The organism is Amycolatopsis sp. NPDC051128, assembly GCF_040682715.1.
Classification (GTDB): domain Bacteria; phylum Actinomycetota; class Actinomycetes; order Mycobacteriales; family Pseudonocardiaceae; genus Amycolatopsis.
The window spans coordinates 54,977-110,484 of the sequence record NZ_JBFBBN010000002.1 but is presented as its reverse complement, the minus strand read 5'-3'; the positions used below and the strand labels follow the sequence as shown (position 1 = coordinate 110,484).

Here is a 55,508-nt window from a genome sequence, read left to right as displayed (position 1 = left end):
GGGTACGTGGCAGCGGGCAAGACGATCCAGCGAGTGAAGATCGTTCGCCGACCCTTGACCGACTACACGCGATATCTCCTGGCCGGGTGTATCCCGGGCAATGTCGAGGCGGGCGAGGACTACCGGATCATCGAAGCCGGAGAGCGGGACATCGGATTGCCCGAGCAGGATTTCTGGATGTTCGACGAACGTGTGGTGGTCCATCTCGACTACGAGCCCGACGGGACTCAGCACAGCCGTGAACTGATGGAAGATCCGGACCTGCCTCGGTATCTGCACTGGCGCGAGCTGGCACTGGAGCAAGGAGTTCGGTTCGACGAGTGGCATGCTGGATCCTGAGCAGGAGCATGAGAAGCGCAAGTCTCTCGCGGAAGCACTTCGTGAGTTGCGCAAAGCTGCCGGTCTCTCGGGAGAGAGGCTGGCAGTGCGTTGTGCCATGAGCCAGGCCAAGATCAGCAGGATCGAAACGGGGAAGATCCTGCCGTCGGTGGTCGATGTCGAGCGCATTCTCCGGGCCCTCGGGATCGGCCGGGCGGAGGCCGAGCCGGTGCTCGCGCTGGCTCGGCTGGCCGCGGTCGGTTACGTGTCGCGCCGAACTTCCGCCAGGCTCGGCTTCTGGCAGCGGCAGAATGATCTGAAAGCTCTGGAACGTGATTCGCGCGTGGTGCGCCACTTCTGCCCGCGATCCCGACCGGGCTTCTCCAGGCTTCCGGTTACGCCGAAGTCGCACTCGGCCCGACGGTCGCCTCGGAGCCGGTCGGCGACATCGCCAAGATCGTCGAGGGGCGAATCGCTCGCCAACGGGCGATGGTCACGTCGCCACAGCGATTCCAGTTCCTGATGACCGAACAAGCCGTGCGGTGGCGGATGGCCGGTGCGGGCGTGATGGCGGCCCAGATCGAACGGATGGTCGAACTGTCCCGGTACGAGAACCTGGACATCGCCGTTCTGCCGAATGCGGCGACCGTGCCCGAGGCTCCGCTCAACGTCTTCGTCGTCTATGACGAACGGCTCGTTACCGCGGAACTGTTCTCGGGTTCGGTGGCACTGCGCGATCCTCGGGATATCGCCTACCACTTGGAACTGTTCGAGTTCTTCTGGTCGTACGCACTGAAAGATGAAGAGGCGACGGGCTTTCTTCGGTCGGTTGCGGCCGAGTTCTTGCGAGAAAGCGAGTAGTGCTGGCGGGTTTCCGGTTTCGATTCTACATTTTCCGGTATGGAAAACATCACTCGCACCTGCGGTGACTGCAAAGGGAAGGGCTGCGGGAGTTGCGATGGCACCGGCACGATCACCATTGTCGAAGACTGATCCCCTGCTGCGACCGGGCTTCGTTGCGGATGAGGTTCGCAGTGGAAGCCGGACTCAAGTCTTCTACCGGGCTCCGTACCCCACCGAAGGGCCTGTTCGGGCGACCGATTCCTCGGGGCTGGAGGTGTGGATGTACATGTACGCGCACTTCGTGTTCTGCTGGGCCGAAGGTGCGTCCTGCGTGCACGTCAGCCACGGAACGCTGGCCGGTCCGAGGATGACCTTGTGGACCGATGTGAAGATCGCGGGACGCTGGTCGGGAGTGGTGCTGGCAGAGTTCGGGCGGTCGTGGGCGCTCGCGCATCTCGCGCGGTTCGCCCGCTGACGCGGGGACGCCGCCTGTGAAGGACGGCTTCCCACAGCCACTGCTCGGACGAGTACGCGGCAGCCGACGCCGTCAGCCACTGTCTCGCCGGAAACTGTCGGACCCCTCTGGCAGAGTTCCACGCATGACCGAAAAACCCCAGCGCCCGGAGGTCCCGCTCACCGGCGGCGAGCGCGAGATCCTCACCAGCCTGCTCGACTACCACCGCGCGACCGTCGCGTGGAAGTGCGGCGGGCTGACCGGCGAGCAGGCCCGGCGCGTCCACCTGCCCAGCGAGCTGACCACGATCGCCGGGCTGGTCGCCCACCTCACGCTCAACGAGTGGTTCTGGTTCGGCGTGGTCGTCGACGGCGAGGAGGACACCTGGGAGGAGAAACTGGAACAGGACCCTGACGCGGAGTTCCGGATCCCACCGGACACCAAGGTCGAAACCCTGCTGAGCGGCTACGAAGCCCAGTGTGCCCGCAGCCGGGAAATCATCGCGGCACGTGGGCTCGACGACCAGGTGACGCACAAGGACGAGACGTTCAACGTCCGCTGGGTCGTCACGCACATGATCGAGGAGACGGCGCGGCACGTCGGCCACCTCGACGTGCTGCGCGAGCTGACCGACGGCCTCACCGGGGAGTGACCCGCTTGGGCGGCAACGGGAAGAAGCCGCTGGTCCGCTCGACGTAGTGCGCGTACGCCGGGCGGGTCCGCGCCATTCCCTTCTCCAGCAAGGGCTTTCCCGTACCGCGGGCCAGGGTGAAGGTCATCGCCACGGGGGAGAGGATGGTCGCCGCGCCCGGCCAGGTCGAGCAGGCCAGCAGGTAGAGGCCCCACCACACGCACGCGTCGCCGAAGTAGTTCGGGTGGCGCGTGTACCGCCACAACCCCGTGTCGAGCACCTTGCCGCGGTGGGCCGGGTCGGCCTTGAACCGGCGCAGCTGCTCGTCGCCGATCGTCTCGAAGGCGAAGCCGGCCAGCCAGACCACGATGCCGAGCCAGCCGAGCACCCCGAACCCGGTGCCGTCCATCGCGAACTGCACCGGCAGTGAAACGAAGTACAGCACCACGGCCTGGAACAGGTACACGCGCAGGAACATCCGCAGCCGCCCGGGCGGCATCCGCGCGTACCGCGGGTCCTCGGGCAGCTTGCGGTTGCGCAGGTGCAGGTGCAGCGAGAGCCGCGCACCCCAGACGGCCGTCAAGGCCAGGACCACCAGCCGCAGCGCCAGGGGACCGTCCCCGAGCGGGAACGCGACGGCGGCCACGATCGCGAACCCGAGCCCCCAGAACGTGTCGATCGTGTCGTACCGCTCGCGGGCCAGCGCGATCCCGAACGTCACCACCACCGCGGCCAGCGTCACCGCGGCGGTCAGGAGCAGTGTCATCAGGACCACTCCCGGGTCGCCGGCATGCCGCTCGTGCCGTCCGGGTGCGGTCGCACGCTCAGGATCTGGTCCACGCCCATCCGGTTCTCCTCGAACGCCAGTGCTCCGCCCACCAGGTACAGCCGCCAGACCCGCGCGCCGGTCTCGCCGATCAGCGCGACGACGTCGGCCCAGTTCTCCTCCAGGGTGTCGGCCCAGGCCCGGACCGTCCACACGTAGTGCTCGCGCAGCGCGTGCACGTCCCGGATCTCGAGCCCGGCCGACTCCAGGTGGTCCAGCGTCCGGCCGACCGGCCGCATCGTCATGTCCGGGGCGATGTAGCGCTCGATGAACGCGCCGCCGCCGGGCGCGTCCCCGCCGCGCGACATCTGCTGGAGCAGGACGCGCCCGCCGGGCTTGACCATCCGGTGCAGCGTCGCCGCGTAGGCCGGGTAGTTGACCTCGCCGACGTGCTCGCCCATCTCGATCGACGCCACCGCGTCGAACGGCGCGTCCGCCAGCTCGCGGTAGTCCTGGCGCCGCACCTCGACGCGGTCGGCGAGGTCGTGCTGGGCGAGCCGGCCGCGGACGTGCTGCAGCTGCCCGGCCGAGAGCGTGATGCCGACGGCGTGCACACCGTGGTGCTTGGCCGCGTGGACCAGCAGCGAGCCCCAGCCACAGCCGACGTCCAGCAGCCGCAGGCCCGGCCGCAGCCCGAGCTTGCGGCAGACCAGCTCCAGCTTGTCGGACTGCGCCTGCTCGAGGTCCGCCGAATCGGACGTGAAGTAGGCGCACGAGTAGGCCATCGACTCGTCCATCAGCAGCTGGTAGAAGGCGTTGGACAGGTCGTAGTGGTGGGCGATCGCGGACCGGTCGCGGAGCGGGCTGTGCAGCTTCCCCGACAGCCGCGCCTCCTCGGCCGGCGGCCGAGGCGGGAGCCCGAAGACGCCCAGCCGAGCGGCGAGCGAGACGGCTTCCACCCACTCGCGCGGCCCGAGGTTCACCCGATTGACCTCACCCGCGCGGGTGAGGGCCCAGATGCGGCGGAAGCCGTCCGTCAGGTCTCCCTCGACATCGAGGTCACCAGTGACGTAGGCGCGGGCGAGCCCCAGCTCGCCGGGCGCGAAGAGCAGGCGGCGCAGGGCGCGACGGTTGCGCAGCACCACGGTGGGCGCGTCCACTGGGCCGGCGCGGGTTCCGTCCCAGGTTCGCAAGGCCACGGGGAGCTGTCCGCCGAGGAGCTTTTCGGCGAACGAGGCGAGGCGGTGCGCGGTGCTGTTCGGCATGTCCGGGATTCGCTCTCCGTTGCGCCGTGGATTGGTCGCCCATCCTGCCAATCCGAGCGGCTCGCGGCCCCGAAACACCGGTGTGGAGATCACGGGAGAACGCATCGGCGTCATCGGCAGCGGGGTGGCCGGACTGACCGCCGCTTACCTGTTGCAACGCGAGTACGAGGTCCTGCTGTTCGAAGCCGACAGCAGGCTGGGCGGGCACGCCCACACGCACGACGTGCCGAGCGCGCACGGCGGGACGGTCGGCGTCGACTCCGGCTTCATCGTCCACAACGAGCGCACCTACCCGACGCTGCTCAAGCTGTTCGCCGAGCTCGGCGTGCGCACCCGCGACGCCGAGATGTCGATGAGCGTGCGCTGCGACGGCTGCGGCCTGCAGTACGCCGGCGCGAAGGGGCTGGCCGGGCTCTTCGCCCAGCGCGGCAACGTCGCCCGGCCGCGCTACCTGCGGATGCTGGCCGAGGTCAAGCGGTTCCACCGGCACGCGAAGCGCCTGCTCGTGGCGGAGGACGCCGGAGACGTCACGCTCGGCGCGTTCCTCGCCATCGGCGGCTACACCCGCTACTTCGTCGACCACTTCATGCTGCCGCTGGTGTCCACGGTCTGGTCGGCCGACCGCACCGACACCCTCCGCTACCCGGCGCGGTACCTGTTCGAGTTCCTCCGCAACCACGGCATGCTCTCGGTGCGGAACTCGCCGACCTGGCGGACCGTCGTCGGCGGGTCCCGCGAGTACGTCGAACGCGCCGCGAAGCAGCTCACCGCGGTCCACCTGTCGACGCCGGTGCGGTCGGTGCTGCGGACCGCCCGCGGCGTCGAGATCCGTGACGACGCCGACACCCCGCACCGGGTGGACCGGGTCGTCGTCGCCACGCACGCCGACCAGGCGCTCGCGTTGCTGGCCAACCCGACCGCCGCCGAACGCGAGGTGCTCGGCGCGTTCCGCTACTCGGCCAACGAAGCCTGGCTGCACACCGACACCGGCGTGCTGCCCTCGCTGGCCGACGCGCGGGCCGGGTGGAACTACCGCGCCCCGGCGTGCGGGGCGCCCACCGGCGCGGTCCAGGTCAGCTACGACATGAACCGGCTGATGCGGCTCGAGGAGCCGACCGGCTACGTCGTCACCCTCAACCCGGGCGACGCGCCGGAACCGGACCGGCTGGTCGCGCGGATGCGGTACGAGCACCCGGTCTACACGCCGGAATCCGTTGCCGCGCAACGCGGTCTGCCCGAGCTGAACGACGGCGTGCTCGCCTACGCGGGTGCCTACCACGGCTGGGGCTTCCACGAGGACGGCTGTTCCTCGGGCGCCCGCGCCGCCGGAAGCCTGGGGGTCGCCTGGTGACGAACGCGCTCTACGACGCCACGGTCGCGCACGTGCGGCGGATCGACCCGCCGTACGCCTTCGCGCACCGCGTTTACCTGTGGCTGGTCGACCTCGACGCGCCGCCCCGGCCGGCCTGGTGGCTGCGGCCCTTCGCCCGCTTCGACAGCCGGGACCACTTCGCCGCCGACGACCGCGCCGGCATCCGGGTCAAGCTCGACGCGTGGCTGCGGGAACGGGACGTCGACCTGCGCGGTGGCCGGGTCGTCATGCTCGCCGGCGCCCGCGTGCTCGGGTACGCCTTCAACCCGATCACCGTCTACTGGTGCCACGATCCGGACGGCCGGCTCGCGTGCGTCGTCGCCGAGGTGCACAACACCTACGGCGGCAGGCACGCCTACCTGCTGCACCCCGACGCGGACGACCGCTCCCGCGCGGACAAGGAGTTCTACGTCTCGCCGTTCCAGCGCATGGACGGCGAGTACCGGATGCGCCTGCCGCGCCCGGAAGCGCTGCTCGACCTCACGGTGGCGCTGCACCGGGAAGGCGCGACGCCGTTGGTCGCTACGCTTCGGGGAGTTCGCCGCCCGGTGAACCCGCGGTGGCTGGCCCGCCTGGTGCTGGCCCGGCCGCTGCTCCCGCAGCGGGTGTCCGCGCTGATCCGCCGCCACGGCGTCGCGTTGTGGCTGCGGAAGGCCGCGGTCGCGCCGCGCACCCCGCAGAACGCCGGAGGACAGCTGCATGGATGAGCCGGCCCGCCCGCGCCACATGGCTCCGGTGCCTTCCGGACACGAGGCCGGGCCCACCGCCGAGGAACTCCTGGTGCGCGTCGCCAAGGGCGACGAGCGCGCCTTCGAGCTGCTCTACGACCAGCTCGCCGGGCCGATCTACGGGCTCGTCCGGCGGATCGTGCGCGACGCGGCCCAGTCCGAAGAGGTCGCGCAGGAGGTGCTCGTCGAGCTGTGGCGCACCGCCACGCGGTACGCGCCCGAGCGCGGCTCGGCGCTGAACTGGGCGATGACGCTGGCGCACCGCCGCGCGGTCGACCGGGTCCGCTCGGCGCGGGCCAGCACCGAACGCGAGCAGAAGGCGACCTTCGAGGCCGCCCGCGGCCGTCCGTTCGACGAGGTCGCCGAGTCCGTCACCGCGCGGCTCGAGCGCAGCCAGGTCCGCCGCTGCCTGACCTTCCTGACCGACCTGCAGCGCGAGTCCGTGCTGCTCGCCTACTACCAGGGCTATACGTATCGCGAGGTGGCCGAAGTGCTGTCGACGCCGCAAGGAACCATCAAGACGCGGCTCCGGGACGGGCTCATCCGCCTGCGGGACTGCCTGGGGGTGACCGCGTGAGCACACCGGAAATGCACACCCTGGCCGGCGCCTTCGCCCTCGACGCGGTGTCCGACTTCGAGCGCGCGGAGTTCGCCCGCCACCTCGAGCAGTGCGAGCCGTGCGCGCAGGAGGTCGCCGAGCTGCGCGCGACCGCGGCCCGGCTGGGCGCGGCGATGGCCGAGGAGCCGTCGCCGGAGTTCAAGGACCGCGTCATGGCCGCCATGCACGCCACTCGCCAGCTGCCGCCCCGGACCCGGCCCGGCGCGCCCGAGCGGCACCGCCGCTCGGCGCGGGCTCCGCGCTGGGCGGTCGTCGTGACGGCCGCGGCCGCCGTCATCGGGCTTGCCGCGGGCGGGGTGTTCGGCGGGATCGCGCTGACCCAGCAGCAGGAGCTGCAGGCCGCGCAGAGCCGGCTCGACCAGGCGAAGCAGCGGTACGAGCCGGTGGCCGCCCTGCTCGCGGCCCCGGACGCGAAGACCGCGCACGGCGAAGCGCCCACCGGCGGCGGCGTGACGGTGGTCCTGTCGCGGTCGCTGGACCGCGTGCTGGTGATGGACGCCGGGCTGCCGTCGCAGCCGGGCGGGAAGGTCTACGAGGCTTGGCTGCTCACCGGTTCGGGCACGCCGCGCTCGGCCGGGGTGATCGCCGCGTCCGACGACGGCGGCCTGGTCGTGGCCCAGGGCGTCGGGTCCGCCGACAAGCTCGCGGTCAGCGTCGAACCGGCCGGCGGTTCACCCACCGGGGCGCCTTCGGAAGTCCTCATGAGCATGCCCGTGCCCACCTGATCGCGCGCCATAGCAGACGGGTCCGGGAGGGTGCTCCCGGCTCCCCGCTCTTGCGCACTCGAACGTGTTGTGGCAAAACACCTTTGCGACACACGGCGTGCCTACTGGATTAGAGCCTGCCTGGTGCCTACCGTCCTGCCTAACGTCGGCGGTTGACATAACTCTCGATCTGGGGTTGAGGTTGAGAGTGATCACCGGCCGGCGGGCTGTACGGGCACAACGATCAGGAAGGCGGACTTCGATGACGCCCCCGCACAACTACCTTGCGGTGATCAAGGTGGTCGGCATCGGCGGTGGCGGCGTGAACGCCGTGAACCGCATGATCGAGGTCGGCCTCAAGGGCGTCGAGTTCATCGCGGTGAACACCGACGCACAAGCACTGCTCATGTCCGACGCCGACGTCAAGCTCGACATCGGCCGCGAGCTGACCCGTGGCCTCGGCGCGGGCGCCGCCCCCGAGGTCGGCCAGCGTGCCGCCGAAGACCACCGCGAAGAGATCGAAGAGGTCATCAAGGGCGCCGACATGGTGTTCGTGACCGCGGGCGAGGGCGGCGGCACCGGCACCGGTGGCGCGCCGGTCGTGGCGCAGATCGCCCGCAAGCTGGGCGCGCTGACCATCGGCGTGGTGACCCGCCCGTTCACGTTCGAGGGCAAGCGCCGCGGCAAGCAGGCCGAAGACGGCATCCAGGCGTTGCGCAACGAGTGCGACACGCTGATCGTGATCCCGAACGACCGGCTGTTGCAGCTCGGCGACATCGGCGTGTCGCTGATGGACGCGTTCCGCTCCGCGGACGAGGTGCTGCTGTCCGGTGTCCAGGGCATCACCGACCTGATCACCACGCCGGGCCTGATCAACCTCGACTTCGCCGACGTCAAGAGCGTCATGTCCGGCGCGGGCTCCGCCCTGATGGGTATAGGGAGCGCACGCGGTGAAGGCAGGGCCATCCAGGCCGCGGAGAAGGCGATCAACTCGCCGCTCCTCGAAGCCTCCATGGATGGTGCGCACGGCGCACTGCTTTCGATCGCGGGTGGTTCGGATCTGGGCCTGTTCGAGATCAACGAGGCCGCTTCGCTGGTCCAGGAGTCCGCGCACCCGGACGCGAACATCATCTTCGGCACGATCATCGACGACTCCCTCGGCGACGAGGTCCGCGTGACCGTGATCGCCGCCGGGTTCGACGCCGGCGCGCCGACGCACAAGAAGCTGGACCCGTCCACCTTCGGTTCCGGCTCGCGTTCGTCGGGGACCACGGCTTCGGCTTCGGCCGGGCAGGTCGCGAACCAGCAGCAGCCGCCGTCGGGTGCCACCCCGGTGCCGTCGGGCGGCAGCTCCGGCTACCCGGTGGCGCCGCCGCGGTCGCACTCGCCGCTGCCGTCGGCCACGGGCAACCAGCCGTCCGGCGGGCTTCCGCAGCCCGGCGGCGGTTCGCGCGGCTACTCGCCGCTCGGGTCCAACTCGACGCAGGGCAGCCTGCCGGGCCGCGCGATGCCGGTGCACGACGACCCCTCGGACGACGAGGTCGACGTGCCCCCGTTCATGCGGCGCTAGCGACCCCGCGGGCAACGTCCGTGAATGGCACATTGAGGGACTTGAAGTCCCTCAATGTGCCATTCACGGTTTCTGGGAGGATGGCGGCATGCGGGTTCGGCGAGTGGTCACGACCAGGGCGGGCGGCGAGTCCCGGCCGCCGTACGACACGTTCAACCTGGCCGATCACGTCGGCGACGACGAGGGCGACGTCTACGCCAACCGCAAGCGGCTCGCCGCCGAGCTCGGCCTGACCGAGGACCGGCTGGCCTGGATGGAACAGGTCCACGGCCGGACGGCGACGATCGTCGACGGCTCGGAGACCAAGGCCGCCGAGGCGACCGACGCCCTGGTCACCGCGACCCCCGGCGTCGCGCTCGTGGTGCTGGTCGCCGACTGCGTCCCCATCCTGCTGGCCGACGCCGAGGCCGGGGTGGTCTCGGCGGTGCACGCCGGCCGCGTCGGCGCGCGGGTCGGCGTCGTCCCGGCCGCGGTCGCGGCCATGCGCGAGGTGGGCGCCGAACCCCACCGGATCGAAGCCCTGCTGGGCCCGGCCATCTGCGGCGACTGCTACGAGGTCCCGGCCGGCATGGCCGCCGACGTCGAGAAGCACGTGCCCGGCAGTGCCTGCAAGACCCGCAAGGGCACCCCCGGCCTCGACCTGCGCGCCGGGCTCTGGCGGCAGCTCGCGGACCTGGGTGTCGGCAAGGTCGGCGTCGACCCGCGGTGCACGAACGAGGACAAGACGCTCTTCAGCTACCGGCGCGACGGCACCACCGGGCGGATCGCCGGCATCACGTGGATCGACCCGGCGTGAACACCGCCGACGTACTTTTTACCGCGGAGGCGGCGTGAACACCGCCGACGTACTTTTTACCGCGGAGGCGGCGTGAACACAGTCGACCGGAAGGCCGAGCTGGCCGAGAACCTGAAGATGACCGAGGAACGGATCGCGGCCGCGTGCCGGGCGGCCGGGCGGGCGCGCGAGGAGGTCCGGCTGGTCGCGGTGACCAAGACGTTCCCCGCCTCCGACGTCGCGCTGCTGGCGGACCTCGGCGTCACCGATGTCGGCGAGAACCGCGACCAGGAGGCCGGCCCGAAGGCGGCCGAGGTCGCCGGGCTGCGTCCCGGGACCCGGCTGCGCTGGCACATGGTCGGCCGGCTGCAGCGGAACAAGGCACGCTCCGTGGTCGGGTGGGCACACGAAGTGCAGTCCTTGGATTCCGCGCGGCTCGCCGACGCGCTCGCGAAGGCGGTGCGCGCCGCCCGGGACGCCGGTCACCGTGAGGAACCCCTCGACGTCCTGATCCAGGCGAGCCTCGACGACGACCCGGATCGCGGCGGCTGCCCGCTCGGGGAGCTCGGCGCGCTCGCCGAGCTCATCACCCACACGGGTGAACTGCGGCTTCGCGGCCTGATGGCCGTCGCCCCGCTCGGCGCCGACCCGGCGGCCGCCTTCGAACGGCTCGCTCATGCGGCGGAGCGGCTCCGCGAAGATCACCCGAATGCCACTGACGTCTCCGCCGGGATGAGCCATGATCTCGATCAGGCGATCACGCACGGTTCGACCTGTGTGCGTGTCGGAACCGCGCTGCTCGGCGGGCGCGGTTTAGCCTCGCCGTAGGGAGCTCGCGCGGTTGTCACGTTTCGTGGCCACCCGCGCGGGGCACTGACGGCGTGGAGAAGCGTTGGTGCGGGAGCGGCTAGGGCTAGGGAGAGGCATGAGCGCGCTGCAGAAGCTGAAGGCCTACTTCGGGATGGTGCCCGCGGACGACGAGGGCTACGACGTCGATGACGACTACCGGCGCGGCTACGCGGACGACGACTACGACTCCTACGAGGAGCCGGCCCCTCGGCCGTCGCGCTCACGGTACCGCGACGTCGACGACGCCTACGACGAGCCCGTCAGCCGCAGCCGCTCACGCTCCGTGTCCGGATCCGAGCCCGCCGTCCACGGCGCGCTCGCGATCGACCGGCAGCCCGAGCCGGTGGCGCGCCTGCGCCCGGTCACCGAGCCGGTCGTGCGCCAGCCGGTGCGCGACCCGCTGAGCCGCATCACCACGCTGCATCCGACCAGCTACGCGGAGGCGCGGGCGATCGGGGAGCACTACCGGGAGGGCATCCCGGTGATCATGAACCTCACCGAGATGGAGAACGCGGACGCCAAGCGGCTCGTCGACTTCGCCGCCGGGCTGGCGTTCGCGCTCCGCGGGTCGATGGACAAGGTCACCAACAAGGTGTTCCTTCTCTCACCGCCCGACGTGGACGTGACCGCCGAGGACCGCCGGCGGATTGCCGAGGGCGGATTGTTCCTGCGCGGCTGAAGTCGCACGGACCGCTGAGCGCAAGCAGACGTGATTTTGTCGACCCGATGCTGCGTCGACCCCCTCAACTGCGTCTTCGAAGAGGACGCCCGGTTAGAGTAGGTACGTGGAAGCTGTGTGGCTGGTCGTTTGGTACGTGCTGTTCGCCTTCTGGCTGCTGCTGACGGCGCGCATCGTGATCGAACTCGTCCGGACGTTCGCCCGTGAGTGGCATCCGGCCGGTGGGGTTGCGGTCACGCTCGAGACCATCTACACAGTGACGGACCCGCCGGTTCGACTGTTCAGACGAATCATTCCGATGGTTCGGATCGGCGGCGTCGGACTGGACTTATCGATTATGGTGCTGCTGTTGGTTGTGTTCTTCGCGATGCAACTGGCGACTCCAAGTTGATCGGGGAGAACTTGGGTGGACCCTGCAGGCCATGGAGTGCGTGAGGTGATCTGATGTCGTTGACCCCCGCTGACGTGCATAACGTCGCGTTCAGCAAGCCGCCCATCGGCAAGAGGGGCTACAACGAGGACGAGGTGGACGCGTTCCTCGACCTGGTGGAGACCGAGCTGGCCCGGTTGATCGAGGACAACAACGAGCTGCGCCAGCAGATGGAGCAACTCGACGCCGAGCTCGAGTCGACCCGTAGCGAGCTTGACAGCGCCAAATCGGCCCCGCCGATGCGCGAGGAACCTTCGCGGCGCCTGGCGCCGGTGCCACCGCCCCAGTCCGCCATGGAGCAGACCCAGGCGCACTCGATGGTGGGCGACAGCACCGAGCCGAACGTGCAGGCCGCCAAGGTCCTGGGCCTCGCCCAGGAGATGGCCGACCGGCTGACCGCCGAGGCGAAGACCGAGTCCGACGGGATGCTGGCCGAGGCTCGCACCAAGTCCGAGCAGCTGCTCTCGGACGCCAGGGCGAAGTCCGACTCGATGGTGAACGAGGCGCGCACGCGCGTCGACACGATGCTGAACGACGCGCGGACCCGGGCCGAGACGCTGGAGCGCCAGGCGCGCGACAAGGCGACGACGCTGGAGCGCGAGTCGCAGCGGAAGTACACCGAGACGATGAACAGCCTCAACGCCGAGAAGGGCGGGCTGGGCAAGAAGATCGAAGAGCTGCGCACGATCGAGCGGGAGTACCGCACGCGGTTGCGCGGGTTCCTCGAGTCCCAGCTGCGCGAGCTCGACGACCGTGGTTCCGCCGCACCCGCGTCGGCGTCGTCGAGCTCCGGGCAGTCGTCCGGTTCGTCGAGCGGCGGCCAGGGCTACTCGTTCGGTCCGCGGGCCGAAGCGGGCTGAGTTTCCTTCCCGGGTGCACCCCGGCCGGCTTGACCGGTTGGGGTGCGCCACGGTTCGGAGTCGATCCGGTACCGCACGTGGGCGGGTCGTGGTCCAAACCCTTGCCGTCCGTGCTCTAATGCAGCCGTGCTCTACATCGTGCTGGTACTGGTACTGGCGGCTCTGGGGCTGCTCGTCACCGCGCTGATCACCGCTTCTTCGCTGTGGGCGTGGGTTTCCATCGGTCTTTCGGTGCTGGCCGGGCTGATCCTGGTCGCCGACTGGCTGCGCCGCCGTCGCCGGACCGCGGTTTCCGCCGCGCCCGTGGCACCCGTGGCTCCCGCTGTCGAGGCCGCTGAGCCGGCTCCGGCGGAAGACCCGGCCGAAGAGGAACAAACCGTCCTGATCCCGGCGTCCGGCGACCTGGGCGATCCGGCCGACACGCCTGAGCCCGAAGAGACCGAGGCGGCGGGACCCGCCCAGGCGGAAGCGGATGCCGAGCCGGGCGAAGAAGAGACGTCCGAGGCCGACCTCGCGATCCTGACCGAGCTCGAGGACGAGGTCGTGGTGGTCGACGAGCACCCCCGCTACCACCTGACGACCTGCTCCTGGCTCGGCAGCCGGGGCCGCATCCTGATCGGCGTCGGCGAAGCCCGCCAGCTCGGCTTCACCCCCTGCTCGCAGTGCCACCCCGACGCGACCTTGGTCGCCGCCCACCGCTAGGCGGCGAGGTCCGCCAGGCCGAGGTGGGTTTCCAAGGCCCGCGCGCCGTCGCACCCAGCCGGCCTCCGCGAACCGCGCCGGTGGCCGGCGGCGATCGGCGTGACGCTCGCCGGGGTCCGTGCCCCTCGTGACAACCCGGTTGCGCGCGCCCGTTAATCTGGTAGGCAACACGGCGTCGATCCGGCCATCACCGGGGAGCCTCCGGAAGAACCGAGCGTCACCGCTCTCAGTAGAACCGGACGGGTGCGGCCCGTGACAGCCGTTCAACGAAGCGGCCTGCGCGAGCAGGCAAGCGGGGTGGTACCGCGGTACGCCGCCAAGGCGTCTCGTCCCCGTGTGGGTGACCGGTGCGGGAGCCGGTCGTCCGTACGCGAGCGACGAACCGAGGAGCACCCGGATGTACCCCAAGGCCCAATTGGACGACGGCGCAGGAGTCCCCTCGCAGCCGTCCTTCCCCGCGCTGGAGAAGCGCGTCCTCGCCTACTGGGAGACGGACCGGACGTTCCAGGCGACCATCGACGCCCGGCCCGCCGGCGAGCACGGCGACAACGAATACGTCTTCTACGACGGCCCGCCGTTCGCGAACGGCCTGCCGCACTACGGCCACCTGCTCACCGGGTACGTCAAGGACCTGGTGCCGCGGTACCAGACGATGAAGGGCCGCCGCGTCGACCGCCGCTTCGGCTGGGACACCCACGGCCTGCCCGCCGAGCTCGAGGCGATGCGCCAGCTCGGGATCACGGAAAAGGCCGAGATCGAAGAGATGGGCATCGCGAAGTTCAACGAGGCTTCGCGCGAATCCGTGCTGCGCTACACGAACGAGTGGCGCGAGTACGTCACCCGCCAGGCCCGCTGGGTCGACTTCGACAACGACTACAAGACACTCGACGTCACCTACATGGAGTCGGTGCTCTGGGCGTTCAAACGCCTGTGGGACAAGGGACTCGTCTACGAGGGCTACCGCGTCCTGCCGTACTGCTGGCGTGACGAGACGCCGCTGTCCAACCACGAGCTGCGGATGGACGACGACGTCTACCAGAACCGGCAGGACCCGGCCGTCACGGTCGGCTTCCGGTTGGAGGGCAACGGTTCCGAGCTCGACGGCACCTACCTGCTGATCTGGACGACGACGCCGTGGACGCTGCCGTCCAACCTCGCCACCGCCGTGCACCCCGAGGTGCGGTACGTCGTCGTGGAGAGCGAAAACTTCGCAGGCAAGCGGTTCCTGCTCGCCGAAGCCCGGGTCGCCGCGTACGCGCGTGAACTCGGCGAGGAGCCGGCAGTCGTCGCGCACTACACCGGCGCGGAACTGCTCGGAACCCGTTACGCACCCCCGTTCCCGTACTTCGCGGACACCGAGGGCGCGCACCGGGTCCTGGCCGCCGACTACGTCACCACCGAAGACGGCACCGGCGTCGTGCACATCGCGCCCGCCTACGGTGAAGAGGACAAGGTGGTCACCGACGCCGCCGGGATCACCCCGGTGACGCCGGTCGACGCGCAGGGCAGGTTCGACGCGACCGTGCCGGACTACGCCGGGCAGCAGGTGTTCGACGCCAACCCGAACATCATCCGGGACCTGAAGAACGGCACGGGATCCGCGGCGCGGCAGGGCGCTTTGCTGCTGCGGCACGAGACCTACGACCACCCGTACCCGCACTGCTGGCGCTGCCGCAACCCGCTGATCTACCGCGCGGTGTCGTCGTGGTTCGTCGCCGTGACGCAGTTCAAGGACCGGATGGTCGAGCTGAACCAGCAGATCACCTGGTACCCGGAGAACGTCAAGGACGGCCAGTTCGGCAAGTGGCTGGAGAACGCGCGCGACTGGTCGGTCTCGCGCAACCGCTACTGGGGCACGCCGATCCCGGTGTGGCAGTCGGACGACCCGGCCTACCCGCGCACCGACGTCTACGGCTCGCTCGACGAGCTGGAGGCCGACTTCGGCGTGCGGCTGGACAACCTGCACCGGCCCTACATCGACGAGCTGACCCGGCCGAACCCGGACGACCCGACCGGCAAGTCGACGATGCGCCGCGTCGAGGACGTCCTGGACGTCTGGTTCGACTCCGGCTCGATGCCCTACGCCCAGGTGCACTACCCGTTCGAGAACGCCGACTGGTTCGAGCACCACTACCCGAGCGACTTCATCGTCGAGTACATCGGGCAGACCCGCGGCTGGTTCTACCTGCTGCACGTGCTCGCGACGGCGCTGTTCGACCGGCCGGCGTTCCGCGCCTGCGTGTCGCACGGCATCGTGCTGGGCTCGGACGGGCAGAAGATGTCCAAGTCGCTGCGCAACTACCCGGACGTCAACGAGGTGTTCGAGCGCGACGGCTCCGACGCCATGCGCTGGTACCTGATGGCGAGCCCGATCCTGCGCGGCGGCAACCTGGTCGTCACCGACAAGGGCATCCGCGACGCCGTCCGCCAGGCCGTGCTGCCGCTGTGGAACTCGTACTACTTCCTCGCGCTGTACGCGAATGCCGAAGGCGTGGAAGGCAAGTGGCGCACGGATTCGCCGAACGTGCTCGACCGGTACGTCCTGGCGAAGACGCACGAACTGGTCACCGACGTCGAGTACGCGATGGACAGCTACGACGTCGCCGGCGCGTGCCAGACCGTGCGGGACTTCCTCGAGGTGCTCACGAACTGGTACGTCCGCCGCTCGCGGGACCGCTTCTGGGCGGGTGATCAGGACGCGATCGACACGCTGCACACCGTGCTGGAGGTGACGTCGCGGGTCGCGGCGCCGCTGCTGCCGCTCACCACCGAGGTGGTCTGGCGCGGTCTCACCGGCGGCCGTTCGGTGCACCTGACCGACTGGCCGAACGCGCTCGACCTGCCCGCGGACGCGGCGCTGGTCACCGCGATGGACCGGGTGCGGCAGGTGGCGTCGTCGGCGCTGTCGCTGCGGAAGGCCAACAAGCTGCGCGTGCGGCTGCCCCTGCCTTCGCTGGTCGTGGCGGCCGGCGACGCCGAGTCGCTGGCGGCCTTCGCCGACATCCTGCGCGACGAGGTGAACGTCAAGGAGGTCGAGCTGACCACCGACGTCGCCGCGCACGGCGGGTTCGAGGTCGCGGTGAACGCCCGCGCCGCCGGCCCGCGGCTCGGCAAGGACGTCCAGACCGTGATCAAGGCGGTCAAGGCGGGCGACTGGACGTTCGTCGGCGGCAAGGTCGAGGCGGCCGGGATCACCCTCGAAGAGGGCGAGTTCGAACGGCGGCTGGTGGCCAGGGGCGGCGGCGCGGCGGCGGAGCTGCCCGGCGGGTCCGGGCTCGTCCTGATCGACACCGAGGTGACGCCGGAACTGGCGGCCGAGGGCCTGGTCCGCGACCTGGTCCGGGTCGTGCAGCAGGCGCGCCGTGACGCCGGGCTCGACGTCGCCGACCGGATCGCGTTGACGGTGGACGCTCCTTCCGAGGTGGTCGAGGCGGCGAAGCGGCACGAGGAGTTCCTGGCCTCGGAGACGCTGGCGACGTCGGTGACCTACGGCTCGGTCGCCGAGGGGTTCGCCGGCGCGGTCGGCGACGGCACGAAGGTGACCGTCGCGGTCGCCAAGGCCTGAACTGTCGTGGGTGGCCGGTAAGGTGAGAACCCGGCTGGCCACCCACGATCGGTGGGCGGCACCTTGGGGGAGGGGTACGCGGAGATGAGTCCTGCCAAGAGACGGGGCGTCCTGATCGGCGGCGCGCTGCTGGTCGTCGCGGTCGTGGTGGCGGCGTTCTTCCTGCTGAACAGCGGAAGTTCGACGCCCGAAGCGGCCGCGGGAGCGACAGCGGTGGAGAGTCCCGGCGCGCCCGATCCGAACTCGGCGATCACGGAGTACCTGCGGGACCTTTCCGCGAACAACCCCGACGCGGCGAGCCGGCTGACCGACGACGACGCGGCGGCCGCGGTCGCCCTGCGGGACGCGCGGAACACGCTGAACCCGTCCGCCGTCACCGCCAAGCTGACGGCTCTGCGGCCGGCCCCGGCCGGAGCCAAGCAGGCGGACGGGACGTTCAGCCTGTCGTGGGCGCTCAAGCCGGGCCAGGTCTGGACGTACGACGTGCCGTTCCAGCTCGCGCAGGCGGGCGGCAAGTGGCTCGTGCACTGGGCGCCGTCGCTGCTGCACCCGAAGCTCGAGGCGGGCCAGCGGCTGGTGATCAGCACGGCCGTGCAGGACAGCGTCGCGGTCGCCGACCGCGACGGTAAGCCCCTGCTCGTCAGCGGGGCCGGCGGCCTGCGCCCGGCCGACGGGGACCCGGCGCCGCTGCTGCGGTCCGCGCTCACCGGGCAGGTGACCGCCGCGAAGGGCAGCGGGTTCGCCGTCGAACGCGTCGACACCAGCGGCAAGAACCTCGAGACGTTGTTCGGCAAGGCGTCGGCCGAAGGCGCGAAGCCGCTGACGTCCAGCCTGAGCCTGGCCGCGCAGAACGCCGCCCAGGCCGCGGTGAACGGCTACCAGGGGTCGGCGATGCTCGTCGCTCTCGACACCGGCGCGGGCGACATCCTCGCCGTCGCGCAGAACGCCGCCGCCGGGAACACCCCGAAGGCGCTGAACGGCCTGTACGAGCCGGGCTCGTCGTTCAAGATCGCGACGTCGGTCGCGGCGGTCCAGCAGAGCGGGCTCACCGCGGGCTCGCCGGTCGACTGCCCCGGCGTCGCGACGATCGGCACGCGCACGGTCAAGAACGAGGGCTTCGAGCTGGGCGCGACGAACCTGCAGACGGCGTTCGCGCGGTCCTGCAACACGACGTTCGGGCAGCTCGCGCTCGGTCTGCCCGCCAACGGGCTGCAGAAGGCCGCCGACGAGCTGGGTCTCAACGCCGACTACGAGATCCCCGGCATCAACACCGAGCTGGGCAAGGTCGAACCCGCGGCGAGCAAGGACGAGCAGGTCGAGGACGGGTTCGGGCAGGGGAAGATCCAGGCCAGCGCCCTCGGCGGCGCGCTGATGGCCGCGACGGTCGCGTCCGGCAAGGCGATCACCCCGCGCCTGTGGCACGACCTGGACACGCAGGTGGTCAAGGGCTATTCGCCGCCGCCCGCGTCGGTGCTCGCCGAGGTGCGGAAGATGATGCGCGCGGTGGTGACCAGCGGCACCGGGAAGGCCGCGGCGGGCGCCGGAGCCGTCTTCGGCAAGACCGGCACCGCCCAGTTCGGCGACGGATCGGACGCCACCGGCTGGTTCGTCGGCTACCGCGGGAACGTCGCGTTCGCGGTGGTCCTCGAGGACTCGAACGACTCGGGCCCGGCGGTCCAGCTGGCCGCCCGGTTCCTCAAGGCCCTCTGACCCGCCCCCGCGAACCGACCCTCCGGGTACCCGCTTCGGCCGCCGCCGAAGTGCGGGCGTCGTACCGTGGTCGCATGGAGACGATCGCGCTGGCCGAGGTGGCCGCGGTACTCGCCGACCCGAGCCGCGCCACCATGTGCCTGGTCCTGCTGGACGGGCGGGCCTGGACCGTCGGTGAGCTGGCGAAGGCGGCCGGGATCGCGCTGTCGACGGCCAGCGAGCACGTCACCAGGCTGGCCGACGCCGGCTTCGTCGCCCGGGTCAAGCAGGGCCGCGCCAGCTACGTCCGGATCGCCGACCCGCGCGTCGCCGAGCTGATCGAGCACCTGGCCCAGCACGCCGAGCACCGGCCGGTGACCGGGCTGAAGTCGTCGCTGCGGGCGAAGCGGCTCGGGTTCGCGCGGACCTGCTACGACCACCTCGCCGGCGTGCTCGGCGTCGCCGTCCGCGACGGGATGCTGGCCACCGGCCTGGTCGACGCGGCAGACGGGCTGGCGCTGACCGGCCGCGGCCGCGAGGTGCTGGCCGGCCTGGGCGTGCCGGCAGCGCCGGGGGCCGCCGGGCGGCGGCCGCTGCTGCGCGACTGTCTGGATTGGACGGAGCGCCGGGACCACCTCGCCGGGGCCCTGCCCGCGGCGCTGCTCGACCGGGCGGTCGACGCCGGCTGGGTCGCCCACGACGGGCACCGCGCGGTCAAGGTGCTTCCGGCGGCGGCCAAGCCGTTCGCGGCGCTGGGCGTCGATCTCGACGCGCTGGGGGCACCCACCAGGCCTTAACACACTGGGTCACCGGCTCGGGGCAGCGGTACACGAACGAGTTAACCCGGCCGCTTCACTATCCTGAGGGCCCACGGCACCCGGGAGGAGGCGGCATGGACCAGCTTCCCGTGCTGCTCGGCGTCGGTGGTGTCGTGCTGCTGGCCTCCGTGCTCGCCGTGCGCGTGTCGATCCGGCTCGGCCTGCCCTCGCTGCTGCTCTACCTCGCGATCGGCGTGCTGCTGGGGGAGGCCGGCTTCGGCATCCGGTTCGACAATCCCGGGCTGACCCAGTCGCTGGGCCTCGCCGCGCTCGTCATGATCCTCGCCGAAGGCGGGCTGACGACGCGGTGGTCGGCGGTGAAACCTTCGCTGGGCCAGGGGATCGCACTGTCCACAGTGGCCGTCGCGGTGAGCATCGCGGTCACCGGCGCGGCTCTGCACTGGCTGCTGGGCCTCGACTGGCGGCTCGCGCTGCTCTGGGGCGCGGTGCTCGCCTCGACCGACGCGGCCGCGGTGTTCTCGGTGCTGCGCACGGCGGGGATCGGCAAGCGGCTCGTCGGCTCGCTGGAACTGGAGTCCGGCATCAACGACGCGCCGGCCTACATCGCCGTCGTGGTGCTGGCCGAGGGCACCACTGTGGACTGGACCCTGCCGCTGCTGGTGGTCTACGAACTCGCGGCGGGCCTGGCGATCGGGCTCGCCTTCGGCTGGCTCGGCGGGATCGCGCTGCGCCGCGCCGCGCTGCCGGCGACCGGGCTCTACCCGCTCGCCACGGTCGCGGTGTGCGTCGTGGCCTACTCCTCCGGGCAGCTGCTGCACGCGTCCGGGCTGCTCGCGACCTACGTCGCCGCGCTGGTGCTCGGCAATTCGCGGCTGCCGCACCGCTCGGACACCCTGTCGTTCGCCGAAGGGCTGGGCTGGCTCGCGCAGATCGGGCTGTTCGTGCTGCTCGGGCTGTTCGCCTCGCCGGGCCGACTGCTCGACGCGGTGCTGCCGGGCCTGGTCGCCGCCGCGGTCGTGCTGCTGCTGGCCCGGCCGATCTCGGTGGTGCTGTCGCTGGCGCCCTTCCGGCTGCCGTGGCGGGAACAGGCGTTCCTGTCGTGGGCCGGGCTGCGCGGCGCGGTGCCGATCGTGCTCGCGATGATCCCGCTTTCGGAAGGGCTGCCTGGCGCGCAGCGGCTGGTCGACGCGGTGTTCGTGCTGGTCATCGTGCTGACGTTGCTGCAGGGCGCGACGCTGGGGCCGCTCGGGCGCCGGCTCGGGCTGGCCAAGAAGTCCGAGGCGCACGAGATCGAGGTCGACTCCGCGCCGCTGGACGAACTGGGCGCCGAGCTGCTGCAGGTCCGGATCCACCCCGGGTCGAAGCTGCACGGCGTGTACCTGTCCGAGCTGCGGCTGCCGGTCGGGGCGACGATCAGCCTGGTCGTGCGCGACGGCGCGGGCTTCACGCCGCAGAAGACCAGCCGGCTGCAGGAGCACGACCAGCTACTGGTCGTCACGACGAGCAGCGTCCGCGACGATGTCGAACGCCGGCTCCGCGCCGTCGACCGGGCCGGGCGGCTGGCCCGCTGGAAGGGCGAGTCCGGCCGTTAGCCCGTTCGTGGTCGTGGCCGGGCCGTGACCGATCGGACGACTCGCCCTCGGCCGCGTACCTGGATGGACGGCACGAACGTTCCCTGTCCGGTGCTTGAGCCGGGTATCGCGCCAAGCCGGAACCGTGCCGCCTGTGAGCGGCGTCTCAGAATGTGGGGCGGGTTTGCCGTCGGGCGGCTTCTCGGTTACCTTCTGTGCCAGGTCATGAGTGCCAGCGCGAAGCCCCGGCTTGCTGGCCGGCAACCCTCCTACCGCGGTGGGGTGCCCCGGGTGAAGACCGGGCCGGTCGCGCAGTGCGACAGGCAAGCGCGGGCCCCTCGCCGGGGGTCCCCCGGACTGCCGAGGAGGCATCGATGACTCTCGCCATCGACCGCACCAGCACCACGACCCCCGCCGGAACCGGCCGCGTCAATCGCGCTGAAGTCGTTGCCGCGCAAGGCATCCCAGCCGTGGCCGGCGCGTCGCTGCGTGTTCCGCTCGTCACCGGCGGGGACGTCGGCTACGCCAACCTCGACCACGCCGCGAGCGCGCCCTGTCTCGACGCCGTGCGGAGCGCCGTCGACGAGTTCCTGCCCTGGTACGCCAGCGTCCACCGCGGCGCCGGCTTCGCGTCGCAGGTCTCCACCCGGCTCTACGAGCGCACTCGCGACGTCCTGCGCGAGTTCGTCGACGCGCGCCGGACCGACACCGTCGTGTTCACCCGCAACACCACCGACTCCTTCAACCTGCTCGCCCGCAGCCTGCCGCGGCACACCACGGTGGTCGTGTTCGACACCGAGCACCACGCCGCGCTGCTGCCGTGGCAGGGCCCGAACGTCCGGCGGCTGCCGACCCCGCGCACCCGCCTCGCCGCGGTGTCCGCTGTGGACGAAGCACTCGCGGATTCCCCGCAGGGACCGCGTCTGGTCGTCGTCACCGGAGCGTCCAATGTGACCGGTGAGCTGCTTCCGGTGGCGGAGATCGCGGCGGTGGCCCGGAAGCACGGCGCCCGCGTCGCGCTCGACGGCGCCCAGCTCGCGCCGCACCGCCGGATCTCCTTGCGGGAGCTGGACGTCGACTACGTGGCGTTGTCCGGCCACAAGCTGTACGCGCCCTTCGGCGCGGGCGCGCTGATCGGCCGCGCCGACTGGCTGCGCGCCGCGCGGCCGTACCTCGCCGGCGGCGGCGCGACCAAGCTCGTCACCGAGGACGCGGTGGTGTGGAACACCGGGCCCGAGCGCCACGAAGCCGGCTCGCCCAACACAGTCGGCGTCTACGCGCTCGGTGTCGCCTGCGAAACGCTGAGCCGGAACTGGGACGCCGTCGTGGCGCACGAGCAGGTCCTGCTCACCCGGCTGCGCAAGGGACTCGAGGGCATCCCGGGCTGCGCCGAGCTGCGGCTGTTCGACGCGCCGGTCGACCGCGTCGGCACGGTCAGCTTCGTCGTCGACGGCTTCGACCCGGGCTGGCTCGCCGCGGTCCTGTCGGCCGAGTACGGCATCGGCGTGCGCGACGGCGCCTTCTGCGCCCACGTCGCGGCCAAGCGGCTCATCGGCGTCGCCGGCGGCGACGGGCGGCAGGCCGTCCGGGTCAGCCTCGGCCTGGGCAGCACCGAAGAGCACGTCGACCGCGTGGTGCTGGCGCTGCGCCAGATCGTCGCGCGCGGGGCCCGCTGGGAGTACGCGAAGGTGGACGGCCGCTGGGCGCCGGTGGGTGACCCGCGCGAGCTGCCGCCGTTCTGCTGAGCGCTAGCCTGGGCCGATGGGGAGAGGGCCGCGTTTCTGGTTTCCGCTGGCACTGCTGGGGTTCGCCGAGATCGGCCTGGCCGCGGCGCGGTTGCTGTCGCGCCGGAGCCGGGGCGAAGCCGAGTCCGCGAATCTCCTCCTCGGACCGGCGGTCCCGGCCGGCGCGACGGAGTACAGCCAGCTGCGGTGGCTGCCCCTCAACGACTTCTACGAGTCCGGGCGGGGCTTGCCTGAAGGGCCCGCCTGGCTGGTCACACTCGGCGTGGTGCTCGCCGGCACGGCCGTCTGGTACGCGGTCGCCCGGCGGCCGGTCCGGACCGGGCGGTTCGTCCTCGGCACGATCGCCGCGCTGCTCGCCGTCCCGCTGCTCGACCTGGTCGGGTCGTGGCAGTTCCGGCTCGGTGACGGGCTGCGTGGCCCGCTCCTGGCCACGCTCGGCCTGCTGCTGCTCGCCGCGTACGAGCGCAGCCGGTTCGTCCTGCTCACCGCGGCCGCGTTCGCCGTGATCGCCGTCGTGCTCTCGGCGGACATGGTGGGCATGCTGGTCTCGGCGGCGGTCCTGCTCGCCGCCGCCTTCACCGCCCTGCTGCGGCGGAACCCGCCCGCCGAACCGATAGCCTGAGGCGATGGGGAGAAAGCGGTGCTGGTTCCCGTTGGCCGCGCTGGGGTTCGCGCAGCTCGTGATGGTGGCCGCCGAGCTGGTCCCGGCCGGCGCCGAAGCCGGCGGCCCGCAGGGGTACCAGCTGTCCCAGAGCCTGTACGGCCTCGGCACCGGCGGGGTCGGCGGGACCACCGGCGCCGAGCAGGTTTCGGTCACCGCCGTCGCGGTGGACGTGGCGCCGTCGCCGACGCTCGGCTGGCTCACCGGTCTCGTCTGCGTGGTGCTCGCCGTGGCCGGCTGGTACTGGCTGGACCTGCGCCGGGCGGGCACCCCGCCGCCCACCGGCCGGTTCGTGCTCGGCACCCTCGGTGCGCTGGCCGCCGTCCCGCTGCTCGACCTGGTCGGCGCCCTCCAGTTCCGGCTGGACGGCGACCAGCGTGGCCCGCTGCTGGCGACGCTGGGCCTCCTGCTGCTGGCCGGGTACGAGCGCAGCCGGCTCGTGCTGGTCGTCGCCGGGGTGTTCGCGCTGGTCGCGACGGTGTTCCTGCCCCCGATGGCCGGTGCGCTCGCCGCGGCGGGCGTGCTGTTCACGGCCGCGTTCGCCGTGCTCCTGCGCCCTCGGCCGGACGGGCCCGACACGGCTTGACCGGTGCCGTGGACAATGGACCGGTGAGCACCGAGCCCAGCCCCTCCGAGCCCGAAACCGCCGTCCCCGCCGACGCGGTGCCCGACCCCGCAGCGGACGCGCCGGAGAACCCGGAGGTCCCGGCGAAGCCGCTGCTGCCGAAGCGGCGGGTCGGCTGGGTGTTCGCCGTCGCGGTCGTGTTCTGGGCGATCGACCTGGTGACGAAGAACCTGGTCACCGCCAACCTGGAGGGCAAGGAGCCGGTCCGGGTCCTCGGCGGGCTGATCTACCTGCAGGTGATCCGCAACCCGGGCGCCGCGTTCTCGATGGCCACCGGCATGACGTGGGTGCTCGCGCTGGTCGCGCTGGCCGTCGTCGTCGCGATCGTCTGGCTGTCCCGGCGGCTGCGCTCGATCGGCTGGGCGATCGGCCTCGGCCTGGTGCTCGCCGGCGCCACCGGCAACCTGACCGACCGCATCTTCCGCGCGCCCGGCGCGCTGCAGGGCCACGTCGTCGACTTCATCTCGGCGTTCGCCCCGAACGGCAAGGGCTTCGCGATCTTCAACATCGCCGACTCGGCGATCTGCGTCGGCGGCGCGCTCATCGTCCTGCTGTCGCTGCTCGGCAAGGACTACGACGGCACGTCGACCAAGGACAAGAAGAAGCAGGAGGAGCAGGCGTGACGTCGCGGATGCTCCCGGTGCCCGACGGGCTGGACGGGATGCGGGTCGACGCCGGCCTCGCCAAGCTGCTCGGGCTGTCCCGCACGGTCGTCGCCGAACTCGCCGAGTCCGGTGACGTGCTGCTCGACGGCCACCCGGCGGGCAAGTCCGACCGGCTCGCCGCGGGCGGGCTCCTGGAGGTCACGCTGCCGGAGCCGGCGAACCCGGTGGAGATCATCGCCGAGCCGGTCGAGGGCATGCAGATCCTCCACGACGACGACGACATCATCGTGATTTCGAAGCCCGTCGGCGTCGCGGTGCACCCGAGCCCCGGCTGGACCGGCCCGACGGTGGTCGGCGGCCTGGCGGCGGCCGGTCTGCGCATTTCGACGTCGGGCGCGGCCGAGCGGCAGGGCGTGGTGCACCGGCTCGACGCGGGCACCACCGGCGTGATGGTCGTGGCCAAGAGCGAGCACGCGTACACGGTGCTGAAGCGCGCGTTCAAGGAACGCACGGTCGACAAGGGCTACCACGCGATCGTCCAGGGCCACCCGGACCCGACGCGCGGCACGATCGACGCCCCGATCGACCGCCACCCGCGCCACGACTACAAGTTCGCGGTGGTCCAGGGCGGCCGCCCGAGCGTGACGCATTACGAGGTGGTCGAGGCGTTCCGCGCGGCGTCGCTGGCCCACATCAAGCTCGAAACCGGGCGGACGCACCAGATCCGCGTCCACTTCTCGGCGCTGCGGCACCCGTGCGTCGGCGACCTGACGTACGGCGCGGACCCGGTGCTGGCCCGGAAGCTCGGGCTGAACCGGCAGTGGCTGCACGCGAAGACGCTGGGGTTCGCGCACCCGGCGGACGGCCGGTGGGTCGAGTTCGAGTCGGAGTACCCGGACGACCTGGCGAAGGCGCTGGAAATCCTGCGCGACGAGAGCTACTGACGCCGCGGCGGGTCAGTCCTCGATCGACCAGGTGAGCGTGCGCTCGTCCGGCTCCGGACGGGGGCTCCAGCGCACCGAGACCACCCGGGTCGAGTCCGGGAGGACGTACACCGTGTGGCCGCCCAGGGTCTCGCCCGGCTTGACGCCGATCCGGTGCGGCGGCCGCGACGTCAGCGACACCGGGGCCTTGCCGATCGTCTTGCCGTCGGCGGTGAGCAGCTCGAGGTAGTTGTCCGGGAGCGACGCGAACGGGATCGACCCGCGGTTGGTGATCTCGGTGTGCACGACGACCGCGCGTTCGCCGTCTTCGAGCCGGTAGCCCGCCGCGCCGAACAGGTAGTCCGCCGGGTCCTGGACCTCCAGCAGCTGCACCGACAGCTGCTCACCCTCCAGGCCCTGGGTCTCCATGACCTCGCCGAGCCTGCCCCGCTTGCCGCCGGGGGCCGCGCCGGGCCGGGCCGGCTCGTCGCCGCGGGCCCACGACGCCGTCTGCGGCGGGCCCCACGTGCTCACCGCCGGGTCGAGCGGCACCGGCGGCGGCGCGAACTGCTGGGGCGGACGCGGCCGGGGCGGCGGCCCCGGGTACCGCCCGGACGGGGTGCCCTGGACGTGGTACGGCCCGGACGGGGTGCCTTGGACGTGGTACGGGCCAGACGGCGCGCCCTGGACGTTGTAGGGACCCGAGGGCGCGCCCTGGACGTTGTAGGGACCCGAAGGCGCGCCCTGGACCGGCGGAGGCACCGGTGGCCCGGGCTGCTGCTGCGGCACCGGCTGCGACGGCGGGGCCTGCGGTGCGGCGGGTGGCCGGTTCGCCCACGACGGCGGCGCGCCGGCGATGGCCGCGCGCAGGCCGTTCGGATCGCTCTCGACGCCCACGAGCAGCGGCAGCCCGCTGCCGGAGAGGGCGACCAGCCGGTAGGCGACCTCGCGGGGATCCATGCCGACCTTCGCCGCCAGCTCGTGCACCGCGGCCTTGCCGAGGTCGGCGAGCGCGGCGAGCAGGCGGGTATCCACGGGATCGGTCACGGCCACCCGGAGAACGCTACCGCTTCGCCGATCCGCCGTGCCCGAGGCCGTCCGCCCCCCGGCGAACGACCCGCCGTTCCTGTCGGTGATCTCCGTTAGGGTCGGCCGGGAGCACACCATCGAAGCTGGGGGTCCTGCCCATGACCGCGGTCACCGAACTCGCCGACGAGTTCGTCGAAGCGTTGTTCGCCGCCGACCCGCTGACGCCGGCACTGCTCGGCATCCGCGCCGCGGAGCCCGGTTTGCCGGACTTGTCCGCCGAGGCCGAGCAGGCGTCACGGGCCCGGTTCGCGGCGATCCTCGAGCGGGCCCGCGCGCTCGGCACCGGCGAGCTCTCGGCCGAGGACCGGGTCACCCGCGAGGTCCTGATCACCTCCGCCGAAGACCGCCTCACGGCGATCGACTCCCGGCTCGCCGAGTTCACCGTCACCGACATCTTCGCCGGGCCCGCGGCGATGCTGCTCCTCGCGCTGCCGATGACGACGGTGACGGCGGGCGAGGTCGCGGAGGCCCAGCTCGGGCGGCTGGCCGCGATCCCGGCGTTCCTGCGCCAGGCCGCGCGGCGGCACGCGGAGGGCATCGCCGGCGGCCTGGTCCCGGTGGCCCACCTGGTCGACGCCGCGGTCGCGCACCTCGATCGCTACCTGGCCGACCCGGCGGCCGACCCGCTGCTCCGCCAGCCCGCGCCGGACGAGGAGTTCGGGCGGCGGCGCGACGAGCTGCTCGCCGGCGTCGTCCGCCCCGCCTTCGCCGAGTACCGCGATTTCCTCGTCACCGAGGTGAAGCCGCACGGGCGGCCCGCCGACCGGCCCGGCCTGTCGTGGCTGCCCGGCGGCGAAGAGACGTACGCGCGGCTCGCGCGGATGCACACGACCACCGACCGCACCCCGGCCGACCTGCACCGGACCGGCCTCGAGCTGATCGGCTCGCTCGCCGCCGAGTACCGCGAGCTGGGGCTCAAGGTGTTCGGCACGGACGACCTCGCGGCGATCTTCGAGCGGCTGCGCACCGACCCGGCCCTGCGCTGGACCAGCGGCGAGGAGCTGCTGGACACCGCCCGCACGGCCGTCGCCCGCGCCACCGCGGAGGCGCCGAAGTGGTTCGGCCGCCTGCCGGCCCAGCCGTGCCTGGTCCAGGCGGTGCCGGAGGAGGCGGCGCCCGGCGCGCCGCCGGCGTACTACCTGCGGCCGGCCGCCGACGGCTCCCGGCCCGGCATCTACTTCGCGAACACCCACGAGGCCACCGAGCGGCCGCGGTTCACCAGCGAAGCCGTCGCGTACCACGAAGCCGTGCCGGGGCACCACTTCCAGCTCAGCCTCGTGACCGGCCTGACCGAGCTGCCGCTGCTGCGCCGCATCGGCGGTTTCACCGCCTACACCGAGGGCTGGGGGCTCTACAGCGAGCGCCTCGCCGACGAGATGGGGCTGTACTCCGACGATGTCGCGCGGCTGGGCATGCTGACCGCCGACTCGATGCGGGCGGGCCGGCTGGTCGTCGACACCGGGCTGCACGCGCTGGGCTGGAGCCGGCAGCAGGCCGTTGACTACCTGGTCGAGCACACGCCGATGGCGCGTGTCGAGATCGAGGCCGAGGTCGACCGCTACATCGCGTGGCCGGGCCAGGCGCTGGCGTACATGGTGGGGCGCCTGGAGATCCAGCGGATCCGCGCCGGCGCCGAGCGGCGGCTCGGCTCCCGGTTCGACGTCCGCGCGTTCCACGATGTCGTGCTCGCCGGGGGCGCGTTGCCGCTGTCGGTGCTCGCCGCCGTCGTCGACGACTGGGTGGCCGGGCACGGCGACACCGTCGACGGCCTGGCCACCGGGCTCGTCGAGCTGTCGTTCGAGCAGGAGCCGCTGCACCCGTCGATCCTCGGCCTCCCCGGCGACCACGACCGGCTCGCCGACCAGACGCGGGCGGCGCAGGAGCGCTTCCGCGCCGCGTACACGGAAATCGCCGCCCGCGCCCGGGCGCTGCCGGTGAGCGGACTGACGCCGGAGGAGGCCGTGACGCGCGAGGTCGTCATCGCCTCCGCCGAGGTCGAGGCCGACCGGCTCGGCGCGCGGACGGCCGACATCGCCGTCAGCGACGGGCTGACCGCCCCGGCGCTCGGGCTGCTTCTGTACCTGCCGTACTACCAGCTCGACGACGAGAAGAAGGCGCGCGGCTACCTGGCCCGGCTCGCCGGGATCGAGACGTTCCTCGAAACGCTGACCGAGCGGCAACGCGAGAGCCTGGCCGAAGGGCTCGTGCCGCCGGCGTACCTCGCCCGGGTCGGTGCCGAGTACGTCGACCGCTACCTCGCCGCGCCGGACAGCGACCCGCTGAAGGTGGGCACAAGCGCGGCCGTCGAGAACTTCGAGGCCGAACGCGACCGCCTGCTCGCCGAAGTCGTGCGGCCCGCGTACGCGCGGTACCGCGACTTCCTGCGCACCGAGGTCGAACCAGCCGGGCGGCCCGACACCGCACCCGGGATCAGCCACGTGCCCGGCGGCGCCGACCGGTACACCGCGCTGATCCGCGCGGAGACGACGACCGAGCGCACGGCTCAGGAGCTGCACGAAACCGGGCTGGCGCTGATCGAACAGCTCGGGGAGGAGTACCGCGAGCTGGGCGCGAAGGTGTTCGGCACCACCGAACTCCCGGAGATCTTCGAGCACCTGCGCACCGACCCGGCGCTGCGCTGGCGGGACGGCGACGAGCTGCTGACCGCCGCCCGGGACGCCATCGCCCGTGCCGAAGCCGTGGCGCCGCAGTGGTTCTCGCGCATCCCGGCGGAGAAGTGCGAGGTCGCGCCGGTGCCGGAGGCCGACGCGGCGAGCGGCACGATCGCGTATTACCTCCAGCCGTCCCTCGACGGTTCGCGGCCGGGCACCTACTACGCCAACACCCACGAGGCCGAGAAGCGCCCGCGGTTCACCAGCGAGGCGATCGCGTTCCACGAAGCCGTGCCGGGGCATCACTTCCAGCTCAGTCTGGCGCAGGAGCTGCGGGATTTGCCGTTGCTGCGGCGGATCGGCATGTTCAACGCCTACGCCGAGGGCTGGGGCTTGTACGCCGAGCGGCTGGCCGACGAGATGGGCCTGTACTCCGGCGACGTGGCGCGGCTGGGCATGCTGACCCAGGACTCGATGCGGGCGGGCCGGCTGGTCGTGGACACCGGGTTGCACGCGCTGGGCTGGAGCCGGCGCCGGGCGATCGACTTCCTGGTCGAGCACACGCCGATGGCGCGGCTGGAGATCGAGGCCGAGATCGACCGGTACGTCGCCTGGCCGGGGCAGGCGCTCGGCTACATGGTCGGGCGCCTGGAGATCGAGCGGCTGCGGGCCGAGGCCGAGCGGGAGCTGGGCGAGCGGTTCGACATCCGGGGCTTCCACGAGGTCGTGCTGGGCCACGGCATGCTGCCGCTGTCCGCGCTGGCCAAGGTCGTCACGGACTGGGTCGCGGCCCAGCTCGACACACCCGGCCGGCCGGCCGACGAGCTGGTCGCGCTCGACTTCGAGCGGCACCACGCCACCCCGGACTCGCTCGCCGACGAGTGCCTGGAGCTGATGTTCGAGGCCCAGCCGCTGTACCCGTCGCTCTACGGCCTGCCGGGCACGCACGACAAGCTCGCCGACCAGACCGCCGAAGCCGCCGCCCGGTTCCGCGCCGGGCTCGCCGGCCTCATCGAGCGGGCGGAGGCGATCGACGCGGCGGCACTGGCGCAGGCCGAGCGCGTCACCCGCGACGTCGTGATCTGGCAGGCGCGCACCCTGATCGACGTGCTCGACTCCGGCCGGGCCGACATCGCGGTGAGCGACGGGCTGGCCGCGCCGGCCCTCGAACTGCTGATGGCACTGCCGCAGACGGTGCTCGACGACGAGGCCAAGGCCCGCGGCTACCTGAGCAGGCTCGCCGCGGTCGGCACGTACCTGGACCAGTTGATCGAACGGCAGCGGGCGGCGCTCGCCGAGGGCTTGACGCCGCCGGAGTTCCTGGCGCGCATCGGCGTCGGCTACGTCGAGCGGTACCTCGCCGCCCCGGAGGACGACCCGCTGAAGGTGCCGGTCCACGGGCTCGAGGCCGAGCGCGACCGGTTGCTGGCCGAGGTGGTGCGGCCCGCGTACGGGCGGTACCGGGACTTCCTGGCCGACGAGGTGGTCCCGGTCGCGCGGCCGGAGACCTCACCCGGCATCGGTGACCTGCCGGGCGGGCCGGAGCGGTACGCGGCGCTGATCCGGGCCGAGACGACGACCGAGCGCACGGCGCAGGACCTGCACGACACCGGGCTGGCGATCATCGACCGGCTGGCGGCGGAGTACCGCGAGCTGGGCGCGAAGGTGTTCGGCACGACCGACCTCGCCGAGATCTTCGAGCGGATCCGCACGGACCCGGCGTTGCGCTGGCGGGACGGTGACGAGCTGCTGGATACGGCCCGGGCCACGATCGCGCGGGCGGAAGCCGTGGCGCCCCAATGGTTTTCGCGCGTTCCGGAGCAGCGGTGCGAGGTGGCTCCGGCGCCCGCCGCGGAGGCCGAAAGCGGGTCGATCGCCTACTACATCGAGCCGTCGCTCGACGGTTCGCGGCCGGGCACGTACTACGCCAACACGCGGGACGCGGACCAGCGGCAGCGGACGCTGAGCGAGGCGATCGCGTTCCACGAAGCCGTGCCGGGGCATCACTTCCAGCTCAGCCTGGCGCAGGAGCTGCGGGAGCTGCCGTTGCTGCGGCGGATCGGCATGTTCAACGCCTACGCCGAGGGCTGGGGCCTGTACGCCGAGCGGCTGGCCGACGAGATGGGCCTGTACTCCGGCGACGTCGCCCGGCTCGGCCTGCTGACCCAGGATTCGATGAGGGCCGCGCGGCTGGTGGTGGACACCGGCCTGCACGCGCTGGGCTGGAGCCGGCAGCAGGCCGTCGATTACCTGGTCGAGCACACGCCGATGGCGCAACTCGAGATCGAGGCGGAGATCGACCGCTACGCCGGGCATCCCGGGCAGGCGCTGAGCTACATGGTGGGCCGGCTGGAGATCGAGCGGCTGCGGGCGGAGGCCGAGCGGGCGCTGGGCGAGCGGTTCGACATCCGCGAGTTCCACGACGTCGTGCTCGGGAGCGGAACGCTGCCCCTGCCGGTGCTGGCGAACGTCGTGGCCGATTGGGTGGCGGCGCGGGCCGTCCGGGACGAGGAGTGAACGTGACCTGGTTCGACGTCGCCGACGACACGCCGTTCGGCCTGGACAACCTGCCCTACGGCGCGTTTTCGGTGGCCGGGGCGCCCGAACGCCGGATCGGGGTGCGGGTGGGCGAGCACGTGCTCGACCTGACCGCCGCGGCCGCCGAGACGGCGTCGGCGTTCGCCCCGCTGCTCACCGCGGGCGTGCTCAACCCGCTGCTGGCGGCGGGGCCGGCCACCTGGCGGGAGGTCCGCGAGAGCGTCCGGGAATGGCTGACCGAACCCCGGTACGCCGACCGGTTGCGGCCCCACCTGGTGGCGATGGCCGAGGTGACGACGCACCTGGCGTTCGAGGTCGCCGACTACGTCGACTTCTACTCCAGCGAGCACCACGCCCTCAACGCCGGCAAGATCTTCCGGCCCGACGCCGCCGAGCTGCCGCCGAACTGGAAGCACCTGCCGATCGGCTACCACGGCCGGGCGGGCACGGTCGTCGCGTCCGGCACGCCGGTCGTGCGCCCGCACGGGCAGCGCAAGCCGCGCAACGCCGACGCTCCTTCGTTCGGTCTTTCGCAGCGGCTGGACATCGAGGCGGAGGTGGGGTTCGTCGTCGGCGTTCCGTCCACTGTGGGCACCCGAGTGTCCACCGCGGACTTCGCGGACCACGTCTTCGGGGTGTGCCTGGTCAACGACTGGTCGGCGCGCGACATCCAGGCCTGGGAGTACCAGCCGCTCGGCCCCTTCCTCGGCAAGTCGTTCGCGACGTCGGTGTCGCCGTGGATCGTCCCGCTCGCCGCGCTGGAGCACGCGCGCGTCGACGGCCCGCCGCAGGACCCGGAGCCGTTCGAGTACCTGCGCACCGCGGAGAAGTGGGGGCTCGACCTGGCACTGGAGATCCGGCTGAACGGTCACCTGGTGTCGAGCCCGCCGTTCGCCTCGCAGTACTGGACGGCTCCGCAGCAGCTGGCGCACCTGACGGTCAACGGCGCGAGCCTGCGGACGGGCGACCTGTTCGCGTCGGGCACGGTGACCGGCCCGGAGCGTGCCCAGCGTGGCTCGTTCCTGGAGCTGTCGTGGGGTGGCCGGGAGCCGTTCGAGCTGCCGGGCGGGGTGACCCGGACGTTCCTGGAGGACGGCGACGAGGTGACGATCAGCGCGACGGCCCCGGGCCCGGGTGTGACGCGGATCGGCTTCGGGGAGGTGCGGGGCACGGTGGTTCCCGGCTAGGCTAAGCGCACGCTTAGTCCGGGAGGATGTCATGAAGATCGGGACCTCGATCAGCTACGCCGGCGGGTTCGCCGAAAGCGTCGCCGATATCGTCGAACTGGAAAAGGCCGGCCTCGATGTCGTCTTCGTGCCGGAGGCGTACTCGTTCGACGCGGTCAGCCAGCTCGGGTACCTCGCGGCCAAGACCGAGCGCGTCCAGCTGGCGTCCGGCATCTTCCAGATCTACACCCGCACGCCGACGCTGACCGCGATGACCGCGGCCGGGCTCGACTTCGTCTCCGACGGCCGGTTCATCCTCGGCCTCGGCGCGTCGGGCCCGCAGGTCATCGAGGGGTTCCACGGCGTGAAGTACGACGCCCCGCTGGGCCGCACCCGCGAGATCGTCGAGATCTGCCGCCAGGTGTGGCGCCGCGAACGCGTCGTGCACGAGGGCAAGCACTACACGATCCCGCTGCCGCCGGAGCAGGGCACCGGGCTCGGCAAGCCGCTCAAGCTGATCAACCACCCGGTGCGGGAGCGGATCCCGGTGCTGCTGGCCTCGCTCGGCCCGAAGAACGTCGCGCTCACCGCCGAGATCGCGGAGGGCTGGCAGCCGATCTTCTTCCACCCGGAGAAGGCGGCCGACGTCTGGGGCGCCTCCCTGGCCGAGGGCAAGGCCAAGCGCGACCCACGGCTGGGCGAGCTGGACACGTTCGTCACGGTGGCGCTGGCGATCGGCGACGACGTCGAGCCGCTGCTCGACCACGTGCGGCCGTTCCTGGCCCTGTACATCGGCGGGATGGGCGCGCGCGGCAAGAACTTCTACAACGCGCTGGCGTGCCGCTACGGCTACGAGGCCGAAGCGAAGCTGATCCAGGACCTCTACCTGGACGGCAAGAAGGAAGAGGCCGCGGCGGCGGTGCCGCTCGAGCTGCTGCGCGCGATCTCCCTGGTCGGCCCGGCCGGCTACGTGAAGGAGCGGCTGGCGGCCTTCGCCGCGGCAGGAGCGACGACGGTGGTGGTGAACCCCCTGCAGCCGGGCCGCGAGGCGCGGGTGGCGGCGGTGTCACAGCTGCGCGAGCTGATCGGCTGAGGCGCCGGGCCCGCGGCGGCGAGCGTCAGGCCGGGACCGCGTAGACGGCGATCCGCTCGCCGCTGAGCCCGGCGTTGTCGTGGGTTCCGTCGCTGGTGATCAGGCGCAGCTCCGGGCCCCGGCCCTCGGGGGCCACCAGCGTGCTGTCCGGCTCGTCCGCCGGGAACAGCGCCGTCCTCCGGACGGTGAAGCGGGCTTCGTGGCTGGTGACGTCGCGGACGGTGATCGTGGCGCCCGGCTTCAGCTTGCCCAGGCCGGCGAACGCGCCGGTGGTGTAGCCGAAGCCGGCGTGGGCGGACAGCACCGCGACGCCGGGGGCGCCGGGGACCGGGCCGTCGGCGAACCAGCCGATGCCGAGGGCCGTGCCGGGCTGCTCGCGGCGGCCGGCGATCCGGCCGAGGGCGACCACGTGGTCGAGCGTCAGGCCGAGGTCGGGGATCTTGAGCGCCGCCGGTGGGGCGCCCGCCCCGCTCGCGACGAGCCTGTCCGCCACCGCGCCGGGCGCGACCGTCGCGGCCGGGTTGAGCACCGCGGTGACGCCGAGCAGCACGCAGCCGAGCCCGGCCACGACCGCGAGCACGACGACGGCCGGGCGCACGAGCTCGGCTCGCCGCTCGGGTGGTTCGCTCACTTTGCCCTGCTCCACACCGGTTCCGATGCCTGGTAGGTCGAAGCTCCGCCGGCAGGCGTTACCGAATCGTGTCCAGCGTACCGACGTTCACTCGATCGGGTTATCGCACTGTGACCTTCGCGTCATAACCGCGCCCAATGGCGTGAATACCCGACACGGGAGCGTGAGATCGGACATCATTGCTGGTTTCGGCCTGTAGGACTGGGGATATTCACCGGGCGGAAGTGAGGTGCGCCGAGCTGTGCGAAAAATCGAAGAGCCCACGGTGGGCGTGCTGGACGTCGGTTCGTTCAGTGCCCGGCTGGTGGTGGTGCCGGTGGCCGGCTCACCCCAGGAGCCGGTGCTGAACCACCAGACGCGGCTGCGTCTCGACCGCGAGCTCGACGGCCGCGGCCGGCTCACCGATCGCGGCATCGCCGCCGTCACGTCGGCCGTCGCCGCGGGCATGTCCACCGCGTACCGCCACGGCATCAGCGGCATCTATCCGCTGGCGACGTCGTCGATCCGCGACGCGGCCAACGCGGCCGACGTCGTCCGGCACGTCGCCGGCGAGACCGGTGTCGAGCTGCGGTTCCTGTCCGGCCGCCACGAAGCCGAACTGGCCTACGTGGCCGCCCGGCGCTGGTACGGCGCGGCCGCCGGGCCGCTGCTGGTGCTCGACATCGGCGGCGGGACGGTCGAACTGGCCGCCGGCCACGGCGAGAAGGCCGCGTTCGCGCGCTCGCTGCCGCTGGGCGCCCGGTCGATGACGCGTGACTGGCTGCCGTCCGAGCGCGTGTCGAACCGGCAGGTCAAGGCGTTGCGCACGCACGCGCTCGACGTGGTGACCACGACGCTGGGGGCCGCGGACGTCGACGACCCGCGGGTCGTCGGCTGCTCGAAGGTGCTGCGGCAGCTCGCGCGGCTGGCCGGCGCCCGCCCGGGGAAGTGCCACGAACTGCGGCTCGGCGACCTGCGGGCCTGGATCCCCCGGCTCGCCGCGCTGCCGCCGTCGAGGCGGGCGGAGCTGCCGGGTATCTCCCGCAGCCGCGCCCACCAGGCGCTCGCGGGCGCGATCGTGGCGGAGGCGCTGCTGACGGTCGCGGGCGGCAAGGTGACGATCTGCCCCTGGTCCACCCGCGACGGCCTGCTCCTCACCCTGCAGGACAAGGCGGTCGCGGCGGCCCGGCGGCGGTCGAAGGCCGCCTGACCCCTGGCCCGGACCGGGAAAACGGGGTATTCCGGAAGACATGACCCAGCAGCAGCGCAGCCACGCCCACGACGACGAAGACGAGCTCCCAAAGCTGCCGAAGCCCGGCCAGCTGACGCACGACGTGCCCACCGCGCCGGACCCGGACGTGAACCCGGGCGGGACCGAAGAAGTGCCGGCCCCACCCGGGCGGGAGGCGCACGGCGACGCCGTCAGCGACCTTCCGCGGTGACCGGGTTGGTCGGTTCCGCGTACTGGCGCACCTTCTCGGAGTCGCGCCGCATCGGGGCGCGGCCGGCCGGCTGCTTCGGCGGCTCGCCCGCGTCGATCTTCGGGATCGCGAGCTGGCGGGGTATGGCGGTGACCGTGACGCGGTCGCCGTGGTGCAGCACTTCGATGGGGTCGCCGGCGAGCACGTGGTAGGTCGCCTGGTCGGGGTCGATCTCGACCTGGAACCGGGTGCCGCGGAACATCAGGCGGAAGGTGATCCGGGCCAGCTGCGGCGGTAGCCGGGGAGCGAACGACAGCGTCCCGCCGTGGTCGCGCAGGCCGCCGAACCCGGCCACCGCGCCCTGCCACGCCCCGGCCAGCGACGCCATGTGCAGGCCGTTGCGGACGTTGTTGTGCACGTCGTGCAGGTCGGTCAGCGCGGCTTCGGCGAGGTAGTCGTAGGCCAGGTCGAGGTGGCCGACCTCGGCCGCGATGACGGCCTGCGTCCCCGCCGACAGCGAGGAGTCGCGCACGGTCCTCGCCTCGTAGTACGCGAAGTCGCGGGCCTTCTCGTCGTGGCTGAACGAGTCGCCGCACATGTGCAGCGCCAGCACCAGGTCCGCCTGCTTCACGACCTGCTTGCGGTACAGGTCGAAGTACGGGTAGTGCAGCAGGAGCGGGTAGTGGGCGAGGTCGGTGCCGGCGTAGTCCCACTCGTCGTGGTCGAGGAACCCTTCCGACTGGGGGTGGACGCCGAGTTCTTCGTCGTAGGGCACGAACATCGCCGCGGCGGCCGCGCGCCACGTGTCCAGTTCGACGGTGTCGACGCCGAACCGCGCCGCCACGTCCGGGTGCCGCTCGCACGAGTCCGCCGCGGCCAGGAGGTTCCGCCGCGCCATCAGGTTCGTGTAGACGTTGTTGTCCGCCACCGCCGAGTACTCGTCCGGCCCGGTGACGCCGTCGATGCGGAACGCGCCGTGCCGGTCGTGGTGGCCCAGTGACGCCCACAGCCGCGCGGTTTCCAGCAGCAGTTCGACGCCGTAGGCGCGCTCGAACTTCTCGTCGCCGGTCGCGTCGAGGTAGCGCTGCACGGCGTCGGCGATGTCCGCGCTGACGTGGAACGCCGCCGTGCCGGCCGGCCAGTACGCCGAGCACTCGGCGCCGTTGATGGACCGCCAGGGGAACGCCGCGCCGCGCAGGCCCAGCTGGTGCGCGCGCTCCCGCGCTTTGTCCATTGTGGAGTGACGCCAGCGCAGGGCGTCGCGGGCCGCGTCCGGGATGGTGTAGGTGAGCACCGGCAGGACGAACGATTCGGTGTCCCAGAAGGCGTGCCCGTCGTAGCCGGGACCGGTCAGGCCCTTGCCCGGGATCGCGCGGCTCTCGCCGCGGGCCCCGGCCTGCAGGAGGTGGAAGAGGGCGAAGCGGACGGCCTGCTGCAGTTCGGGATCGCCGTCGATCTCGATGTCGGACGTGGCCCAGTAGTCGTCGAGGAACCGGCGCTGCTCGGAGAGCAGGCCCTTCCAGCCGGTCTGGCGGGCCCCCGCCAGCGCGGCCTCCACCTGCGACCGCAGCGCGGGCACCGAGCGTTGCGCCGACCAGCCGTAGGCGAGGAACTTGGTGATGCGCAGCCGGCCGCCCTTCGGGACGTCGATCGCGACGGTGAGCCGCGCGAGGTCCTCCTCGGCGTGGATGCGGGCGCGGATGCCGTCGTCCACCTCGATCTTGTGGTCCATGGCCGCGGCCATCCGCAGCCCGGACCGGCGGGTCTGGTGCACCAGCACGGCGTTGTACTCGGACGCGCGGTGGAACTGGCTCACCAGCGGGGACTCCAGCGCGGCGGCCACCCGCGGGTCGCTGGTGTCGGATTCGATCGGCTCGTTGGCCAGCAGGTCGGACTGGACGACCAGCTGCAGGTCCTCGTCGAGCGGCTCGACCTCGTACCGGATCGCGGCGACCGCGCGCTGGGTGAACGAGACCAGGCGTTCGGTGTGCACGCGGACCCGCCGCCCGGTCGGCGACGACCATTCCGTGGTCCGGCTGAGGGTGCCCGTGCGGAAGTCGAGCACCCGGTCGTGCGCGGTGGCGGCGCCGTAGCGCATGTCCAGCGGCTCGTCTTCGACGAGCAGCCGGATGATCTTGCCGTCGGTCACGTTGACGACGGTCTGGCCCTCTTCGGGGTAACCGTAGCCCGCTTCGGCGTAGGGGAGTTCGTGCTGCTCGTAGAAACCGTTGAGGTAGGTGCCGGGCAGCCCTCGCGGCTCGGCCTCCTCGAGGGTGCCGCGCAGCCCGATGTGGCCGTTGGACAACGCGAACGCCGATTCGGTGCGCTGCAGGGCGTCGACGTCCATGCCGCGCCACCGCAGCTCCCACGGCGAGCACTCGTAGCCGTGTGATCGTCGGGTCATCGGTCCTCCAGGAGGTCGGCGAGGTCGTCGACGACGATGTCGGCCCCGTGGGCCCGCAGCTCTTCGGCCTGGTTCGCCCGGTTGACGCCGACGACGTAGCCGAAGCCGCCGGCCTTCCCGGCCTGGACGCCGGACTGGGCGTCCTCGAACACGGCCGCGTGCGCGGGTTCGACGCCGAGCGCCGCGGCCCCGGCCAGGAACGAGTCCGGCGCCGGCTTGCCCTTGAGGTGCTGCTCGCGGATGACGATCCCGTCGACGCGGGCTTCCACGTACTTGCTCAGGTCGCCCCCGTCGAGGACCTTGGCGCCGTTCGCCGACGACGTCACGACGCCGATGCGCAGGCCCGCGGCCTTGACCGCGTCGAGGTAGCGGACGGAACCGGGGTAGGGGTTCACGCCGCGCTCGTCGATGATCTTGAGCACCAGTTCGTTCTTCCGGTTGCCGACGCCGTTGACGGTCGGGGCGTCCACCGGGTCGTCCGGTTCGCCCTCGGGTAGCACGATCCCGCGCGACCGCAGGAATTCCCGCACGCCGTCGGCGCGGGGACGGCCGTCCACGAAGGCTGCGTAGTCGAGGTCGGTGAACTCGGCGAACCCGGCGCCGTCGCGGCCGCGAAGAAACTCGTCGAACGTCCGCTTCCAGGCTTCACGATGGAGAACCGCCGTCCCGGTCAGCACTCCGTCGAGATCGAACAGGCACGCGGTGATGGTCTCCGGCAATCCCGTCATGCCCGCACGTTACCGGTCTCCGGTCGCGGACGCGGGCTGGTCGAGGTGGGCGCGCCCGGATGGTTCCGCCCTCGCCGCCGGTGTCCTCGGTCACGCCCCGCTTGACCTGCCGGGCGCGCGGCGTGAAGCTGCCCGTTAAGACACTTGTCATAGTCGAGGAGCCGAGATGACCGACGTCGCCGCCGAAGCGCGGACCCGTTCGAAGACTGTCACCTGGCAGGACCCGCTGCCGACCGCCCGGCTCGGCGCCACGATGTCCGGCCTGGAGTACATGACGGCGATCGCGGAAGGCCGCGTCCCGGCCGCGCCGATCGCCGCGCACTTCGGGATGCGCTGGGAGCGCGTGGCGGCCGGCGAGGTCGTCGCGGTCCTCGAGCCGGACGAGTCGCTGTACAACCCGATCGGCATGGTCCACGGCGGCGTGGCGGCCACGATGCTGGACTCGGTGGTCGGCTGCGCGGTGCACACGACGCTGCCGGCCGGCGTCGGCTACGCGTCGGTGGAACTGAAAGTGAGCTACCTGCGGGCGATCCACGCGGGTCGCGGCGAGATCCGGGCCACGGGCCGCGTCGTGAAGGAGGGTTCGCGGATCGCGTTCGCGGAGGGGGAGATCCGCGACGCCGAGGGCAGGCTGCTCGCCACGGCGTCGGGGACCTGCGTGATCACCCGCTAGACGGGCTGCTTGACATCCCAGTGCTCGACGAGCAGGCCGTTCTCGACGCGCAGGATGTCGACGACCGCGAGTTCGCTTTCCGGGCGCCGGAGGCGCAGGTGGACCATGACGAGGTCGCCGTCGGCGGCGACCTGCTTGATCTCCGCGTCCGCGCCGGCGAGCGGGGAGTTCTTCACGGCTTCGGTGAACGCCTCGCGGCCGGAGGGGAGCCCGGGGCTGTGCGTGACGAAGTCTGGGTGCAGTGCGGCCTTCGCGGCGTCGAAGTCCTTGTGCACGAACAGGTTTTCCAGGCAGTCGAGGACGATCATCCGGTTCTTCGCGGTTTCGCTCATGGCGCCGATCCTGCCGCCCGCCCGGGGTGCCCGTCGATTACCCGCGACGTCATCACCGCGGCGGGCGGACCCGCCGGGCGCGGATCGCGTCACCGCCGCCGAAGCGGCCGATGACCGACGCCAGCAGGGCCCGCGCGTCGCCGACGCGCTCGGTGCCGTATTCGGCGACCAGCTCCTCCTGGAGTTCCCGCCGCAGCACGCGGGTCTCTTCGACGGCGGCCAGCGCGTGCCCGGTGAGGTGCAGGAGCTTGGTCCGGGCATCCGCCGGGTCGGGGTCGCGGCGCAGCAGCCCGCGGCGTTCGAGATCGGCGACGGCCTTCGACGCCGCCTGCTGCGTCACGCCCATCCGCTCGGCCAGCGCGGTGATCGACAGCGGCGCGGCGAGGACGTGCTGGATCACGACGCCGTCGTTGAACCGCAGGTCGCCGGAGCCGCGCCCGGCCAGCCGCCGCTGCACCTCGTCGGTCATCGCCCAGCCCGCGAAGAGGGCGGTCAGTGACAGATCGAGGTCTTCCGGCCTAGGATGCACAACCATGGTTGTGGAATCTAGCAGAGTTCCTCCCGAGCTGGCCGAAGCGTTCGTCCGCGTGGCGCACCGGATCGTCTGGTGCACGCTGGTGACCGTCGACCGGCGGGGGAGGCCGCGGTCGCGGATCGTCCACCCGATCTGGGAGCGGACGCCCGACGGCCTGACCGGCCGGCTGTTCACCCGGCCGACGCCGCTCAAGCTCGCGCACCTCGCGGCGTCGCCGTACGTCTCGTGCTCGTACTGGGACCCGCGGCACGATGTCGCGGTGGCGGAGTGCCGCGCCGAGTTCGCCGACGACGAGGCGAGCCGCAAGTCCCTGTGGGACCTGTTCGCGACCGCGCCGGAACCCCTCGGCTACGACCCGAAGATCCTCGGCGGCGAGGACCACCGGGACCCGAAGATCACGGTGCTGCGCCTGACCCCGTGGCGGCTGTCGACCGGCGGACAGGCGTGGCGCGCCGCTTAGGCGTGTCCGGCGGCCGCCGCGCGGACGGCCCGGCGCCACGACCGCGCCTGATCCCCGAGCGCCGTGTCGATCACGGTGACCACGATGCCTTCGGTGGCGGGGGCGCAGCGCGCCACCCAGGTGCCGGACGGCGAGAGCACGCCCGACGGCGGTTCGCCGGCCTGCGCCGGGCCGGAGTAGCCGACCCAGAAGGAGTTCGCCGCCGCGTGCCCGGCCGCGTCGGTCACGAAGCCCCCGGGTACTTCGGGGTTGCCCGCCGTGGAAAGCAGGACGCAGTCGACGTCCGCCCGCTCGTAGGCGGAGAACAGCTCGGGGTACTGCGTCTCCATGCCCAGCGCGCAGCCGAACCGGGCCCCGCGCGCCTCGAACACGAACGGGCGCGTCCCGGCCCGGTACTGGAACGCCGTCTTCGTCCTGGACAGCATGCGTTCGTCGTAGCGGCCGGCCAGCGCGCCGTGCGCGGAGATCACGAACAGGGCGTTCGTCGGGCGCGGATCGTCGCCGGCGAAGTCGATTCCCCCGGCCACGACCCAGATGCCCAGTTCCCGGGCCGTCTCGGCGACCGCGTCGAGTTCCGCGGCGAGGGCGGCCCGGTCGACGGCGGGCCAATCGGCTCCGGGGCCCCCGCCCGACATGGCGCGCCTGTGCGGCGAGGTCAGCGCGCCCTCGGGGAACTGGACCAGCGCGGCGCCGGCGCCCGCCGCCTCGCGCACGAGTTCCCGCACGCGCGCGCCGCTTTCGCGCAGCTGCGCACGGGAACGCGGGTCGGGACGGAGTGCCGTCTGGGCGACGGCGATCACGACGGTCGCCGGCCGGGGTTCGGCCACGACGTGGCGCCGGGCCGTGGGGTAGGACTCACCCGTCTTGGCCGCGCGCTCGCGAACCCGTTGCCTGATGCTGGCGTTCTCGGTCATCTCGATCCTCCACGCCGCGGATGGACGCCTCCCAGCGGCACGCTCACGGCGGAGCTGAAGGTGGACGACTCGAGTGCGGAAAGCTCTTCGCCCCCGGTTCGCCGCCGGTGCTGGGAGCCGGCACTGGAGGCTCGGCGCGGACTCGCGCCGAACCCGAAGTCAGAAAAGTAGGCCGACCCCCGGTGCGGCACGCAACCGTTGCCACGAAGCCATTCGGCCGTGACTGTGGTCGGATTGGTAACGAGCGGCACAGTACCACCGGCCGCCGCGCGCGCCTAAGCCGCGCCGACGCGGCGATCGAAGACCAGGCCTTCCGCCGCCCGCAGCCCGACGCTGATCGCGCCGGTCAGCACCGCTTCTTCGCCCAGCTCGCCCTGGACCACCTTCGGCACCAGCGGGGTGAACGCGCGCAGGGCCCGGTCGATCGGCTCGAGCAGCAGGTCCGCGGCCGTGCCCATGCCGCCGCCCAGCACGATCAGCTCGGGGTCGATCACCGCCGCCACCGAGGCGATCGTGTAAGCCAGTCGGTCGGCCTCCGTCTCCACCGCGCGCCGGGCGAGCTCGTCGCCTTCGCGGGCCAGCCGGAAGACCTCGCGGGCCGATTTCGCCGTGCCCAGGCCGAGTTCACGGGCGCCGCGGACGACGGACTGGGCCGCCGTCGCCTCTTCGAGGTGCCCGCGCGCAGGCGGGGTGCCGGGCTCGTCGGCCGCGCGCGTGCGGCCGTAGGGCAGGTAGCCGATCTCGCCCGCCGCGCCGGTCGCGCCGCGGAACACCCGGCCGTCGACCATCAGGCCCATGCCGACGCCGGTGCCGATCGTGATGCAGCCGAACACCGACGCGCCGCGCGCGGCCCCGCTCTCCCATTCCCCGACGGCGGTGAGGTTCGCGTCGTTCTCCACCACCAGGCCAGGGCCGAGCGCGGCCTCGAGGTCGTCGATCAGCCCGGCCCGGCCCCAGCCGGGCAGGTTCGGCGCGTGCCGGAAGCACCGCTTCTCCGGGTCGGCGACGCCGGGCGAGCCGACCACGCGGAGCACGATGTCGGCGGCGGTCAGACCCGCTTCGGCGACGGCGTCGGCGGCGATCTTCCCGACCGCGGTCACCAGCGCCGCCCCGGACCGCGCCGTGTTGCGCTCGTCGCGGCGCGCCACGAGCGTGCGGCCGAGGTCCGACACCGCGACGCGGAGGTGCTCGCGGCCGATGTCGACGCCCAGCACGTATCCCGCGGTGGGGTCGGCCTCGTACAGCACGGCCGACCGCCCGGTGCCGGTCGAGGTCTGCCCGGTGGGCCGCGCCAGCCCCGCGGCTTCGAGCGCCAGCAGGGCCTGGCTGACCGTGGGCTTCGACAGCCCGGTGTCCTTCGCCACCTGCGGCCGGGTCGCCGGTCCGCCGCGGCGCAGCAGGTCGAGCACCGCCCGCTGGTTGATCTTGCGCATCCCGGCGGGGGTACCGACCGCGGGAGTTTCTACGCCGGCCACCCGTGCCCGCCTCCTGTCGTTTTCCTACTGCCTGCCACGCTAGCCGTCCCGGCCGCGGTCCCGCCGGAATACCGCCCGGCCGGGACCCGTTGACCGGGGCATGAGCACTCCGGTACGCGGCCGGGTCCGCGTGGCACAAGGCGCGAAGCGGGTACGGGTGTTCCTCGGCGGGCAGGTCGTCGCGGACACGGTGCACCCTCTCCTGGTGTGGGAAGTTCCCTACTACCCGACGTACTACTTCCCACGCGCGGACGTGGTGAGCGGCGTTCTCACCCCCTCCGGCCGGACGACGCACTCGCCGAGCCGTGGAGATGGTGTTCTGTCGACGATAAAGGTTGGCGGAGCCGAGGCGGTGGACGCCGCGCTGGAACACCCGGATTCGCCGATCGAACAGCTACGGGACCACGTCCGGTTCGAATTCGCGGCGTTCGACTGGTTCGAAGAGGACGAACAGATCTTCACGCATCCGCGGGACCCCGGCGTCCGTGTCGACATCCTGCCGAGTTCCCGGCACGTCCGGATCGAGGTCGACGGCGTCACCGTCGCCGACTCGGTGCGGCCGCACCTGCTGTTCGAGACCGGCCTGCCGACCCGCTACTACCTGCCCCGCGTGGACGTCCGGATGGACCTGCTGGCGAAGACGGACACCGTGACGCACTGCCCGTACAAGGGCACCACGGAGTACTTCACGGTGGCCGGGCACGAAGACCTCGCCTGGAGCTACCCGACGCCGCTGCCCGAGAGCACCCGCGTCGCCGGCCTGGTGGCGTTCACCGACGAGAAGGTGGACGTCTACGTCGACGGCGTGCTGCAGGAGCGGCCGAAGACGAAGTTCGCCTGAGCCCGCCCGCGACGTATAACGACCTATACCTCGCCGGCTGAACCAGGCCGACCGTCCACGGCTCGTCCCGGGACCTCGCCGAAGCCCTCACGACGTCCTATCGCGACACGACCGCGGAAGTGATGGTGGCGCACCAGAACCGGCGTTCCGCGCTGGTCGGGGGCGGCGCCGCGACCGAGGGCACGCTGTGGGACATCGCCCGCGTCCTCTCGCTGGACGGCACATTCGTCGTCGTCGCGCGCACGACCAGCCGCGACAGACCACTTGCCCGCTGCCTTCGCCGACCCGCCCGGCTGGGCCCGGCGGTCCGGTAGAGTTCGGGTGAGCGAGCGCTTAGGAGGCCAGTGGTGGGCACCGGATTCTTCACCTCCGTCGACGACGTGTCGGCCAAACTGGCCGAGGCGGGCTACCTGGCGTCCACCGCCGTGGCGACCACCGTGTTCCTCGCCGACCGGCTCGGCAAGCCGTTGCTGGTCGAGGGCCCTGCCGGCGTCGGCAAGACCGAGCTCGCCAAGGCCGTCGCCCAAGTCAGCGGCTCGCGGCTGGTGCGCCTGCAGTGCTACGAGGGCATCGACGAGGCCCGCGCGCTGTACGAGTGGAACCACGCGAAGCAGCTGCTGCGGATCACCGCCGGCCGCGACGAGACGTGGGAGCAGGCCCGCACCGACATCTTCGGCGAGGAGTTCCTGCTGCGCCGCCCGCTGCTCACCGCGATCTCCTCCGACGAGCCGACCGTGCTGCTGATCGACGAGACCGACAAGGCCGACATGGAGGTCGAGGGCCTGCTGCTGGAAGTGCTCGGCGACTTCCAGGTGACCGTGCCGGAGCTGGGCACGATCACCGCCACGCGCGCGCCGTTCGCCGTGCTCACCTCGAACGCGACGCGCGAGCTGTCCGAGGCGCTGCGCCGCCGGTGCCTGTTCCTGCATATCGGTTTCCCGGACGAGGACCTCGAACGCGACATCGTCCGGCTCAAGGTGCCCGGCATCGACGCCGCCCTCGCCGATTCAGTCGTCCGGGTGATCGCCGCGCTGCGCGCGATGGACCTGCGCAAGCTGCCGTCGGTCGCGGAGACCATCGACTGGGCGCGCACCCTGCTCGCGCTCGGCGCCTCGACGCTGGACGAGCGCGTGGTGCGCGAGAGCCTCGGCGTCGTGCTCAAGCACCAGGACGACATCGTCAAGGCGGGTGCCGGGCTCCAGCTCGAACAGGTTCTGGACGCGTCGTGACCGGCGGTGTGCCGGAGCGGCTCGCGTCGTTCGTCAAGGCACTGCGGGCCCAGGGCATCCCGGCCGGGCCGAGCGAGACGGTCGACGCCGCCGCCGCGCTGGAGGTGCTCGGCCTCGACGACCGTGAACTGGTCCGCGAAGGCCTGGCCGCGGCGCTGGTCCGCCGCGGCGGGCAGCGCGCGGTGTTCGACGCCGCGTTCGACCTCTACTTCCCGGCGGGCATCGGCGCGCCCGAGCGAGCCCGCGAAGACCAGCCGTCGACGCTGGACGAGCTGCGCGAGGAGCTCGCCACGGCCCTCGCCGACGGCGACCAACAGGCCCTGTCCCAGCTGGCCGGGCTCGCGGTCGACATGCTGGGCCAGTACGGCTCGGCGTCCGGACCGGGCGGGGGCTTCTCCGCCCACCAGACGCTGGAGCGGCTCCAGCCGCAGACCCTGATCGCGCGCGTGCTGGCCGCGGTCCGCGGTGGCGGCGCGCGCGGCGAGTTCACCGACCGGCTCGACCGCGACGAGATCCGCCGCCGCGTCGAAGGCTTCCGTGGGCAGGTCCGCACCGAGGCGCGTCGCCGGGCGGCCGAGGTCCGCGGTCGCGAGCGTGTCGCCAAGCACGCCATCGCGCCCGCGCCGGACCGCGTCGACTTCCTCATCGCCAGCCGGAACCAGCTGGCCGAGCTGCGCCGGACGATTCAGCCGCTGTCCCGCAAGCTGGCGACGCGGCTGGCCGCCCGCCGCAAACGCACCACGCGCGGGCAGATCGACCTGCGGCGCACCTTGCGGCGGTCGCTGTCGACCGGCGGGGTGCCGCTGCGCCCGGCCTACCGTCACCGGCGGCCGGGACGGCCGGAAATCGTGCTGCTGTGCGATCTTTCCGGCTCGGTGGCGGGGTTCGCGAACTTCACCATGCTGCTGGTGCAGGCGTTGCGCGACCAGTTCAGCAAGATCCGCGTGTTCGCCTTCGTCGACAGTGCCGACGAGGTCACCCACCTGGTCACCACCGGCGTGGCCGACCCCGAGCACCTGGGCGCGCGGATGCTGTCCGAAGCCGCGCTGGTGCGCTGGGACGGCCACAGCGACTACGGCGGCTCCCTGAGCCAGTTCACGGCGAACTGGCTCGACGCGGTCGGTCCCCGGACGTCGGTGCTGATCCTCGGCGACGCCCGCACCAACGGCGGCGACCCGAACCTCGACGCCGTCCGCGCGATCAAGGCCCGCGCCCGGCACGTCTACTGGCTCAACCCGGAGCGGCGGTCGCTGTGGTCGACCGGGGACTCGGCGGCGCTGGAGTACGCCGACGTCGTGGAGATGCACGAGTGCCGCACGGTGCACCAGCTTTCGGCGCTGGTCACCCGTCTGCTGCCGGTGTGAGCCACGCGTCGATGTCGCGCAGCAGTTTCGTCTTGGTCGCTTCGGGGGCGAAGGACGCGGTGACGCTCGCGCGGGCGAAGTCGGCCATCGCGGCGTCGTCGTAACCGAAAGCTCGCCGCACGCGGGCGTATTCCTCGGCGAGGGCCGCGCCGGTGACCGACGGGACGTCGGTGTTGAGCGTGACGGTCAGCCCGGCTTCCCGGAGCCGGGGGAGCGGGTGCTCGGGCAGCGAGGGCACCAGGCCCAGCGTCACGTTCGAGGACGGGCAGACCTCCAGGGCCAGGCCCCGGTCGCGGACCTCCCGCACCAGCCCGGGGTCGTCGAGGACGCGGATGCCGTGGCCGAGCCGTTCGGTGCGGCCCACCTCCAGCGCTTCGCGGATGCTGTCGGGCCCGGCGTCTTCGCCGGTGTGGTGGAGCAGGTGGATCCCGCCGGCGCGGGCCTTCTCGAAGACCGTCGCGAACGGCCGGAGCGAGTGGTTTTCTTCACCCGCCATGCCGATCGCGAAGACTTCGTCGTACTTCAGGGCGAGGTCCAGGGTGCGCTCGGCGCGTTCGACCGAGCGTCGGCGGGAGTGGTCGAGCAGCAGCCGCCACTCGAGCCCGTGGTCCGCTTCGGACAGTCCTTTGAGGACGGATTCCAGTGGCATCTCGAGGTCGCCGAGCCGTTCGCCGTGCGAGGCGGCGGTGAAGGTCACTTCGGCGTAGCGCGTGCCCTGCGCGGCTTCGTCTTCGCAGTACTCGCGGGCGATCCGCTCGAAGTCGCCGGGGCGCTGGAGGCAGGACCGGATGAGCGCGTTGTAGTCGGCGAAGGCGCGGAAGCCGTCGAACACCGGGGGCTCGTCCGGGACGTCGACGCCGTTGGCTTCGCCCAGTTCGCGGAGCGTGCCCGGCCGGATGGTGCTCTCCAGGTGGACGTGCAGGTGGGCCTTCGGCAAGGTGGCCAGGTCGCGCATGATCGCGAGCCTAAGCGGCCGCGGAGGGTGTCCGCACGCGGATTTCGGCGTGAAGTGCAACTGACGGGTTGCGCCTCGACCGGTGTCGTGCAACCCTGGGGTTGCATACCGCAATCGACGTGAGGAGCAGGCATGAGTGAGGACCGGATCGAGCAGGAGATCGTGATCGACGCGCCGCGAGAGCGGGTGTGGGCGATCCTGACCGAGCCCGAGCACGTCGGCGACTGGTTCGGCCAGGGCGAGCCGGCGCAGATCGACCTGCGGCCGGGCGGGATCATGCGCCTCGACCACGGCGAGCACGGCACGTTCCTGACCAAGATCGTCGACGTCGAGCCGCCGCGACGGCTCGCCTACCGGTGGGCCAGCGGGTTCCCGGGCGAGGTCGCGACCGAGACCAACTCGACGCTGGTCGAGTTCACCCTCGCCGCCGAGGCGGCCGGCACCCGGCTGACGGTCGTGGAAAGCGGCTTCACCACGCGGGAACCGGCCCCGGTGCCGTCGGCCGACGACACCTACGAAAGCCACACCGGGGGCTGGGCGGGTGTCGTGCGGGCGCTGAAGGAGCGGTCCGAGAAACTGGCGGTATGACGACCGAGCCCGCCGCTGCCGAGCCCGCCGCTGCCGAGCCCGCCGCCGCCGAGGCGGTCTTCGCCGCGCTGGCCGACCCGACGCGACGGCTGATCCTCGATCGCCTCTCCCGGCGCGGCGACGCGTCGGCGACCGTGCTCGCCGACGAACTCCCGGTCACCCGGCAGGCCGTGGTCAAGCACCTCGCGGTGCTCGACCAGGCCGGTCTGGTGACCGCCCGCCGCGACGGCCGCGAGCGCCGCTACCGGGTCCGCCCGGCCGGTCTCGAGGCGACGGCCCGCTGGATGGACGGCATCGCCGCCCAGTGGGCAGCCCGCCTGTCGACGATCAAACGCCTGGCGGAGCGGGCCGAGCGACCTGAGCGCGATCCGGCGTGACCGGCGCCGGAACTGGCGTGACCGGGCCCGGATCTCGCGTGATCAGACCCGTCACTGACGTGATTCAAGCCGGAACTCGCGAGACCGGCCCAGCCACGCGAGTCCCGACCCCAAACACGCGAGTCCCGGCTCTGATCACGCGAGTCCCGGCTCTGATCACGCGAGTCCCGGCTCTGATCACGTGCGATCCGGTTCGGCGCGCCGGGCGGTGAGGTTTTGGGGCTCGTCACACGGGGAACCTCCGGGTGGTTCGTCCGCGTTGTCAGGATGACCGCTATCGATGAGGGAGAACCACCGTGGCTTTCATGCGCAAGCTCACCGTGCTGGCCGGGGCCGCGGGCGCGGCCCGCGCCTACGCCAAGAAGAACCCCGAAAAGGTGAACCAGGCCGTCGGCAAGGCCGCGAAGTTCGTCGACGACAAGACCAAGGGCAAGTACCACGAGAAGATCGCCGGCGCGGTCCGCAAGGTCAACTCCGTGACCGGGCCGGACGGGCGACCGGGGCCGGCCGCTCGCTAGGTCACCCGGCCGTCAGGACTTCGAGGACTCCCTCGCCGTACTTGGCGAGCTTGTTCTCGCCGACCCCGCTGACCGTGCCCAGATCGGACAGTGACGACGGCCGTTGCGTGGCGATCTGGCGCAGGGTCGCGTCGTGGAAGATGACGTAGGCGGGGACGCCCTGCTCCTTCGCGACGCCGGCCCGCCAGGCACGCAGCCGTTCGAACAGCGGGGCCGCCTCCGCGGGCATGTCCACAGCGGGGGCGGTCTTCCTGGCGCCGCGGACCTTCGCGGCGGCGGCCGCCCGTTCGGGCTCGCGGCGCAGCATCACCTGGCGGTCACCGCCCAGCACCTCGGCGCTGCGCTCGGTGAGCACGAGCGAGCCGTAGTCGCCTTCGACCGCGAGCAGGCCCTGGGCGAGCAGTTGCCGCACCACCGCCCGCCATTCCGGCTCGCGCAGTTCGGTGCCGATGCCGAACGTCTTGAGCGTGTCGTGCTGGAACTGCGTGACCTTGGGCGTGGACTTGCCGAGCAGGATGTCGATGACCTGCCCGGCGCCGAACTTCTGCCGCCGTTCGTTGCGCAGCCGCACGATCGTCGACAGCAGCTTCTGCGCCGGGATCGTGCCGTCCCACCGCTCCGGCGGGTTCAGGCACGTGTCGCAGTTGCCGCAGGCCTCGGCCTGCTGCCCGAAGTAGTTGAGGATCTGCACCCGGCGGCATTCGACCGTCTCGCACAGCGCCAGCATCGCGTTCAGGTGCGCGCCCAGCCGCCGCCGGTGCGCTTCGTCGCCTTCGGACGTGTCGATCATCTTGCGCTGCTGCACGACGTCCTGCAGCCCATAGGCGAGCCAGGCGGTCGAGGGCAGGCCGTCGCGGCCGGCCCGGCCGGTCTCCTGGTAGTACCCCTCGACCGACTTCGGCAGGTCGAGGTGCGCGACGAACCGGACGTCCGGCTTGTCGATGCCCATCCCGAACGCGATCGTCGCGACCACGATCAGGCCGTCCTCGCGCAGGAACCGCGACTGGTGCCTCGCGCGGGTGCGCGCGTCGAGCCCCGCGTGGTACGGCACCGCCGGAATCCCGTTCTCCACCAGGAACTCCGCGGTCTTCTCGACCGAGTTCCGGGACAGGCAGTAGACGATCCCCGCGTCGCCCTGATGCTCGGTGCGCAGCAGTTCGAGGAGCTGCCGCTGCGGCGAGTTCTTGCCGACGATCCGGTACTGGATGTTCGGCCGGTCGAAGCTCGCGACGAAGTGGCGCGCCTCGTCGAGGTTCAGCCGGGCCGCGATCTCCTTGTGCGTGGCTTCGGTCGCGGTGGCGGTCAGCGCGATCCGCGGCACGTCCGGCCAGCGCTCGTGCAGCGCGGAGAGCTGGAGGTAGTCGGGCCGGAAGTCGTGGCCCCACTGGGCGACGCAGTGCGCCTCGTCGATCGCGAACAGCGAAATCTTGCCGCGGTCGAGCAGCCGCACGGTGGATTCGACCGAAAGCCGTTCGGGCGCCAGGTAGAGCAGGTCGAGCTCGCCGGCCAGGAACGCCGACTCCACCTCCTGCCGGGCCGCGTAGTCCTGGGTGGAGTTGAGGAAACCGGCGCGGACGCCGGCGTTGCGCAGCGCGTCGACCTGGTCCTGCATCAGCGCGATCAGCGGCGAGACGACCACGCCGACGCCTGGCCGCACCAGCGCGGGAATCTGGTAGCACAACGACTTCCCGCCACCGGTGGGCATCAGCACGAGCGCGTCGCCGCCGGCGATCACGTGCTCGACGATCGCCGCCTGGTCACCGCGGAAGGTGTCGTAACCGAACACGCGCCGGAGGGTCTCCAGCGCTTCGGACACGGACGCCGTTGCGAGATCGGTCTCTGCCACCCGCCCGACTATAGAGTGGGGGCCCGACAGTTCCGGCCCGCCCCGCCGCGGATGGCAGACTGGGTGGGTGGAGTACCTGCCGGTTCCGGACCTCGCCGCGTATTTCGGCGGCGCCTGGCGGCTGGACCGGGAAATCCTCACCGCCGACGGCGCCCCGGCGGGCGAGGTCACCGGAACCGCCACCTTCACCGAGACCGGCGGAGTCCTCGTCTACCGCGAGGAGGGGGAGCTGCGGCTCGGCGGCCACACCGGGCCGGTCACGCGAACCCTGCACTACCGCCCGGCGGGTCCCGGCCGGGCGTCCGTGCACTTCGACCACGGCGGCTTCTTCCACGACCTCGACCTGCGCGAAGGCCGCTGGACGGCGGACCACCCCTGCCGCGCCGACCACTACCGCGGGGAGTACCGCGTCACCGGCGCCGCGCGCTGGCGGCAGGAGTGGGCGGTCCGCGGGCCGGCGAAGCACCACGTGATCGTCACGCGGTTCAGCCGGTGACGGACCGGTTCAGACGATGCCGCCGTTGGCGCGCAGCACCTGGCCGTTCACCCAGCGGGCCGGACCGGCGAGGAACGCGACGACCTCCGCGATGTCCTCGGGCCGGCCGAGCCGCTCGAGCGGCGGCTGCTTCGCCATCCGGGTGACGGTCTCCTCGTCCTTGCCGTCGAGGAACAGCGCCGTCGCGGTCGGGCCGGGCGCGACGGTGTTCACGGTGATGTCGCGGCCGCGCAGCTCGCGCGCCAGGATCATGGTGATCGCCTCGACCGCGCCCTTGGTCGCGTTGTAGACGCCGTAGCCCGGCAGGTTCAGCCCGAGCACCGACGTCGAGGTGGTGATCACGGCGCCGCCCTCGCGCACCCGGCGCGCGGCCTGCTGGGCCACCGCGAACGTGCCGCGGATGTTGGTGCGGTGCACGCGGTCCAGTGCCTCGAAGTCGGTGTCCGCGATCGGCGTCGGCGGGTTCATCACGCCGGCCAGGTGGGCGACCACGTCCACGCCGCCGTAGGTGCGTTCCGCGGTGTCGAACAGCTCCGCGACCGCGGCCGGGTCGGCCACGTCGGCGCGGACGGCGATCGCGCGGCCCCCACGTTCGGTGATGGTCTCGACGGCGGCCGTGGCCTCCTTCTCGTTGCCGGCGTAGTTGACGACGACCGCCATGCCGTCGGCGGCCAGGCGCTCGGCGACCTGGCGGCCGATGCCGCGGGAGCCGCCGGTGACGATCGCGACGCGGGGTTGGGTGGTGGTGCTCATCGATGGCCTTCTTCCGGGTCGGGCGACGTCCGTATCGCCGCTTCCGTTGTTCTGTTATCGACGATAGCACTCTGCTGGTAGCAACGCTAGCTGTTTGTTGTTACCGTCGTTACACCCTCGTCGGGGCGCGAGCATCCGGACGCATGGACGCGGCCGGTCGGCCGAATCGGGAGGTCAGGGCACCCGTCGACGGTTTCGGAGCGTGAAATCCGGGAACACCGGACGCATCGGGGGGCTCGACATCCTTGAAGGAGTTTGTGCGATGCCCACATGGCTGATCGTCCTGATCGTCGTCGTGGCCGTCGCGGTGCTCGGCGCCGTGATCTGGCTGGTGACGCAGGAAATGCAACGAAAACGGCTACAGAAGCGGTTCGGGCCGGAGTACGACCGCACGGTCGCGGAGAAGGACAGTCCCCGTGCCGCGCAACGCGAACTCGCCGAGCGGGAACGCCGGCACAAGGAGCTCGACATCCGTCCGCTCTCGGCGTCGGCGCGCGAGCGGTACGCCCAGCAATGGGCGCGGGTGCAGGAAAAGTTCGTCGACCAGCCCTCCGCCGCGGTCACCGAAGCCGACCACGTCCTGGTCGCCCTGATGGCCGAACGCGGCTACCCGACCGAAGGGTACGAGCAGCAGCTCTCCGACCTTTCCGTGCGGCACGCGAAGACTCTGGAGCACTACCGCGCCGCGCACGCGACGCAGCACGAGCGCAGCGGAGCGTCCACTGAGGACCTCCGTGACGCGATGGTGCACTACCGCACCGTGTTCGAGGACCTGCTGACCGACGGCGCCGACGAAGAGCGCCACGACCGTGGCCACCACGAACAGGACCACCACGAGCGCCGGAACGGTCACGACCACAACGGACACGACCGCGCCGACACCGAACGTCAAGCGACCGCGCAGCCGCGGACCGAATCGAACGGAGGACGCTGACCATGACCGATCACCTGACGAGGCACAGCACCGAGCACGACGACGACTTCGCCGGCCGCGAGGACGTCCGTGAGCCGGACAGCGGCGACTTCCGCGACGGCGGCGACAGCGCCGAAGTCCCCGGCCAGGACCGGGCCGGCTTCCGCGAACCGGGTACCGGCGACGACCGCGATGCCGACCAGAACCTGAGCACCGCCGACCTGGCGTCGGCCGGACGGCAGGACGCCGACGACAGCACCACCACCACTCCCGCCGAATCGGGCGGGGACGTGGAGTCGCCCGCCGAGGCGGGCGGGGACGTCGAAACGCCCGAGCTGATCGACGAGGAGAAGGTCACCGGCTTCCGGGACCGCTGGCAGAACGTCCAGACCGGCTTCGTCGACGACCCGAAGCAGGCGGTCCGCCAGGCCGACGAGCTGGTCGCGGCCGTGATCAGCGCATTGGCCACCACGTTCGCCGAGCACAAGAGCGAGCTGGAAGCCCAGTGGCAGCAAGGCGAGCCGGCCACCGAGGAGCTGCGGATCGCGCTGCGCCGGTACCGCTCGTTCTTCGACCAGCTGCTGCCCCGCTAGCGGGAACCGTTTGCCGGCGGGCATGATCGGGTAGGACGCCGGGGGACGGCATCAGCAACGGGAGGCAGCCGATGAACGTGGCCGATCTGCTCGTCGACGGGTTCAGCCGGGTCAAGGGCACAGTGCACGCGGCGGTGGAAGGACTCACCGCCGAGCAGCTCGCGACCCGGCTGGACCCGCGCGCCAACTCGATCGCCTGGCTGGTGTGGCACCTCACCCGGGTCCAGGACGACCACGTCGCCGACGTGGCCGGGACCGAGCAGGTGTGGACCGGCCAGGACTGGCTGTCGCGGTTCGGCCTCCCGTTGCCGGCGGGCGACACCGGCTACGGTCACCGCCCGGCCGACGTCGAAGCGGTCCGGATCGACAAGCCGGACCTGCTCACCGGCTACTACGACGCCGTGCACGAGCAGACCATCCGGTTCGTCACCGGGCTCGATGACGCAGCGCTCGACCGGATCGTCGACGAGGGGTGGGACCCGCCGGTGTCGCTCGGGGTCCGGCTCGTCAGCGTCCTCGACGACGACATCCAGCACGCCGGGCAGGCGATGTTCGTCCGCGGCGTGCTGGAGCGCGGGCACTGATCCGGCCGAAAGCAAGCCGGCCCCCGCGCGGCACGCAACCGTTGCCGCGAAGCCATTCGGCCGTGACTGTGGTCGGATCGGTACCGATCGGCAGAGGAGCTCAGCGGTCCTCGTAGCCCTCGCCGCGGTGGTCGGCGAGGCGCTGCGGGCCCGGGCCGCCGGCGCCGAGCCGGTCGCCCGGGTTGGCGAGCCGGCACTTGGCCAGCGACATGCAGCCGCAGCCGATGCAGTCGCTCAGCTGGTCGCGAAGCTGTTCCATCTGACGGATCCGCGCGTTCAGGTCGTCCTGCCAGCACCGCGAGATCCGCGCCCAGTCGGCGCGGGTGGGGGTCCGGTCGTCGGGCAGGAGGGCGAGCACTTCGCGGATCTTCGACAGCGGCATGCCGACCCGCTGGGACATCCGGATGAAGGTCACCCGCCGCAGCGCGTCGCGGCAGTAGCGGCGCTGGTTGCCGGCGGTGCGGCGGCTGCGGATGAGGCCTTCGTCCTCGTAGAACCGGAGCGCCGACGCGGGCACGCCGCTGCGCAGGGAGAGTTCGCCGACCGTCAGGTCGGGCAGCGGCCGGGCCGTCGCGTTCACCATGCGCGCCAGCCAACCACAGGCGCACGCTTGACTTCAAGCGAACTTGAAGTCCCATTCTGACCCGGACGGCGACAACGCCGCTAGGTCAAG

The 55,508-nt window shown here is 72.0% G+C and carries 55 protein-coding genes, 2 pseudogenes and 1 riboswitch (1 of these 58 cut by a window edge); of the genes and pseudogenes, 43 read left to right on the top strand and 14 right to left on the bottom strand.

Features of this window, described 5'->3' with window-relative positions; genetic code table 11:
• The 5 genes and pseudogenes from AB0M82_RS02595 to AB0M82_RS02575 all read left to right on the top strand — a co-directional run.
• Positions 1 to 339: the 3' portion of a DUF6879 family protein gene (locus AB0M82_RS02595; RefSeq protein WP_364716921.1), read on the top strand. It extends 177 nt beyond the left edge of the window; only the last 339 of its 516 coding nucleotides appear in the window; the start codon falls outside the window, past its left edge; the stop codon is at positions 337 to 339.
• A pseudogene (locus AB0M82_RS02590) lies at positions 326 to 484 on the top strand (helix-turn-helix transcriptional regulator); the annotation flags it as partial. The gene AB0M82_RS02595 and the pseudogene AB0M82_RS02590, both read left to right, overlap by 14 nt.
• 191 nt (positions 485 to 675) lie before the next feature.
• Positions 676 to 1,179, top strand: coding sequence for a Scr1 family TA system antitoxin-like transcriptional regulator (locus AB0M82_RS02585; RefSeq protein WP_364717523.1), 504 nt, complete (start codon positions 676 to 678; stop codon positions 1,177 to 1,179).
• Positions 1,180 to 1,441: 262 nt separating this feature from the next.
• Positions 1,442 to 1,636 (top strand): hypothetical protein, encoded by a 195-nt coding sequence (locus tag AB0M82_RS02580; RefSeq protein ID WP_364716918.1) that lies wholly within the window; start codon positions 1,442 to 1,444, stop codon positions 1,634 to 1,636.
• 124 nt (positions 1,637 to 1,760) lie between these two features.
• Complete coding sequence (locus AB0M82_RS02575) at positions 1,761 to 2,267, top strand: DinB family protein (RefSeq protein WP_364716916.1); 507 nt, start codon at positions 1,761 to 1,763, stop codon at positions 2,265 to 2,267.
• Here AB0M82_RS02575 and AB0M82_RS02570 read toward each other — a convergent pair.
• Both AB0M82_RS02570 and AB0M82_RS02565 read right to left on the bottom strand, forming a co-directional pair.
• Entirely contained in the window at positions 2,254 to 3,021 is a 768-nt protein-coding gene (locus AB0M82_RS02570; RefSeq protein WP_364716913.1) for a DUF1295 domain-containing protein, read from the bottom strand. The two genes, AB0M82_RS02575 and AB0M82_RS02570, sit on opposite strands and share 14 nt — an antisense overlap.
• Positions 3,012 to 4,277 (bottom strand): class I SAM-dependent methyltransferase, encoded by a 1,266-nt coding sequence (locus AB0M82_RS02565; protein ID WP_364716911.1) that lies wholly within the window; start codon positions 4,275 to 4,277, stop codon positions 3,012 to 3,014. The genes AB0M82_RS02570 and AB0M82_RS02565 overlap by 10 nt, the downstream gene beginning before the upstream one ends.
• Before the next feature lie 82 nt (positions 4,278 to 4,359).
• Here AB0M82_RS02565 and AB0M82_RS02560 point away from each other — a divergent pair, with 82 nt between their 5' ends.
• From AB0M82_RS02560 to AB0M82_RS02465, 20 genes are all read left to right on the top strand, one after another.
• Positions 4,360 to 5,628: an FAD-dependent oxidoreductase gene (locus AB0M82_RS02560; RefSeq protein WP_364716908.1), complete on the top strand. Its 1,269-nt coding sequence runs from the start codon at positions 4,360 to 4,362 to the stop codon at positions 5,626 to 5,628.
• The gene (locus AB0M82_RS02555) at positions 5,622 to 6,356 is read left to right on the top strand and encodes a DUF1365 domain-containing protein (protein WP_364717522.1); all 735 of its coding nucleotides are present in this window, start codon (positions 5,622 to 5,624) and stop codon (positions 6,354 to 6,356) included. Before AB0M82_RS02560 ends, AB0M82_RS02555 begins: the two co-directional genes overlap by 7 nt.
• On the top strand, positions 6,349 to 6,954 hold the full coding sequence (sigK, locus tag AB0M82_RS02550) for an ECF RNA polymerase sigma factor SigK (RefSeq protein WP_364716905.1): 606 nt from the start codon (positions 6,349 to 6,351) through the stop codon (positions 6,952 to 6,954). Before AB0M82_RS02555 ends, sigK begins: the two co-directional genes overlap by 8 nt.
• An 11-nt stretch (positions 6,955 to 6,965) precedes the next feature.
• Positions 6,966 to 7,721, top strand: coding sequence for an anti-sigma factor (locus tag AB0M82_RS02545; RefSeq protein ID WP_364717520.1), 756 nt, complete (start codon positions 6,966 to 6,968; stop codon positions 7,719 to 7,721).
• A gap of 241 nt (positions 7,722 to 7,962) precedes the next feature.
• On the top strand, positions 7,963 to 9,270 hold the full coding sequence (gene ftsZ, locus AB0M82_RS02540; RefSeq protein ID WP_364716903.1) for a cell division protein FtsZ: 1,308 nt from the start codon (positions 7,963 to 7,965) through the stop codon (positions 9,268 to 9,270).
• 88 nt (positions 9,271 to 9,358) lie between these two features.
• Positions 9,359 to 10,066, top strand: coding sequence for a peptidoglycan editing factor PgeF (pgeF, locus tag AB0M82_RS02535; protein ID WP_364716901.1), 708 nt, complete (start codon positions 9,359 to 9,361; stop codon positions 10,064 to 10,066).
• 72 nt (positions 10,067 to 10,138) lie between these two features.
• Positions 10,139 to 10,873: a YggS family pyridoxal phosphate-dependent enzyme gene (locus AB0M82_RS02530; protein WP_364716899.1), complete on the top strand. Its 735-nt coding sequence runs from the start codon at positions 10,139 to 10,141 to the stop codon at positions 10,871 to 10,873.
• Positions 10,874 to 10,970: 97 nt separating this feature from the next.
• Positions 10,971 to 11,573, top strand: a complete 603-nt coding sequence (gene sepF, locus AB0M82_RS02525; RefSeq protein WP_364716898.1) for a cell division protein SepF — start codon at positions 10,971 to 10,973, stop codon at positions 11,571 to 11,573.
• A 115-nt stretch (positions 11,574 to 11,688) separates the two neighbouring features.
• On the top strand, positions 11,689 to 11,964 hold the full coding sequence (locus AB0M82_RS02520) for a YggT family protein (RefSeq protein ID WP_072477845.1): 276 nt from the start codon (positions 11,689 to 11,691) through the stop codon (positions 11,962 to 11,964).
• 53 nt (positions 11,965 to 12,017) lie between these two features.
• Complete coding sequence (locus tag AB0M82_RS02515) at positions 12,018 to 12,863, top strand: DivIVA domain-containing protein (RefSeq protein ID WP_364716895.1); 846 nt, start codon at positions 12,018 to 12,020, stop codon at positions 12,861 to 12,863.
• Between the two features lie 126 nt (positions 12,864 to 12,989).
• On the top strand, positions 12,990 to 13,565 hold the full coding sequence (locus tag AB0M82_RS02510; RefSeq protein ID WP_364716893.1) for a hypothetical protein: 576 nt from the start codon (positions 12,990 to 12,992) through the stop codon (positions 13,563 to 13,565).
• Positions 13,566 to 13,962: 397 nt separating this feature from the next.
• Positions 13,963 to 17,130: an isoleucine--tRNA ligase gene (gene ileS / locus AB0M82_RS02505; RefSeq protein ID WP_364716892.1), complete on the top strand. Its 3,168-nt coding sequence runs from the start codon at positions 13,963 to 13,965 to the stop codon at positions 17,128 to 17,130.
• A gap of 84 nt (positions 17,131 to 17,214) precedes the next feature.
• Positions 17,215 to 18,840, top strand: coding sequence for a penicillin-binding transpeptidase domain-containing protein (locus tag AB0M82_RS02500; protein ID WP_364716890.1), 1,626 nt, complete (start codon positions 17,215 to 17,217; stop codon positions 18,838 to 18,840).
• A 74-nt stretch (positions 18,841 to 18,914) separates the two neighbouring features.
• Complete coding sequence (locus AB0M82_RS02495; protein WP_364716888.1) at positions 18,915 to 19,616, top strand: metalloregulator ArsR/SmtB family transcription factor; 702 nt, start codon at positions 18,915 to 18,917, stop codon at positions 19,614 to 19,616.
• A gap of 95 nt (positions 19,617 to 19,711) precedes the next feature.
• On the top strand, positions 19,712 to 21,190 hold the full coding sequence (locus AB0M82_RS02490) for a potassium/proton antiporter (RefSeq protein ID WP_364716886.1): 1,479 nt from the start codon (positions 19,712 to 19,714) through the stop codon (positions 21,188 to 21,190).
• A 200-nt stretch (positions 21,191 to 21,390) separates the two neighbouring features.
• A riboswitch (SAM riboswitch) is annotated at positions 21,391 to 21,505 on the top strand.
• Positions 21,506 to 21,543: 38 nt separating this feature from the next.
• Entirely contained in the window at positions 21,544 to 22,914 is a 1,371-nt protein-coding gene (locus AB0M82_RS02485) for an aminotransferase class V-fold PLP-dependent enzyme (RefSeq protein ID WP_364716883.1), read from the top strand.
• 16 nt (positions 22,915 to 22,930) lie between these two features.
• A complete protein-coding gene (locus AB0M82_RS02480; RefSeq protein WP_364716881.1) occupies positions 22,931 to 23,536 on the top strand; it encodes a hypothetical protein in 606 nt (201 codons plus the stop codon).
• 4 nt (positions 23,537 to 23,540) lie between these two features.
• Positions 23,541 to 24,161 (top strand): hypothetical protein, encoded by a 621-nt coding sequence (locus AB0M82_RS02475; RefSeq protein ID WP_364716879.1) that lies wholly within the window; start codon positions 23,541 to 23,543, stop codon positions 24,159 to 24,161.
• 77 nt (positions 24,162 to 24,238) lie between these two features.
• Positions 24,239 to 24,823 (top strand): signal peptidase II, encoded by a 585-nt coding sequence (lspA, locus tag AB0M82_RS02470; RefSeq protein ID WP_364717518.1) that lies wholly within the window; start codon positions 24,239 to 24,241, stop codon positions 24,821 to 24,823.
• Positions 24,820 to 25,749, top strand: coding sequence for an RluA family pseudouridine synthase (locus AB0M82_RS02465; RefSeq protein ID WP_364716876.1), 930 nt, complete (start codon positions 24,820 to 24,822; stop codon positions 25,747 to 25,749). Before lspA ends, AB0M82_RS02465 begins: the two co-directional genes overlap by 4 nt.
• 12 nt (positions 25,750 to 25,761) lie before the next feature.
• On the opposite strand, the gene AB0M82_RS02460 is transcribed toward AB0M82_RS02465, so the two are convergent.
• On the bottom strand, positions 25,762 to 26,781 hold the full coding sequence (locus AB0M82_RS02460) for an AsnC family protein (protein WP_364716874.1): 1,020 nt from the start codon (positions 26,779 to 26,781) through the stop codon (positions 25,762 to 25,764).
• A 134-nt stretch (positions 26,782 to 26,915) separates the two neighbouring features.
• On the opposite strand from AB0M82_RS02460, the gene AB0M82_RS02455 reads away from it, so the two are divergent.
• The 3 genes from AB0M82_RS02455 to AB0M82_RS02445 are packed head-to-tail and all read left to right on the top strand — an operon-like array spanning position 26,916 to position 34,226.
• Complete coding sequence (locus AB0M82_RS02455) at positions 26,916 to 31,946, top strand: DUF885 domain-containing protein (RefSeq protein ID WP_364716871.1); 5,031 nt, start codon at positions 26,916 to 26,918, stop codon at positions 31,944 to 31,946.
• A complete protein-coding gene (fahA, locus tag AB0M82_RS02450) occupies positions 31,943 to 33,154 on the top strand; it encodes a fumarylacetoacetase (protein ID WP_364716868.1) in 1,212 nt (403 codons plus the stop codon). Before AB0M82_RS02455 ends, fahA begins: the two co-directional genes overlap by 4 nt.
• A gap of 31 nt (positions 33,155 to 33,185) precedes the next feature.
• Positions 33,186 to 34,226 carry an LLM class F420-dependent oxidoreductase gene (locus AB0M82_RS02445; RefSeq protein ID WP_364716865.1) on the top strand — a complete coding sequence of 347 codons (1,041 nt, stop codon included), beginning with the start codon at positions 33,186 to 33,188 and terminating at the stop codon, positions 34,224 to 34,226.
• Between the two features lie 25 nt (positions 34,227 to 34,251).
• Here AB0M82_RS02445 and AB0M82_RS02440 read toward each other — a convergent pair whose 3' ends face one another.
• On the bottom strand, positions 34,252 to 34,857 hold the full coding sequence (locus tag AB0M82_RS02440; protein ID WP_364716862.1) for a class F sortase: 606 nt from the start codon (positions 34,855 to 34,857) through the stop codon (positions 34,252 to 34,254).
• Between the two features lie 241 nt (positions 34,858 to 35,098).
• On the opposite strand from AB0M82_RS02440, the gene AB0M82_RS02435 reads away from it, so the two are divergent.
• Both AB0M82_RS02435 and AB0M82_RS02430 read left to right on the top strand, forming a co-directional pair.
• Entirely contained in the window at positions 35,099 to 36,046 is a 948-nt protein-coding gene (locus AB0M82_RS02435; protein ID WP_364716859.1) for an exopolyphosphatase, read from the top strand.
• Between the two features lie 40 nt (positions 36,047 to 36,086).
• Positions 36,087 to 36,278: a hypothetical protein gene (locus AB0M82_RS02430; RefSeq protein ID WP_364716857.1), complete on the top strand. Its 192-nt coding sequence runs from the start codon at positions 36,087 to 36,089 to the stop codon at positions 36,276 to 36,278.
• Here AB0M82_RS02430 and AB0M82_RS02425 read toward each other — a convergent pair.
• Together AB0M82_RS02425 and AB0M82_RS02420 are read right to left on the bottom strand one after the other, a co-directional pair.
• Positions 36,259 to 38,661: a glycosyl hydrolase family 65 protein gene (locus tag AB0M82_RS02425; protein ID WP_364716855.1), complete on the bottom strand. Its 2,403-nt coding sequence runs from the start codon at positions 38,659 to 38,661 to the stop codon at positions 36,259 to 36,261. The two genes, AB0M82_RS02430 and AB0M82_RS02425, sit on opposite strands and share 20 nt — an antisense overlap.
• Positions 38,658 to 39,389, bottom strand: a complete 732-nt coding sequence (locus AB0M82_RS02420; RefSeq protein ID WP_364716853.1) for a beta-phosphoglucomutase family hydrolase — start codon at positions 39,387 to 39,389, stop codon at positions 38,658 to 38,660. Before AB0M82_RS02420 ends, AB0M82_RS02425 begins: the two co-directional genes overlap by 4 nt.
• Positions 39,390 to 39,555: 166 nt before the next feature.
• Between AB0M82_RS02420 and AB0M82_RS02415 the strand changes: the two genes are divergently transcribed.
• Positions 39,556 to 40,062, top strand: a complete 507-nt coding sequence (locus AB0M82_RS02415) for a PaaI family thioesterase (protein ID WP_364716851.1) — start codon at positions 39,556 to 39,558, stop codon at positions 40,060 to 40,062.
• Here AB0M82_RS02415 and AB0M82_RS02410 read toward each other — a convergent pair.
• Complete coding sequence (locus AB0M82_RS02410) at positions 40,059 to 40,394, bottom strand: nuclear transport factor 2 family protein (protein WP_364716849.1); 336 nt, start codon at positions 40,392 to 40,394, stop codon at positions 40,059 to 40,061. The genes AB0M82_RS02415 and AB0M82_RS02410 overlap by 4 nt on opposite strands.
• Positions 40,395 to 40,446: 52 nt before the next feature.
• Entirely contained in the window at positions 40,447 to 40,929 is a 483-nt protein-coding gene (locus AB0M82_RS02405; protein WP_364716846.1) for a MarR family transcriptional regulator, read from the bottom strand.
• Between AB0M82_RS02405 and AB0M82_RS02400 the strand changes: the two genes are divergently transcribed.
• Positions 40,928 to 41,389, top strand: coding sequence for a pyridoxamine 5'-phosphate oxidase (locus tag AB0M82_RS02400; protein WP_364716843.1), 462 nt, complete (start codon positions 40,928 to 40,930; stop codon positions 41,387 to 41,389). The genes AB0M82_RS02405 and AB0M82_RS02400 overlap by 2 nt on opposite strands.
• On the opposite strand, the gene AB0M82_RS02395 is transcribed toward AB0M82_RS02400, so the two are convergent.
• A complete protein-coding gene (locus tag AB0M82_RS02395) occupies positions 41,386 to 42,303 on the bottom strand; it encodes a carbon-nitrogen hydrolase family protein (protein ID WP_364716841.1) in 918 nt (305 codons plus the stop codon). The two genes, AB0M82_RS02400 and AB0M82_RS02395, sit on opposite strands and share 4 nt — an antisense overlap.
• A gap of 275 nt (positions 42,304 to 42,578) precedes the next feature.
• Entirely contained in the window at positions 42,579 to 43,778 is a 1,200-nt protein-coding gene (locus AB0M82_RS02390) for an ROK family protein (protein ID WP_364716840.1), read from the bottom strand.
• A gap of 100 nt (positions 43,779 to 43,878) precedes the next feature.
• Between AB0M82_RS02390 and AB0M82_RS02385 the strand changes: the two genes are divergently transcribed.
• From AB0M82_RS02385 to AB0M82_RS02370, 4 genes and pseudogenes are all read left to right on the top strand, one after another.
• Positions 43,879 to 44,619, top strand: a complete 741-nt coding sequence (locus tag AB0M82_RS02385) for a DUF427 domain-containing protein (protein WP_364716839.1) — start codon at positions 43,879 to 43,881, stop codon at positions 44,617 to 44,619.
• A 71-nt stretch (positions 44,620 to 44,690) separates the two neighbouring features.
• Positions 44,691 to 44,858: pseudogene (locus AB0M82_RS02380) on the top strand (PucR family transcriptional regulator); the annotation flags it as partial.
• Positions 44,859 to 44,966: 108 nt separating this feature from the next.
• A complete protein-coding gene (locus AB0M82_RS02375) occupies positions 44,967 to 45,848 on the top strand; it encodes a MoxR family ATPase (protein WP_364716837.1) in 882 nt (293 codons plus the stop codon).
• The gene (locus AB0M82_RS02370; protein WP_364716835.1) at positions 45,845 to 47,212 is read left to right on the top strand and encodes a VWA domain-containing protein; all 1,368 of its coding nucleotides are present in this window, start codon (positions 45,845 to 45,847) and stop codon (positions 47,210 to 47,212) included. The genes AB0M82_RS02375 and AB0M82_RS02370 overlap by 4 nt, the downstream gene beginning before the upstream one ends.
• Here the strand turns inward: AB0M82_RS02370 and add are convergent.
• Positions 47,190 to 48,167: an adenosine deaminase gene (gene add / locus AB0M82_RS02365; protein ID WP_364716834.1), complete on the bottom strand. Its 978-nt coding sequence runs from the start codon at positions 48,165 to 48,167 to the stop codon at positions 47,190 to 47,192. The genes AB0M82_RS02370 and add overlap by 23 nt on opposite strands.
• Positions 48,168 to 48,299: 132 nt before the next feature.
• Between add and AB0M82_RS02360 the strand changes: the two genes are divergently transcribed.
• From AB0M82_RS02360 to AB0M82_RS02350, 3 genes are all read left to right on the top strand, one after another.
• Positions 48,300 to 48,755 carry an SRPBCC family protein gene (locus AB0M82_RS02360; protein WP_364716833.1) on the top strand — a complete coding sequence of 152 codons (456 nt, stop codon included), beginning with the start codon at positions 48,300 to 48,302 and terminating at the stop codon, positions 48,753 to 48,755.
• The gene (locus AB0M82_RS02355) at positions 48,752 to 49,132 is read left to right on the top strand and encodes a metalloregulator ArsR/SmtB family transcription factor (protein ID WP_364716831.1); all 381 of its coding nucleotides are present in this window, start codon (positions 48,752 to 48,754) and stop codon (positions 49,130 to 49,132) included. The genes AB0M82_RS02360 and AB0M82_RS02355 overlap by 4 nt, the downstream gene beginning before the upstream one ends.
• Positions 49,133 to 49,428: 296 nt before the next feature.
• Positions 49,429 to 49,650 (top strand): antitoxin, encoded by a 222-nt coding sequence (locus AB0M82_RS02350; RefSeq protein ID WP_364716829.1) that lies wholly within the window; start codon positions 49,429 to 49,431, stop codon positions 49,648 to 49,650.
• A gap of 1 nt (position 49,651) precedes the next feature.
• Here the strand turns inward: AB0M82_RS02350 and recQ are convergent, their stop codons facing one another.
• Positions 49,652 to 51,496, bottom strand: coding sequence for a DNA helicase RecQ (gene recQ / locus AB0M82_RS02345; protein WP_364716828.1), 1,845 nt, complete (start codon positions 51,494 to 51,496; stop codon positions 49,652 to 49,654).
• Between the two features lie 67 nt (positions 51,497 to 51,563).
• Here recQ and AB0M82_RS02340 point away from each other — a divergent pair, with 67 nt between their 5' ends.
• Positions 51,564 to 51,992, top strand: a complete 429-nt coding sequence (locus tag AB0M82_RS02340) for a DUF6314 family protein (protein WP_364716826.1) — start codon at positions 51,564 to 51,566, stop codon at positions 51,990 to 51,992.
• Positions 51,993 to 52,001: 9 nt separating this feature from the next.
• Here the strand turns inward: AB0M82_RS02340 and AB0M82_RS02335 are convergent, their stop codons facing one another.
• Positions 52,002 to 52,745: an SDR family oxidoreductase gene (locus AB0M82_RS02335; RefSeq protein ID WP_364716824.1), complete on the bottom strand. Its 744-nt coding sequence runs from the start codon at positions 52,743 to 52,745 to the stop codon at positions 52,002 to 52,004.
• Positions 52,746 to 53,007: 262 nt separating this feature from the next.
• On the opposite strand from AB0M82_RS02335, the gene AB0M82_RS02330 reads away from it, so the two are divergent.
• The 3 genes from AB0M82_RS02330 to AB0M82_RS02320 all read left to right on the top strand — a co-directional run bounded on the left by AB0M82_RS02330 (position 53,008) and on the right by AB0M82_RS02320 (position 54,835).
• Entirely contained in the window at positions 53,008 to 53,679 is a 672-nt protein-coding gene (locus tag AB0M82_RS02330) for a hypothetical protein (protein ID WP_364716822.1), read from the top strand.
• A 2-nt stretch (positions 53,680 to 53,681) separates the two neighbouring features.
• Positions 53,682 to 54,251 (top strand): hypothetical protein, encoded by a 570-nt coding sequence (locus AB0M82_RS02325; protein ID WP_364716820.1) that lies wholly within the window; start codon positions 53,682 to 53,684, stop codon positions 54,249 to 54,251.
• Positions 54,252 to 54,322: 71 nt separating this feature from the next.
• Positions 54,323 to 54,835, top strand: coding sequence for a DUF664 domain-containing protein (locus AB0M82_RS02320; protein WP_364716819.1), 513 nt, complete (start codon positions 54,323 to 54,325; stop codon positions 54,833 to 54,835).
• Positions 54,836 to 54,935: 100 nt separating this feature from the next.
• Here the strand turns inward: AB0M82_RS02320 and soxR are convergent, their stop codons facing one another.
• Positions 54,936 to 55,418 carry a redox-sensitive transcriptional activator SoxR gene (gene soxR / locus AB0M82_RS02315; RefSeq protein WP_364716817.1) on the bottom strand — a complete coding sequence of 161 codons (483 nt, stop codon included), beginning with the start codon at positions 55,416 to 55,418 and terminating at the stop codon, positions 54,936 to 54,938.
• Positions 55,419 to 55,508 lie beyond the last annotated feature (90 nt).

Bases quoted from the DNA above. Each gene is read 5' to 3' on its own strand.
- AB0M82_RS02580 (WP_364716918.1), top strand. From the start codon at position 1,442: ATGTACATGTACGCGCACTTCGTGTTCTGCTGGGCCGAAGGTGCGTCC.
- AB0M82_RS02575 (WP_364716916.1), top strand. From the start codon at position 1,761: ATGACCGAAAAACCCCAGCGCCCGGAGGTCCCGCTCACCGGCGGCGAG.
- AB0M82_RS02565 (WP_364716911.1), bottom strand. From the start codon at position 4,277: ATGCCGAACAGCACCGCGCACCGCCTCGCCTCGTTCGCCGAAAAGCTC.
- sigK (WP_364716905.1), top strand. From the start codon at position 6,349: ATGGATGAGCCGGCCCGCCCGCGCCACATGGCTCCGGTGCCTTCCGGA.
- AB0M82_RS02545 (WP_364717520.1), top strand. From the start codon at position 6,966: ATGCACACCCTGGCCGGCGCCTTCGCCCTCGACGCGGTGTCCGACTTC.
- ftsZ (WP_364716903.1), top strand. From the start codon at position 7,963: ATGACGCCCCCGCACAACTACCTTGCGGTGATCAAGGTGGTCGGCATC.
- pgeF (WP_364716901.1), top strand. From the start codon at position 9,359: ATGCGGGTTCGGCGAGTGGTCACGACCAGGGCGGGCGGCGAGTCCCGG.
- sepF (WP_364716898.1), top strand. From the start codon at position 10,971: ATGAGCGCGCTGCAGAAGCTGAAGGCCTACTTCGGGATGGTGCCCGCG.
- AB0M82_RS02515 (WP_364716895.1), top strand. From the start codon at position 12,018: ATGTCGTTGACCCCCGCTGACGTGCATAACGTCGCGTTCAGCAAGCCG.
- ileS (WP_364716892.1), top strand. From the start codon at position 13,963: ATGTACCCCAAGGCCCAATTGGACGACGGCGCAGGAGTCCCCTCGCAG.
- AB0M82_RS02500 (WP_364716890.1), top strand. From the start codon at position 17,215: ATGAGTCCTGCCAAGAGACGGGGCGTCCTGATCGGCGGCGCGCTGCTG.
- AB0M82_RS02495 (WP_364716888.1), top strand. From the start codon at position 18,915: ATGGAGACGATCGCGCTGGCCGAGGTGGCCGCGGTACTCGCCGACCCG.
- AB0M82_RS02490 (WP_364716886.1), top strand. From the start codon at position 19,712: ATGGACCAGCTTCCCGTGCTGCTCGGCGTCGGTGGTGTCGTGCTGCTG.
- AB0M82_RS02485 (WP_364716883.1), top strand. From the start codon at position 21,544: ATGACTCTCGCCATCGACCGCACCAGCACCACGACCCCCGCCGGAACC.
- AB0M82_RS02480 (WP_364716881.1), top strand. From the start codon at position 22,931: ATGGGGAGAGGGCCGCGTTTCTGGTTTCCGCTGGCACTGCTGGGGTTC.
- AB0M82_RS02475 (WP_364716879.1), top strand. From the start codon at position 23,541: ATGGGGAGAAAGCGGTGCTGGTTCCCGTTGGCCGCGCTGGGGTTCGCG.
- AB0M82_RS02455 (WP_364716871.1), top strand. From the start codon at position 26,916: ATGACCGCGGTCACCGAACTCGCCGACGAGTTCGTCGAAGCGTTGTTC.
- AB0M82_RS02445 (WP_364716865.1), top strand. From the start codon at position 33,186: ATGAAGATCGGGACCTCGATCAGCTACGCCGGCGGGTTCGCCGAAAGC.
- AB0M82_RS02430 (WP_364716857.1), top strand. From the start codon at position 36,087: ATGACCCAGCAGCAGCGCAGCCACGCCCACGACGACGAAGACGAGCTC.
- AB0M82_RS02425 (WP_364716855.1), bottom strand. From the start codon at position 38,661: ATGACCCGACGATCACACGGCTACGAGTGCTCGCCGTGGGAGCTGCGG.
- AB0M82_RS02420 (WP_364716853.1), bottom strand. From the start codon at position 39,389: ATGACGGGATTGCCGGAGACCATCACCGCGTGCCTGTTCGATCTCGAC.
- AB0M82_RS02415 (WP_364716851.1), top strand. From the start codon at position 39,556: ATGACCGACGTCGCCGCCGAAGCGCGGACCCGTTCGAAGACTGTCACC.
- AB0M82_RS02410 (WP_364716849.1), bottom strand. From the start codon at position 40,394: ATGAGCGAAACCGCGAAGAACCGGATGATCGTCCTCGACTGCCTGGAA.
- AB0M82_RS02400 (WP_364716843.1), top strand. From the start codon at position 40,928: ATGGTTGTGGAATCTAGCAGAGTTCCTCCCGAGCTGGCCGAAGCGTTC.
- AB0M82_RS02405 (WP_364716846.1), bottom strand. From the start codon at position 40,929: ATGGTTGTGCATCCTAGGCCGGAAGACCTCGATCTGTCACTGACCGCC.
- AB0M82_RS02395 (WP_364716841.1), bottom strand. From the start codon at position 42,303: ATGACCGAGAACGCCAGCATCAGGCAACGGGTTCGCGAGCGCGCGGCC.
- AB0M82_RS02385 (WP_364716839.1), top strand. From the start codon at position 43,879: ATGAGCACTCCGGTACGCGGCCGGGTCCGCGTGGCACAAGGCGCGAAG.
- add (WP_364716834.1), bottom strand. From the start codon at position 48,167: ATGCGCGACCTGGCCACCTTGCCGAAGGCCCACCTGCACGTCCACCTG.
- AB0M82_RS02360 (WP_364716833.1), top strand. From the start codon at position 48,300: ATGAGTGAGGACCGGATCGAGCAGGAGATCGTGATCGACGCGCCGCGA.
- AB0M82_RS02355 (WP_364716831.1), top strand. From the start codon at position 48,752: ATGACGACCGAGCCCGCCGCTGCCGAGCCCGCCGCTGCCGAGCCCGCC.
- AB0M82_RS02335 (WP_364716824.1), bottom strand. From the start codon at position 52,745: ATGAGCACCACCACCCAACCCCGCGTCGCGATCGTCACCGGCGGCTCC.
- AB0M82_RS02330 (WP_364716822.1), top strand. From the start codon at position 53,008: ATGCCCACATGGCTGATCGTCCTGATCGTCGTCGTGGCCGTCGCGGTG.
- AB0M82_RS02325 (WP_364716820.1), top strand. From the start codon at position 53,682: ATGACCGATCACCTGACGAGGCACAGCACCGAGCACGACGACGACTTC.
- AB0M82_RS02320 (WP_364716819.1), top strand. From the start codon at position 54,323: ATGAACGTGGCCGATCTGCTCGTCGACGGGTTCAGCCGGGTCAAGGGC.
- soxR (WP_364716817.1), bottom strand. From the start codon at position 55,418: ATGGTGAACGCGACGGCCCGGCCGCTGCCCGACCTGACGGTCGGCGAA.